Below are 49,561 nucleotides of genomic sequence, written 5' to 3' on the forward strand. Positions count from 1 at the left end.
CTATAAAATATTTACCAACAAACTTATCCACAGCTCAGGCTATGGATGTGAAAAACCGTGGTTAACAGGAATGACGACTCGTGGCATGCTTAGCAGCTAACGTGTTTAACTGGCAACCAAGATTCTGATATGGCAACTCTTCCCGACAATCCGTTAATCCTTGTGGATGGCTCTTCGTACCTTTACCGGGCATACCATGCGTCTCCTAACCTCACCAATAGCCAAGGTGAACCCACTGGAGCCGTCTTTGGGGTGGTGAACATGCTGCGTAGTTTGTTGCGACAATTTCCCCATTCACATGTGGCGGTGATTTTTGATGCCAAAGGGAAGACATTTCGTGACGATATGTACGAGCAGTACAAAGCCAACCGTCCACCCATGCCAGATGACCTACGCGGGCAAATTGAACCTCTGCATAAGATTATTAAAGCGATGGGGCTGCCTTTACTCGCGGTAGAAGGGGTGGAGGCCGATGATGTGATTGGTACACTCGCCACTCAAGCTTCAAAAGCGGGAATGCCGGTCCTGATCAGCACCGGTGATAAAGACATGGCGCAGCTGGTGGATGAGCATGTCACCTTAATCAACACCATGACTAATGTGGTGATGGATCCTGAGGCGGTGCGTGAAAAGTATGGCTTTGGTCCTGAGCATATTATTGATTACCTTGCCTTGATGGGCGACAAAGTCGATAACATTCCTGGCGTACCGGGTGTGGGTGATAAAACCGCGACCGCGTTGATTGCCAATCTAGGCGGCTTGGATGATATCTACGCGAACCTCGATAAGATTGCAGCGCTCAGCTTCCGCGGCGCGAAAAGCATGGCGAAAAAACTGACTGAGCATCAAGACGCCGCTTACCTGTCTTATCAGCTCGCCACGATTAAATTGGATGTTGAACTGGATTTCACCCCTGAACAGCTAGTCAAGCAAGAGCCTGATAATGACACCTTGGTGACCATGTATCGTGACTTACAATTCCGCCGCTGGCTCAAAGAGCTGGATGAAGGCGATGCGCCGGAAGAGGCGGTGTCTGATGAGCCTATCCCACAAGAGACCACGATTGACCGCAGTGGCTACCAGACGCTATTAACGCGGGACGCACTGGACACTTGGCTGAAAAAAATTCGTGACGCTGAGGTGGTGGCGGTCGATACGGAAACCGATAGCCTCAACTATATGGAAGCCAATCTGGTTGGCATTTCATTTGCCGTCGCGCCGGGTGAAGCGGCGTATGTACCGGTAGCGCATGATTATCTGGAAGCGCCGGCGCAATTATCGCTGGATGAGGTGCTGGAGGTGTTGCGTCCTTGGTTGGAAGATCCCTCAGCGGCGAAAGTCGGCCAGAATTTGAAATATGATGCCAGTGTGTTTGCGCGTCATGGGATCACCTTAAAAGGGATCGCTTATGACACCATGCTAGAATCGTACGTCTATAACAGTGTGGCGGGACGCCATGACATGGACAGCCTCGCTGAGCGCTACTTGCAGCACACCTGCATCAGTTTTGAAGACATTGCTGGGAAAGGCAAGAAACAACTGACCTTTAACCAAATCCCTCTTGAGCAAGCAGCACCTTATGCGGCAGAAGATGCTGATATTACGTTGCGTTTGCACCAATACCTGATTGGAAAAGTCACCAGTGACGAGAAACTGAAAACCATCTTTGAGTTCTACGAGATGCCGCTAGTCAGCGTGTTGTCTCGTATGGAACGTCATGGTGTGCTAATTGACAAAGACAAGTTGGCGACCCAATCAGAGGCGTTACATACTCGTTTGATTGAGCTTGAGCGTGAAGCGTTTGAGATTGCCGGCGAAGAGTTCAACTTAAGCTCGCCCAAGCAGCTACAAGCGATTTTGTTTGAGAAAATGGGCCTGCCGGTGGTGAAGAAAACCCCATCAGGTAGCCCTTCAACCAATGAAGAAGTGCTGCAAGAGCTCTCACTCGATTACCCGCTGCCAGCACGGATTTTGGAATATCGTGGGCTGGCAAAGCTCAAATCGACGTACACGGACAAATTGCCGCGCATGATCAATGCGCAAACCGGCCGCGTGCATACCTCGTATCATCAAGCCGTCACCGCGACGGGGCGCTTATCGTCCACCGATCCGAACTTACAAAATATCCCCATTCGTAACGAACAGGGTCGCCGTATTCGAGAAGCCTTCACCGCGGAACCGGATCACACCATTTTGGCGGTCGATTACTCGCAAATCGAATTGCGAATTATGGCGCACCTATCCGGCGATAAAGCCTTGCTAGAAGCGTTCCGTGATGGCAAAGATATTCACGCCGCCACCGCAGCGGAAGTGATGGGGGTGAGTCTTGACGAGGTCACCAGTGAACAGCGTCGCCGCGCCAAAGCGATTAACTTTGGTCTGATTTATGGTATGAGTGCTTTTGGTCTGTCCCGTCAGTTAGGGATTGGCCGTCAAGAAGCACAAAGCTACATGGATACCTACTTTGAGCGCTACCCAGGCGTAAAGGCCTACATGGACCGCACCCGTGAGCAAGCGGCGGAAAAAGGCTATGTAGAAACCATTTTTGGCCGTCGTCTCTATTTGCCGGAAATTAAATCGCGTAATGGGATGCGTCGTAAAGGGGCCGAGCGCGCGGCAATCAATGCGCCGATGCAAGGAACCGCGGCCGATATTATTAAGCGTGCGATGATACTGGTTGATCAATGGATTCAAGCCAATGCCGCGGATGACGCCCGTCTGGTGATGCAAGTTCACGATGAACTGGTACTGGAAGTTAAAACGTCATCTTTATCCAAAGTTGAAAGTGAAGTACGGAAACTGATGGAGTCGGCGGCGGACTTGGACGTGCCTCTGATTGCCGAGTCTGGACACGGTAATAACTGGGGTGAAGCCCACTAAATCACGGCTTTTCCTGTGGTTTAATAACAAAAAAGCTAAAGCCGACACCCTGTCGGCTTTTTTTTCGTCCGTTTATCTTGCTGTTTTGGCGTCTTTTTGTACATTTCGATACAAATTTATGAAAAAAAATTACGTAGGATACTTTTCAACGCTGTGCATTTGATATACAGTTATTGGCGTAGGGTACAGAGGTAAGATGTTCTATCTTTCAGACCTTTTGTTTCACGTTATTGGATTTGGCTGATTCAGCAGCCCCAGTCAGGATACTGACTGGGGCTTTTTTTATTGGCAATTTCCCAACCGATGAAGACACCCTGCCACTGCCTTTTTATGTTTCGCTGGCTCGCCTATTCCCATTCTTTTCAAAAAAATTAGAGTAATTACTTTAATTTTAACGATGAGCTTGGTTATAATGCGCGCAGCTTCTTGTTCTTTATGTGTCTACGGGGTCTTATCAGATCGCTTACGCACAAAGATTCGCCGATCCTGTCTTAGGGTCGGCTTTTTTTTGGGCAATTTTGCCCGAAGTGATGGTTTTGTGACCTTGAGGCAGGAATCAAAGTGAATGTGCGGCGAGACTAATGGTTCGACAAAGCGATACTTGCGTTATGGGCGATTGTCTATAAAAATTGTCGCGATAATAAGATAAATCCTATTTCTCTCCCGTTGCCCCACCTGTTCAGGTGGGGACTTTATTTTCTCTGCCATCTTCAGGCTAGACGAGCTTATAAATGCAGCTTACTCGGCGTATAACAGGCGATCACTCCGGCTCTGCATCAGGGGAAGTCTCGTCGAGAACGCTCTCCTCAGGCGCTTGGTGGTACCAAGTGTCGAGCTTACGGCGAAGCTTATCGACGCCAATGCCTTTTAGGGATGAGAACAATTCAATCTCTACATCGCCACAAAACGCCAGTGCGGCTTCACGGATTTTCATCAGTTGTTGCTTACGGGCGCCGGATTTTAGTTTATCGGCTTTGGTCAGTAACACCATGACAGGCAGGTTGGATTGCACTGCCCAATGAATCAACTGTTGATCAAGATCCTTCATGGGATGACGAATATCCATCAACACCACCAGTCCGCCCAACTGCTCGCGTTTTTGTAGGTATTCACCCAGTGAGCGTTGCCATTTTTCTTTCATCTCCAGTGGCACTTGGGCAAAACCATAGCCGGGCAGGTCGACAATATGGCAACCATCGTCCACCCTAAAAAGGTTAATTAATTGTGTCCGCCCCGGCGTCTTACTGGTCTTTGCAAGGCTCTTTTGGTCACAAAGACGGTTAAGGGAGCTAGACTTGCCGGCGTTGGAACGACCAGCAAACGCGATTTCTATCCCAGTATTATCAGGCAGATGGCGAATATCGGGTGCGCTGGTAACAAATTGGGTGTTACGGTAATTAAGCGATTGCTCCACTGTTAACTCCGTCTCGTCTTGGTGTAGTAGACTGATTACTTTTGTGTGAATTTGTGTAAAATAACCGTGCTCGGTTTTTGATCGGTTATTGTACCATGACGGTAACGAAGTAGTGGTACTGGAAGCTTGATAATTATAAATGGAATGTCATGAAGAAATTAGCGCTAATATTGACCCTCCTCGCCAGCGCCTCAGCCTGGGCCCAAGGAGATGCTGAAGCGGGCAAAGCAAAAGCCAATACCTGTGCCGCCTGTCACGGTGCCGATGGTAATAGCATTTTGCCTGACTACCCCAACTTGGCGGGTCAGCACGCCAACTATATTGAAAAGCAATTAAAGGAATTTAAGCTCGGCGCGCAAAGCGGCGGAGAGCAAGGTCGTTACAATGCTGTGATGGCAGGCATGGTTGCACCGCTTTCAGAGCAAGACATGGCTGATCTCGCGGCTTACTATGCAACCTTGACGCCAAAGCCTGGCACTACGCCTGAAGGCTCGGTGGCGATTGGCCGTCAGCTTTATATGGCAGGTGATCCTGAGCGTGGCATTGCAGCCTGTACTGCGTGTCATGGTCCGCGCGGTAATGGTACGCCTTCTTCTGGTTTCCCCAAAATTTCTGGCCAGCCCGCGAAATACCTAGCGAGTCAGCTGAAAATGTTCCGCGATGGTGATCGTCATAACGATATGAATCAAATGATGCGCTCTGTGGCGGCGAAGCTGACCGACAACGAGATTGATGCGTTGTCGAAATATCTTGGTGGCCTGCACTAAGACAGCATTGCCTCGCGGCGACACGAATATATATTGAAAGCGAAAGGGGCGCAGGCCGCTTTCGCTTTTTTTGTTGTCTGACGTCTTACCCGCTTAGCGTTTATCTTCGGTTTTTTACTCATACCAACCGACTCTGTCCAGCTGACCCATTGACGCAGACGGCCTTACCGCGAAAAGAGCGGTTTTTTCTGTAAGAGATCGCCCATAGATTGCCGTGGAAAATAGATAGAATTTATGCGAGATAATAAAAAATAAACAATATAATCAAAACCTTAAAGCTAAATCTTATTCTTGTACTGATTTGTTTTTGGCTGCAGTTCTAGGCAATGGGCGTGGTTGTAGTATTCTATCCCCATCGACAGGACGTTGATGCATCACCTGCACGGAGCGCGGGGGAAACGCCAGGAAGGTGACGCCACCAAGGTGGTGCGCATGGAGCGCGTTAGCACAAGGAGTGTGATGCACGAGGACAGTGCCGTGGTTGTCATGATGACAAGGACGCAGGATGCGACGGTTAGGCAGGTAGCCACCACAGCAACAGGACGTTGATACAAAGGGCGCACAGCGCCATCAAGCAGGGACGAAAGACGTACCAGGACGGACGACACCCGCTTATATCGCTCAGGCGATACCGCGACAGGCTTTATGCCTGTCGCTTTTTTATTGACCCACTTTCTGCTACATTCGCGCCAGCTTCTGGCATTGAAGAATGATATGCAGCATTGCCCATTATGTGCGCACCAAGGCGTACACCCTTACCATAGTGATAAACAGCGAGCGTACTTTCAGTGTGCAGTGTGTGAGTTAGTCTTCGTTGACCGTGATGCGTTGCTATCGGCGGATGACGAGAAGGCGATTTACGACTTGCACCAAAATCATGCTGAGGATGAAGGCTATAAACGTTTTCTGTCCCGCCTGTTCACACCGTTAATGACACGGTTACCCCAACATGCTTACGGGCTCGATTTTGGTTGTGGACCGGGGCCGGTGTTGGCGAGGATGCTGACTGACGCAGGGCACACTATGGCCTGCTATGATCCCTTCTATGCGCCAGATGCACAGGTCTTAGAGAGGCAGTACGACTTTATTACCTGTACAGAAGCTATCGAACACTTTTATCAACCCGACGTGGCTTGGCAACAATGGCAAGCCATGCTGAAGCCCGGTGGATGGCTCGGGGTGATGACCAAGTTGGTCACAGACCAAGCGGCATTCTCACGTTGGCATTACAAAAATGACCCCACACACGTGAGCTTTTTTAGCCGTCATACTTTTGAGTTTTTAGCCGCGAAATCGGGCCTTGCGCTTGAATTTGTTGGCAACGACGTAATTTTAATGAGGAAACCACTGTCATGACGCGTAAAAAGAAAACGCGCCGCGTAGGATCGGAAGGCCCGGCGCAATACGTAGATAAAAACCAGAATGAACAAGATCGCATTGCGCGCATGCTGAAAAAGCAGAAAAAGCGCAAAGGTAAGAAAGCCGGCTCGCGTCATTCGGAAGAAAGTAAAACGCAAACGCGCCGCAGCGGTGGTAGTAAAGACCCGCGCATTGGCAGTAAAAAGCCTATCCCACTCGGGACGGATGCGGTGAAACCAAAGCAGCCTAAACTCACGCCTGAGCAGGAGCTTGCCAAACTCGAGCAAGACCCACAACTGAATGTGTTGTTGGATCGTATCGAAAATGGTGAGAAGTTAGGCTCTGGTCTGCAAGCGTATGTGGATGAAAAGCTCGATCGCATTGAAGTGCTGATGGATAAGCTTGGCTTACTCAATGACGACGACACTGATGAAGACGACCTGCTGGCAAAATTTGAACAACAGGACGACTAACGAGGAGTAACAGGTGCAGGATTGGATCTGGGTATTAGCCGGACTAGGCGGATTAATTATTCTCGGCCTATCCATTTATGCGGGGGTGTTGCTGGCTAAATTAAAACGCCAAAACACCTTACAAGCGCAGCAAAAAGAGTCTGCGATTGCCAAGCGCAACGATAAAATTGTCGAGAGTGTCGACGTGATTGCGTTTGCCGCACTTAACGATCAGTGTGATTTATCGGAAGCGGCGATTCGGCTCTATATGATCATGGATCATTTGCAAGGCGATAAACGGGTCGAGTTTGATCGCCGTTACCCCGCATTGTTTGAGCTGTATGAAGCGGTGAAAGATACCCCACGCGGCGAGGCGCGCAGTGCGCTGAAAAAGAAAGAGCGTATGAAGTTTGACCTAGAACGGGCGAAACACGAAGCGCGCCTTGAGCAAGCGATTAAGGCCGAGTTGGCCGAGATTCTCGCGTTTACGGGCGGTCGCCATATCCCTGATCATATCCTGACCCATTAAAGCCAGTCGCGCGGTCTATCTTCTGACCGCGCAATACCCCTATAATTATTGGGCGAAACTCGATCTCACCGACATTTTCGCATCGCTAGCGCCGGTTAGTGCTCAACACATCACCAAAAGCTGTGGCACACTAGGCGCTGTTGTCCTGAGCGCTCTTTGCGGAATTGTAAGCTATGTCCTCACCACAAGTTATTTGGGATCAAGCCCTTATCAATAAGTACAACTATTCAGGGCCCCGCTATACCTCGTATCCTACCGCGTTAGAATTTCACGAAGCCTTTACGGCCGCTGAATTTGATATGGCCTGTAGCCAGTATCCTGACCGGCCCTTATCGCTCTACGTACATATCCCGTTTTGCCATAAGCTTTGTTATTACTGCGGATGCAATAAAGTGGTGACGCGCCATCAGCATAAAGCAGATGAATACCTGGATGCGCTTGAGCATGAAATTCGCCAGCGTGCGTTTTTGCTGGGCACGCGTCGAGTGACTCAGCTGCATTGGGGTGGGGGAACGCCGACATTTTTAACTAAACCGCAAATATCCCGCTTGATGAGTTTGCTACGCCAAGAGTTTCACTTTGAGGCTGAGGCAGAAATCAGCATTGAAGTCGACCCGCGTGAAATCCCATTGGATATGCTTGATCACTTGCGCGGTGAGGGGTTTAACCGCATTAGCATTGGCGTGCAGGACTTTGATAAAAAAGTGCAGCAGTTGGTCAATCGAGAGCAAGACGAAGACTTTATCCACGCCTTGGTTGAGCGTGCGCGTGAGCTGGGATTTCGCTCCACCAATCTTGATTTAATTTATGGTTTACCCACACAAACGCCAGTGGGTTTTGCCAAGACCTTAGAGCAAGTGCTAGCGATGCGTCCGGGTCGTTTGTCGGTGTTTAATTATGCGCATTTGCCATCGCTGTTTGCTGCGCAGCGCAAGATTAAAGACGACGATCTCCCATCGCCAGATGCCAAGCTGACTATGCTGCAAGAGACCATCACCACATTAACCAATGCTGGCTACCAATTTATCGGCATGGACCATTTTGCTCTGCCCGATGATGAACTGGCTGTCGCGCAGCGTGAAGGGCGTTTGCACCGCAATTTCCAAGGCTACACCACGCAAGGTGATTGTGACTTACTGGGGTTGGGCGTGTCGGCGATTTCGATGATTGGCGATTGTTACGCGCAAAACCAAAAGGACATGAAGCAGTATTATCAGCAAGTGGATGCTGAGCGCCATGCATTGTGCAAAGGCGTGATGCTAGAGCGCGATGACCGGATCCGCCGTGATGTGATCAAAGCACTGATGTGTAATTTTTACTTGGATAAAGCCCAGATTGCGGCCGAGTATGACATCGACTTTGATGGCTATTTTGCCGAGGATCTGAAACTCTTGCAGTGTTTTGTCGATGATGGCTTGGTCGCCTTGACCGACACCAGCATTGCTGTGACCAAAACGGGGCGCATGTTGATTCGTAACATCTGTATGAGTTTTGATGTTTATTTACGGGATAGGGCTCGCCAACAACAGTTCTCGCGAGTGATTTAAACAAAAAAACCGCCAAACGGCGGTTTTTTTCTTGGCGCTTGGTTCGCAAATTAGCGGGCCGCGGCTTTGGCGGTCAGTGCCGCTTTCTCACTGTCAGACAAGAAAGCAATGGTCAGGCCATTTTCTTGCAGTGTGTGGATTTGCGCAGTAGTTAAGCCCGCAGCAGGGGCAGCCACTTCGTATTCATACGGGAGTTCAATGCCTTCGACGGCGGGATCGTCGGTATTTAACGAAGCAAGAATACCGTGATCGAGGAACTGACGTACCGGATGCTGAGACAAATCCGCCACCGTACTGGTTTGAATGTTCGACGTTAGGCAGCTTTCAATCCCGATACGGTTTTCGGCTAAGTAGTCCATCAGTTTTGGATCCTCAATCGCTTTAACCCCGTGCCCGATTCGGGTCGCGCCGAGTTCATTGATGGCTTGCCACATGCTGGCCGCACCCGCGGCTTCACCCGCGTGCACGGTCACTTGCAGATCGCTGGCACGGACTTTGGTGAAGTGTTGGGTAAATTGATCGCCAGGTTGGCCCAGCTCATCACCGGCCAGATCGATGGCGACCAATTGATGTTTCTGGGTCAGCAATGCATCTAGCTCAGCCATACAAGCTTGAGGGCCAAAGGTGCGGCTCATGATGCCAATCAGGTTGGTTTTTACGCCAAAGTCACGGCTACCGGCTTGCACGCCATCGACCACAGCTTCCACCACGCCTTCGAGAGGCAGTTGATGTTTCATCGCCATGTAGTAGGGCGAAAAGCGTAGTTCCGCATAATCAATGCGTGCGTTTAATGCGTCTTCGACGTTCTCATACGCCACACGGCGCACTGCATCCAAGTCACCCAGCACGGCGACACCCCAGTCCAGCTTGGACAAAAACGCGACCAGATCCGGCTCGTTTTCAACCACTTGCACATGTGGGCGCAATGACTCGATATCAGTGGCGGGCAGAGGCATCGCGAATTTTTGCCCCAACTCTAAAATGGTCTCGATACGGATGTTGCCGTCCAGATGGCGGTGTAAGTCCGTCAAGGGTAGGTCTTTTCTTATCATCATCGGTTCCCAGCAGGTGAGTTGGCGCTCAGTATAGCGATTGACCATCACATCGTCAGTAGCCAGTATGCCGATGACGTGACAACTATCGCGTGGGGAGCTTATCCGTTACCCGTTCTGTTGGCAGTTCGGCCAAAGGAAGCGGCTTGGCAAACAAGAACCCTTGGGCGTAGTGGCAGCCAATTTCACGCAGTCGAATTGCTTCTTCTTGGGTTTCAATCCCTTCGGCAACCAGATGGACGTCCATGCCACGGGTCATGGCTACTACGGCTTCAATGATGCGCTGGTTGGTCACATTTTCAGTCATCGAATGCACAAAGCTGCGATCGATTTTTAAACTATCAAAGGCCATCTGGTGAAGGTATGCCAGTGAAGAATAGCCGGTCCCAAAGTCGTCAATGGCTATTTTGATGCCCAGTGCACGGATTTTAGTTAGCCCTGATGTTGCCAGTTGCTCGTGGCTCATCAATTGAGATTCGGTGATCTCTAAGGTGAGGTTATCGGCGGGCAAGCGGGTACGTGACAGGACATCTTGCAACTTATCGATAAAATCAGCGGATAAAAGCTGGCGGGCGGATAAGTTTACGTGCAGCTGAAAATCCGCAGCCCACACGCCTTTTTCAATTTGAGCGACGGTATCGTACGCAGCCTGTTCGAGCACTTGCATACCAATTTGATTGATTAAACCGCTTTGTTCGGCCACCGGAATAAATTCGGCGGGCGACACCATACCCCGACTGGGACTTTCCCAACGGACCAGTGCTTCGGCGCCACAGAAACGGCCATCAACAAGACGCACAAGAGGTTGATAGTAAACCACAAATTCATGGTGCTGCACGGCATGATGAAGCTCGAGAAGCAAGCGCGACTGCTCTTGGACACGCGCTTGCATACTGGCCTCAAAGAAAACATAGGCATCGGTTTCACTGCGTTTTGCCTCACTCAGTGCCAATCCTGCGTGTTGCAATCCTTCGTAAATGGCATCGCCAAAGGTGTGGCCAAAGACTACCCCAGCACATGCATCGACCAAGACCTCATCGTTACCGATTTTGACCGGACGCTTAAACAGGCTGAGTAATTGATTCACCAAGGCTTCTGACTGAGTGCGGTTGGTGGTGTTGGGAGCCAGTACTGCAAACTCATCACCGCGAATCCGTGACACCAACATTCCAGTGCCATCCGCGAGATCGGTTAAGCGCTGAGCAATGGTGCACAGCAGTTGGTCGCCGCCGTCTTGGCCAAGGCTGTCGTTGATGTTGCGAAACCCGTTGATGCCGAGGATCACTAAGGTGTTGGGCGTGTGATAGCGGATGGTGTTGGCTTGTTCTAATAAGCCTTCTCGGGTGTACAAACGGGTTAAGTTGTCTTGACGGACCTGTAGACGTAGTGCATTGAACGAGTCCTGCACTTTGTCGGACATGTTGTTAAAGGCATCTTTAAGAATGGCGATTTCTCGCAAACTGGCAGAGGTATTGATCCGATACGTCAGGTTCCCTGAAGCAAGCTTGGCGGCAGCTTCCGCGGTATCGCGCAAAGGGCGGGTGAGCTGGCGAATAATTAAATACACCACCATTAACCCAACTAGCGCCATGGTTATCACGAGGTAGACACTGATCTTTTGTTGGTTGAGTAAGCTCTCTAGCAGTAATTGATCGGGCAAGGCCACCACCACATACCAGTCGTGTTGGAAAGGTGCTGCCATGTCTACCTTCTTGATTATGCCGTAAAAATTGCCCTTGTCGGCAATCTTAAAATAAAAAGGTTGCCCCAATTGCGAGGGCGCAGGGGGCCAGTCATCGGAGATATTTCTGATGGTATTGTTGAGCACCGAGTTATTGGGGACGCCTGGAAAATGAAGAATATTGGTCGGACTGTCTTGGCCGCTATGTGCCAGCATGCGCCCTTCACTATCGACAATAAATAAGGCACCGCCCAGCTTTTGCTGACGCTCACTTAAAAACTGATTGAAAGCAGTTAGTTTGATGTCGCTGGCAACCACGCCCCATACTTTGTCGTTTATTTGAATGGGGGCAATGGCAGAAAGCGAGACTTCTCCCACTTCATCAGCATCGCGATAAATATCGGTCCAGCGAGGCTGCTCACGGTTAAAGGCAGGAATATACCAAGGACGCACACGGGGGTCGTAATCCCCATCTTGATAAATCACATTGGATAAAGGCGTACGCCCATCGAAGATGCGTAAGGCGCGGTTGGTCTCATCACTGCGCTCCATGAGGATGTATTGGCCACTGGTGCTTTTGCGGTAGCCGTAATAGTCGCCGCGGGCATCGACACCGATACTCAACACCTGCATATGAGGCATAGCTTGAAAAAGGGAGGTATAGCTGTTGAGCAAGTAATTGCGAATGTCTTGTGGGGTGGGGTTGCGATCTTTCGCCCACGCCGCCACGCTGTCAGCGACAAAGACATTGGCGTAAAACGGATTTTCGAGGTATTGGCGTAAGTCGTGCTCAACCCCCTGAGAGTAGTCGGTAAGCAGTAACTTACCAACGAAACGCGAACTGGACTGGTAATGATTGTTGATTGTAAAAACGATCACAATCAGTGTCAGCGTGAGTACGAGAAACACGGGTAACATGACAGCTGCTCGAATCGAAAGGGGACGCATGTTTCTCATTAGTACAACAACTTAACTCTTCTTAAGAACCCAACACAATTGGCGGATTGTACCCCAATCACTGTTATTAAATTTAGCAGAGGTTCAAAGTGTTTGAGTTTTAATAATGAGTCATGACTCAATATTAAGCTCTTTTAGCTTGCGGGTGAGTGTATTTCGTCCCCATCCGAGTATTTTCGCTGCATCCTGCTTGTGGCCATGGGTGTGTGCCAATGCTGACTCCAACAATATACGCTCAACACTCGGTAGTGCCTGTTGCAAAATGCCGTGTTGGCCACTGGCAATCGCATGTTTTGCCCATTGCGCCAATGCGTGCTGCCAGTCTTGCTCTTCGTTCTCAGCGAGGCGGATGGGCTGGTGAAGCAGCTCACGAGGTAAGTCGCTGGGTAAGACCTCATTGCTACTGGCCATGACGGTTAACCACCGGCAGGTATTTTCTAGCTGACGTACGTTTCCCGGCCAAGGTAGTTGGCTCATGATGGCCTTGGTATCTGGATGGAGCTGTTTGGCTTCGACGCCGAGCTCTTCCGCAGCGCGGGCGAGAAAATACTGACACAACTGAGGAATATCTTGGCGTCGGTCTTTAAGAGACGGTAAATGGACGCGAATGACATTCAGGCGGTGGAATAAGTCTTCTCGAAATGCGCCTTCGGCCACTAAGCGCTCTAAATCTTGGTGGGTGGCGGCGATGATCCGCACATCCACATCCACGGCGGCGTGACCACCGACGCGATAGAATTGTCCATCCGCCAGCACACGGAGCAAACGTGTTTGCACATCCAGTGGCATATCGCCAATTTCATCGAGGAACAACGTGCCGCCATTGGCTTGCTCAAACCGTCCTTGGCGCACCGAGTTTGCACCGGTAAAGGCGCCTTTTTCGTGGCCGAACAGTTCAGATTCAATCAAATCTTTGGGAATCGCGGCCATGTTGAGTGCGATAAAAGCATGGTTAGCGCGGGGGCTATGGCGGTGCAATGCTTGCGCCACTAACTCTTTCCCTGTGCCAGATTCGCCGTTAATCAAGACTGAAATCGATGAGCGAGACAGCCGGCCGATGGCGCGAAACACTTCTTGCATGGCGGGCGCCTCGCCAATGATTTCTGGCATGTCCGCTTGAGAAGGCTGGGTGGTTTGCTGCTTTTGCTGCTCTTTGCGATGTGCCAGTGCACGCTCGACTAAGGCTAGGGCTTCATCAATATCAAATGGCTTGGGCAGATACTCGAATGCGCCCTTTTTGTAAGCATTCACCGCGGCATCCAAATCTGAGTGTGCGGTCATAATGATCACGGGCAAATCCGGATGTTGCTCGTGAACACGATGGAGAAGGGCGAGCCCATCCGTGCCCGGCATGCGGATATCGGAGACCAACACATCGGGTGTTTGCTCTCGCAGCGCGCTTAACACACTGTCGGCATCACAAAATGTCTGGCACGCTAAATTGGCGGCGCTTAAGGTGCGCTCCATGACCCAACGAATGGAACTGTCATCATCAACAATCCAGATGGTTCCTTTACTCATGCGTGGTGTCCTTTTCAATAATCGGTAATTGGATGATAAAGCAGGTGTGCCCAGGCCAGCTATTGACCTCAATCTTTCCTTTATGCTGATCAATGAGGTGGTGAGTAATCGCAAGCCCGAGGCCATTTCCGTTCACTTTGCTGGTGACCATGGGGTAAAACAAGGTATCTTGCAGCTCGGGGCTGATGCCCGGCCCGTTATCGATAATCTCGATTTGTGCCACGACGCGATGACGCATGCCATGAATCACGGTTTGAAACCCTGTGCGTGTACGCAAGGTAATTTGTCCATCGGCTTGCTCGCGCACCGCGTCGGCAGCATTGGCCACCACGTTGAGAATCGCTTGCTCGAGTTGTTCGGGATCCATGTCAAAATCCGGCAAGCTAGGGTCGTAGTCGCGAATGATATCGACCGCGCCCTGCGTGTCGAGATTGACTAACTGACGGACCTTTTCCAGCACCACATGAATATTTTGCTTTTGTCGCAGCCCCGGACGCTGCGGGCCCAGTAGCCGGTCGACGAGATTACGCAGCCGGTCCGCTTGTTCAATGATGATTTGGGTGTATTCGGCCAAGCTCGCATCGGGCAACATTTTTTCCAGCAGCTGTGCCGCGCCACGTAAGCCACCGAGCGGGTTTTTTATTTCGTGCGCTAATCCTCGGACTAATTCTTTGGCCGCTTGTTGCTGTGCTTTTTGGGCGAGCTCTTTACTGATCCGTTGCTGCTGGCTGACCACATTGACTTCGAGCAGGATTTTCCCGCCGTCTGGATCATCAAATAGTGGACTCGCGCTAAGCTGAACTTTTTGTGGTTGGCCGTCGACCACCCAAGTCACATCACTGTCGGTCAAGCTCTGTCCGGCTTGTGTGGTACTGACGATATGTGACCAATCCACACTGGCATGTTGAAGCTGTTCTGTGAGCGGTTGGTTAACTAAACGGCGGACACTTTGGTGCATCAGCTGCTCAGCGGCTGCATTGGCGTACAAAATACGCCATTGTGTGTCGACCACGACAATGGCCGTTAGCAGATGATCGAACAGTTGCCCTGGCATCATGTGCGGCTGAATCCTTGTTTGCACTACAATGGTGCATTGAGTGTAATCAAACTCTGTACACCGTGCAGCCCCCGTCAGTGGCTTTGTGAACTCAACCGGTTGTCATCAGGCGATAACCGCCTCACTAGTGCGTCTGACGCGACGGTTGATTGAGATGTGCACGGTGCAAAAAGAAACGATGAACGGGAGATGATGCAATAACCTTGCCGTTTTCAATGTATTGAACTTGCACCGTGTGAGTGCCCCGATCGACCGGCTCGATATGCCAATGCAAAGTTCGCTGATCTTGCTGTGTGGTTTGCTGGGGGGAAAGCGCTACCTTTGCACCATCGAGGAGCAATACTACCGACTCTGTGGCTGCATGGGCGGGACGGACTGATGCCGAGACTGTGAGCTTGCCGGGATTGCTGCGCAAGGTCGCGCCTTCTACAGGGTGAGTGAGTGAGAGCGCCACCGCGACGTCCGGCTCGGCTGAGGAGGCAGGCGTCAGGTTTGATGAAGGCGAGACAGGCGGCGTGGATGGCGTAAAGGATGTCACCGTATGCTCAGTGACCGACATCTCGCCAACCGGCCGCGTATCACTGAGATGCAAAACCCCTTGCGCATCGGTCCATTGATAGACGCTGGTGGCTGCACAAGGCAGTGTGATAAGCAACCAAATTACGAGAAGCCATTTCATGTTTGTTGTGCCTTGTCACGGTAAAACACTGAGTGTAAAACGGCAGTAGGCGGGCTCAAGCATAAAAAAGCCCACCTGCGAGGTGGGCCGTAATTTCTGTTGGTGGGCGCTTTACACTGAGTAGTAAAGTTCGAACTCAACAGGGTGCGTGGTCATTTGGATGCGCTCCACGTCACCGGCTTTTAGGCCAATGTAAGAGTCGATAAAGTCATCCGAGAACACGCCACCAGCCGTCAAGAATTCACGATCGGCGTCAAGGGCTTGCAAGGCTTCTTTCAAAGACTCGGCAACGGTTGGAATTTCTGCCGCTTCCTCTGCGGGTAAGTCGTACAAGTCTTTATCCATCGCATCGCCTGGATGGATCTTGTTTTTAATCCCGTCAAGACCAGCCATCAGCATCGCAGCAAAGCACAGGTATGGGTTCGCAGACGGATCGCCAAAGCGGACTTCGATACGACGTGCTTTCGGGCTCGGCACCACCGGAATACGGATGGACGCAGAACGGTTACGTGCGGAGTAAGCCAGCATGACAGGCGCTTCAAAACCAGGAACCAGACGCTTGTACGAGTTGGTCGAAGCGTTGGCAAAGGCGTTGATGGCACGCGCATGCTTGATGATACCGCCAATGTAATAAAGGGCGGTTTCGGATAGGCCACCGTACTTGTCACCGGCAAACAGGTTTTGACCGTCTTTCGCGAGTGATTGGTGTACGTGCATGCCCGAGCCGTTATCACCAACCAGTGGCTTTGGCATAAAGGTCGCGGTTTTACCAAAGGCGTGGGCGACGTTATGCACGACATACTTGTAGATCTGAATTTCGTCCGCTTTGGTGGTCAGGGTATTAAAGCGGGTTGCGATCTCGTTTTGTCCTGCAGTTGCCACTTCGTGGTGGTGCGCCTCAACCACGAGGCCCATTTCTTCCATCACTAATGACATGGCAGAGCGGATATCTTGTGATGAATCCACAGGGGCAACTGGGAAGTAGCCGCCTTTTACGCCTGGACGGTGGCCTTTGTTACCGCCTTCCAACGCCGAGCCTGAGTTCCAGCTCGCTTCGACATCATCAATTTTATAGAAAGAGCCGGCCATATCGGTGGCGAATTTCACGTCATCGAACAAGAAAAACTCTGGTTCAGGACCGATCAGGACAGTATCAGCAATGCCAGTTGCGCGCATGTAGTCTTCGGCGCGCTTCGCAATCGAGCGAGGGTCACGCTCGTAGCCTTGCATGGTTGAGGGCTCGAGAATATCACAGCGAATGTTGAGCGTGCTTTCTTCGGTAAATGGGTCCAGCACGGCTGAGCTTGGGTCAGGCATCATGATCATGTCTGATTCGTTGATGCCTTTCCAACCGGCGACGGATGAGCCATCAAACATTTTGCCTTCTTCGAAAAAGTCAGCATCGATTTGGTGTGAAGGAATAGAGACATGCTGCTCTTTACCCTTGGTATCGGTAAAGCGCAGATCGATGAATTTCACCTCGTTCTCTTGGATCAATGCGAGCACGTTTTCTACTGACATGTGAAATAACCTCCGGTGTCAAAATAAAAGGGTAAGCTGGGTTTGCTCCTTGCACAGTACAAAGCGAAAACTGTGCCAACAATTTTAAACGAGCTAATTGCCCCATTGACGGGCAACGCGACGAGTAATGGGAACCGAAACACTGTCTGTATGCACCATTATTGTGCATCAATGCATTGCTATGGTGCAAATAACTTGGCAGTGGTGTTGGATTCGTACGACAGCCGTGCAGCCCTCGAAGTTATAGCAGACAAATGGCGGTGAGAGTGTGGTTTGCCTTTAAAAATTCATCTTGGTCTTTTTCTCACTGAGCCGTTGTATTTGCTTAATAATTCACCAGTGTGAACACAAGAGTCCGTCATTGTCTTTGCGCTGATTCACATATTTAGGTGGGTTTTGCGACAAAATCTGGTACATTACGGCCGTTTTTTTAATCAGGTGGCGGCACCGTCGTGGTAGGTGTGTTTAACCCAAGGTTCGGCGCGCGCCCCCGTCTATCGAGTGAAAAGAGAGTCCATGACCAACTTACAGACTGATAAATTGAGAAATATCGCCATTATTGCCCACGTTGACCACGGTAAAACCACGCTAGTGGATAAGCTGCTGCAGCAGTCCGGCACGCTAGCAACCCGCGGTGAAGTGGAAGAGCGTGTCATGGACTCGAACGACATTGAGAAAGAGCGTGGCATCACCATTTTGGCGAAAAACACCGCCATTAATTGGAATGACTACCGTATCAACATCGTCGATACTCCAGGACACGCCGACTTCGGTGGTGAAGTAGAGCGTATCATGTCGATGGTTGACTCTGTGTTGCTCGTGGTTGATGCGGTTGACGGCCCAATGCCACAAACGCGTTTCGTCACCCAAAAAGCGTTCGCACACGGTCTGAAGCCAATTTTGGTTATCAACAAAATTGACCGCCCTGGTGCGCGTCCTGACTGGGTGATGGATCAGGTATTCGATCTGTTTGATACCTTGGGTGCGACCGACGAGCAGCTAGATTTCCAAGTGGTTTACGCCTCTGCACTAAACGGTTGGGCGAGCCTAGATGAAGCCACCGAAGGCGAGAACATGGAACCGCTGTTCAATGCGATCGTTGATAACGTTGCAGCGCCGGATGTTGACATCAACAGCCCATTCCAAATGCAAGTCTCTCAGCTGGACTATAACTCTTACAAAGGCGTTATCGGTGTTGGCCGTATTACTCGCGGCTCAGTGAAGCCTAACCAACAGGTGACCATTGTTAGCGCCGACGGCAGCAAACGTAATGGTAAAGTAGGTGGCGTACTGGGCTACTTGGGCCTTGAGCGTAACGACGTTGAGCAGGCGACAGCGGGTGACATCATTGCTATCACCGGTCTTGGCGAGCTGAAAATTTCAGATACCATCTGCGATCCAAGCAATGCAGAAGCGCTGCCAGCGTTGACCGTCGATGAGCCAACGGTAACCATGACTTTCCAAGTGAACACCTCGCCATTTGCGGGTCTGGAAGGTAAATACGTTACGTCGCGTAACATTCTTGAGCGTCTGCAAAAAGAATTGGTACACAACGTTGCACTGCGCGTTGAAGAAACGGATAACCCAGATAAGTTCCGCGTATCTGGTCGTGGTGAACTGCACCTGTCTATCCTCATCGAAAACATGCGTCGTGAAGGCTACGAGCTTGCGGTATCACGTCCAGAAGTGATCATCAAAGAAGAAGATGGTCAAAAACTGGAACCGTTTGAAACCGTGACCATTGACGTACTGGAAGAGCACCAAGGCGGCGTGATGGAGAACATCGGTCTGCGTAAAGGTGAATTAACCAATATGTTGCCTGACGGCAAAGGCCGTGTCCGTATGGACTTTATGATGCCGTCTCGTGGCCTGATTGGCTTCCAGACTGAGTTTTTGACCCTGACCTCGGGCTCTGGCTTGATTTATCACACGTTTGACCACTACGGCCCATTTAAAGGCGGTGATATCGGTCAACGTGTTAACGGCGTACTGATCTCTAACGCAGCGGGTAAAGCACTGACTTATGCTCTGTTTAACTTGCAAGAGCGTGGTCGTCTGTTTGCTGAGCACGGTGATGAAGTGTACGAAGGTCAAATCATCGGTATTCACAACCGTTCTAACGATCTGACCGTTAACTGCTTGAAAGGCAAGCAGCTGACCAACGTGCGTGCGTCTGGTACCGATGATGCACAGGTACTGACACCTGCCATCAAGTTTACCCTTGAGCAAGCGCTTGAGTTTATCGATGACGATGAGCTGGTGGAAGTGACACCAGAAAGCATCCGTATTCGTAAGAAGTTACTGACTGAAACTGAGCGTAAGCGTGCAGGCCGTAAAGGCTAAATCGTGAATGCGAAGCGTCAAAAAGGCACCCTCGGGTGCCTTTTTTTGTGCCTATGGATTAATTAAGGGTTTGAATAAACCGATCGGATGCTTGAATGGCACGCTGCATATCGGCAATAGCGCGATCGATATCGCCGGCGAGATTTTTGAATTCGCCTTGGAGTGCACCGATGGCGCGTGCATTCAGATTGTGTTTCAGATATAAGCGGTTATCTTGCAGCGTATTTAGCACGGGTGTCATGGTGCGTTCGGCGCGTTGCATGGCATCATACAAGCGCTGATACTCGGCTTGTGTGGCTCGCAAACGCTGGGCACTCTCGCGTTTGAGGCGTGGATTGGTGTATAGCGCCAGCTCCTCGTCCCACTCGGAAAATAAGGCCTGCGCCACAGCGTCCAAGGCATCAATGCGGTCACGCACCTGAGTCACTGCTGCTTCGCTTTTTTGATAGTGCTTATTGACCGTATCGTAAGCCGCTTGTAACTCGCCGCCATCAAACTGCGTCAATGCGGTCAATGCTTCAAGCGCGTCGTTAAACTGGGTTTGTGCCTCTTGCTGCGCACTGGCGGCATCTTCAACACGATCGACCATGATATCGCGCTTATGAACGCCGACTTGCTCCATCGCGGCGTAATAGGCAGACTGACAGCCGGTTAGCAGGGTTAAACTGGTCAAAAATAGTAGCACGGCCCGCACAGGCAACTCCTTGGTTATAAATCATGTACACTGAATAAGCGTAAGGCTAACACAAGGTTAGGAACAAGGTATGCTCGATAATCCGCTGCGTGACATGCCCTCGTGGCAATGCTCACGTGACTGGCTACAGGCCATGGTTCGTCATTTGTGGCAACGAATGGGAGAAGATAGGCTCACTGTGAGTGCCGGCTATATGGCTTATGTCACCTTGTTGTCCTTGGTCCCGCTTGTCACTGTGGTGCTGTCTGCGTTCTCGAGTTTTCCCGGCTTTTCGCAAGTAGGCGAAACACTGCAGCAATTTGTGATCAATAATTTCGTCCCAGCGGCGGGCGAAATCGTCGCGCATTACCTCAATGAGTTTGTTGCCAATGCGGGCAAGATGACCGCGGTGGGGGTCAGCTTCTTGTTCGTGGTCGCCATTATGCTCATTTCTGCCATTGATAAAAGTTTGAACCACACCTTTAAGATTAAGACCAAGCGACCAATGATGATCGCCTTTTCAATTTACTGGATGGTGCTGACACTGGGCCCTATCTTGATTGGTACCAGTATTGCTTTGAGCTCGTATTTGACGTCGCTATCGCTCTTACAAAGCGGTGTCGCCAGTGATTTATTTACTACATTGCTGCGTGGATTACCCTTTGTATTAACCACGCTCACGTTTATGGGACTGTATACGCTGGTGCCGAATACCCGAGTGCGATTACGCCATGCGTTAGTGGGCGCGGCAGCTGCCAGCATTTTGTTTGAATTGAGCAAAAAAGTGTTCGCGTTGTACGTCACGCACTTTCCTTCCTATCAGCTGATATACGGTGCACTGGCCGTGGTGCCGATTTTATTTGTTTGGGTGTATTTTAGTTGGTGCATCGTGTTGTTTGGTGCGCAAGTGACAGCCACCTTGCATGAGTCAGCACTGTGGCGTCCCCAAGGGGATGCGGCGTCGCAAGACACACCTGTCCCTGCTGTGATTGAAAATGAAGACAATAAGGAGCGTTATGATCGCCTTAATTCAACGCGTGAGTGAAGCGAACGTCACGGTTGAGGGCAATACCCTCGGCACCATCGGCAAAGGGCTGGTGGTGCTATTAGGCGTAGAAAAAGGGGATACCGATGCGCAGGCTGCCAAACTGGCGCACAAAGTCACTGGCTATCGGGTATTTGAAGACGATGCCGGCAAAATGAACCTCAATGTTGCTCAGGCTGGAGGCGAGCTGCTGGTGGTTTCGCAGTTCACCCTTGCAGCGGATACTAAAAAAGGGATGCGGCCGAGCTTTTCAGGCGCGGCGCCGGAAGAGGCGGCGCGTTTGTACGATTTGTTTTGTGATCACTGTCGCCAAGCGGGGCTTCAGACCCAAACTGGGCAGTTCGCCGCAGACATGAAAGTGAGTTTGGTCAATGATGGACCGGTCACATTTTGGCTTCAGGTTTAACCAGCCTAACAGGGAGAGACAGGCATGTTCCGAATGGTGACGCCACAAACAGAGCAAGATCTGGCGCGTTATTACGATTTTCGTTATCGCATGCTACGCGAGCCTTGGCATGCCCCGCGTGGCTCTGAGCGCGACGCATATGACGTGAGTGCCTGCCATCGAATGATTGTCGATGGCAATGGCGAGCCTGTAGCGATTGGCCGGTTGTATCTGACCCCAGATAACGACGGTCAAATCCGTTATATGGCGGTTTCACCGGACTATCGCAGCCGAGGTCTGGGCGCGTTGGTGCTGATGGCGTTAGAGTCCTTAGCGCGCCAAGAAGGGGCCAAGCGCTTAGTCTGTAATGCGCGTGAGGACGCGGTCAGTTTTTACGCCAAGCATGAATTCATTAGCCAAGGTGAGTTGAGTGATGAGCGTGGCCCTATCCGACACCAACAAATGGTGAAGCATTTAGACCCACTGTCGGATGTGGTGCGTCGCCCTGAATGGTGCGCTGAGCTACAAAGGCGTTGGCAGCACCAGATCCCCATTAGTGACAAAATGGGGGTCAAAATCAATCAATTTACCGGTTATCGCTTCGAAGTGTGCGCTAACCTCAATGCCAACTTAAACCCGCATCACACCATGTTTGCAGGCAGCATTTTCAGTCTTGCCACGCTCGCTGGTTGGGGCATGGTGTGGTTGCTGATGAAAGAGCGCCAGTTGAGTGCTGATATTGTGCTCGCAGACAGCCATATTCGCTATCGTCGTCCGGTGGCAGAGCGTCCCCGCGCCAGCGTGTCTTTAGACAGTTTAAGCGGCGATCTAGACCGACTCGAAAACGGTCGTCGAGCGCGGGTGACGCTAGAAGTGGCGTTTTTCAGTGGTGACGAACAGGCTGGGGTGTTCACGGGCACTTATGTTTTACTGCCATCGGATGATGCGGCAACCACGCAACCGGCCCCGCAACTGGCTCTGCTGCGTTAGCGCTTTATTCGCCGACGTTAGGCTCTGTCGCTTGATAAATCGGCCAGCGAAGTGACAGGGTTTGCTCGCCGCTGAGCGTGGCGCGAATGTCACCGCGATCGGCATTGAGCGTCAGCGATGCAAAGGGTAGCGGAACTAGGTGGCTTTCCACAGGTGGGGCAGCCTCTCCTTTCAACCAGTGTGCAAGCCGAATAGACCATGGCTCGTCCACAGATGGGTCTGTTTGCGCCGCTGCGCTGTCGAGGAAAGTCACGGCTAATTGACCGTTCAACCCCACCTTAAAGCTGTGTGCGTCTCCTGCCAATCCTGACCATTGCCCCTCAATATCGTGAAAGCCCTCTAGCGGCAATGGCCATTCAAACCAAGCATGGTAAATGGACAAGGGAATTTGCAAACCGTCAACGGACAGCGACCAAGGTAGGCTTGGTGCGGCGAGATTGATCTGTCCAGATAGCGCCAGTTGGCCATCGGGAAACCCCAACAATAATTGGTGTAGCTGAAGCTTGCGATCATGAGCCTCAAGACGCAGGTAGGGCTCTGCGAGCCACTGCTGGTTAATACTTGCATGGTTGGCGCTGGCTGTGATGAGACCATTGACCAGCTCGCCGTCGCGGATCTCAAGAGACTGGCCATCCACATCAATACCACTGATTTTGGTGGCAAAGTCAGGGGATAAGTTGAGCCACTCGTTATGCTTTAACTGTAAACTGGTGATGCTCAGTTGGGTCGGTATACCGGGTAACAGGGCTTGAATGGGAGCAAGTTCTTGGCGAGAGAGGGTTAAACCGTTGGCTTGAAAACGGTCTATTTGCCAATTGTTCTGGGCGAATTGGCCAGACACAGCAAAAAAGCCCTCCTGCAATTGGCTGGTGAGCTGATTGACGATCACTGTGTTATCTCGCCACTCGATATCGCCCAGCGGTTGTTCCCAAGTTTGGCCTTGCCAGCGTAGATAATCGGCGTTGAATGACAATCGCATCGCCGGTTGATACCACCAAGGCGCGTCGGGTGCGAAACGAAGATTTTGTGCCGAGAAGGTTAACTGGTTCACCGACAGGGGATGCGTTTCTGCGCTGAGTTGCCTTACGTCGGCACGGGCGACAGTTAACACGGTATCGCGAGGCCAAGCCGCGAGTGCTTGTGCGAGCGTCTGGCGGGTTTGCTCGCTATCAATCACCGCATCGCTGATGGTGAGTTGCTCGAGCGCGAGGGTACCGGGTTGCCAATGGCCTTGCGCACTGATTGCAGCGCGTTGCCACTGCATCGAGGCGCCTAGAATGTCCCACCCTTGGTCGCTCGGTTTCGCATCCAGGAGTAACTGGGTTAAGGCGATACCTTGTCCGTTAAGCGATCCTATTTCCCATTGTGCTCGTCCTTTCACTGTGCCATAGGCTTGGGCGCCTTTTTGCCAGTTATCGAGTTGTGCTCGCACATTGGTGGCGTGCCAATGCGGCGTGCGCAGGGTGACATCACTCAGTAGCACTCGACCAATAGTTAGCCCTTGAGGTAATTCCCGCAAAGGGTTGGCGTCCAGCGCATTAAGGTCAATATCCATACCATCAATGCGTAGCCAAGCAATGTGTGGAAAGGTGGCGGGGTCTATATAAAGTTGTAGTTTATCCGCATGCCAATCGGTTTGGGAGGCTTGATAATCCGGTTGAATCAATGTCAGTTGCAGCGGTGAGCGCCAGTGATACCCCACTTGTGCCGCGGTGAGTTTACCGGGTAACAGGGTCTGGGAGAGGGTATTAAAGACAGGTGTGCTGTAACGGGTATGCAAAAGCACCACAACCACGAAAAGCGCGGTGACAATCAGGATGATCAAGCTGGCAATCAGTTTGGCCAGGATGCGCATGGGCAAATCCTATCGGAGCGAGAAACGGTGACGATGAATGGATTAAGACTGGCGCAAAAGTGGCCTAAATTCAACTGCTAGGCAAAAAGTACGCCCCATATTGCTATGGGGCGTAAGTGGGATGATTTAGTCGAGCTGAGGCCCGGCTGAAACCAAAGCAGCCCCTTCTGGGGTGTCGGTATACTTGTCGAAATTATCGATAAAGCGTTGGGCAAGGTCCTTCGCTTTGCTTTCCCACTGGAGTGGATCGACATAGGTGTCACGCGGGTCAAGGATGCCATCGTTGACCTCGTCGAGTGAGACGGGCACGGTGAGATTGAAGATAGGAATCGTCTTCGTTTCTGCTTTCTCAATCGAACCGTCTAAGATAGCGTCAATAATGGCGCGGGTATCTTTAATCGAAATACGCTTGCCTGAGCCGTTCCAACCAGTGTTCACTAGGTAGGCTTCTGCACCTGCCGCTTCCATGCGTTTGACCAGCACTTCTGCATACTTGGTTGGGTGCAAGGTCAAGAATGCGGCCCCGAAAGCAGCTGAGAAAGTCGGTGTCGGCTCGGTAATACCACGCTCAGTGCCGGCCAGTTTCGCGGTAAAGCCAGACAGGAAGTGATACTTGGTCTGCTCAGGCGTCAGTTTAGACACCGGCGGTAGCACACCAAACGCATCCGCGGAGAGGAAGATCACCTTGTTGGCATGTCCGCCTTTCGACACGGGCTTAACGATATTATCGATGTGATAAATCGGGTAAGACACTCGGGTGTTTTCGGTTTTGGAGTTATCGTCAAAGTCGATACGGCCATCACCGCGTACAGTGACGTTTTCAAGCAGCGCATCGCGGCGAATGGCATTGTAAATATCGGGCTCTGCTTCTTTGGACAGCTTAATGGTTTTTGCATAGCAGCCGCCTTCAAAGTTAAACACACCATGATCGTCCCAGCCGTGTTCGTCGTCGCCAATCAGCTGACGCTTCGGATCGGTGGAGAGGGTTGTTTTACCCGTGCCAGATAAGCCGAAGAAAATCGCGACGTCGCCGTCTTTGCCCATATTTGCCGAGCAGTGCATGGACGCGATGTCTTGCAAAGGCAAGAAATAATTCATCATCGCAAACATGCCTTTTTTCATCTCGCCGCCGTACCATGTCCCGCCGATAAGCTGCATGCGCTCGGTGAGGTTGAAGACCGTGAAGTTTTCTGAGTTCAAACCCTGCTCGCGCCATTTATTGTTGACGCATTTAGCTCCGTTCATGACCACAAAGTCGGGCTCAAAGTGTTTTAGCTCTTCATCGGTAGGACGGATAAACATGTTTTTCACAAAGTGCGCTTGCCACGCCACTTCGGTGATCACACGGATCCGTAAACGCGTGTTAGGGTTGGCACCGCAGTAGCCATCAATCACAAACAGACGTTTGCCAGAGAGTTGCTGGGTGACTAAGGCTTTTAAATCTTTCCAAACGGCGTGATCAATCGGCTTGTTATCGTTTTTCCCTTGATCGGACCACCACACGGTATCGCGGGTGGTGTCATCACGCACAATGTATTTATCTTTTGGTGAACGGCCAGTAAAAATACCGGTATCCACCGCCACAGCGCCGAGCTCAGTCACCACGCCTTTTTCGTAGCCTTCCAGCCCAGGTTTGGTTTCTTCCTCGAACAGCTGTTCATAAGAGGGATTGCGAATGACTTCTTTGACATTTTCCAGACCATGACGGGAAAGATCGATGCCGGCGACTTCGGATTCGACGTTCAGGACAGTCATAGGTGCTCCTTGGGGTAAGATGTTGTTAACTGTCTTTATGCTAGCAACCTGAATAGTGCCATTCAGGGAGTTACTGCAAAAAATTACCGCACGCACACTAGGGCTATTTTGATTGTAGGGTACTGACCACCAGGTGACGTGACTCCCTCTATGGTAACGCTTAGTTAAACGTTTGCGCTACCCACAGAGCTCTTATTGTTTGTACAAAATTAATGCGTAAAAAAATGTGAGATGTGTCCGAGGAGACCAAGAAAAAAGCCAGCTTGATGCTGGCTTTTGAACTAAGTTGGGTTTCTTTGTTTTATGCAACTAAATATGTAGCACGTTTTTCACTGCATTTGTGACGATGAATCGGCATTCTGCTCAAAGATGGCTGCGACATCGACGCTGTCAAACGCATAATCACTGCCGCAATAATCACAGTGCAAACGAATTGTGCCCATTTCTGCAATCATTTTATCGATTTCGCTGCGCTCAATCGCGGCGATCGCTTGTGCGCTGCGCTCGCGTGAGCAGCTGCATTTAAAGCATACTGACTGAGGATCGAAAACGGTGACGCTTTCTTGGTGATATAGACGATAAAGGACATCTTTTGCGTCAAGGCCAAATAATTCATCATTTTTAACGGTTTCAGTCAGCTTCGCCAAATGGTCAAAGTCGTTATCGTCCCCTTTGCCGTCAGGTAGCACTTGCAGCATCATTCCAGCCGCGTGGCGTTTGCCTTCAAACTCACCGGTGCGCAACCAAAGTCGCGTTTCCAGTTGCTCTGAACGCGCAAAGTAGTCTTCAAGGCAGCCTTGCAGATGATCCGAGTCTAAGCCCACAATGCCTTGATAGCGTTCGCCGTCGACTGGTTCGATGGTGATAATGAGCTGCCCCTTACCGAGCATTTCAGGTAGAGTTGCATCGGCTTTGATGTCGCCTTTCAGGCGTGCGGTACCGCGCAGTTGCTGCTGGTGGTCACCATTGATCACCGCCAGTGATACCGGACCGTCGCCTTGTAGTTGCACGGTAATCGAGCCTTCAAATTTTAAGGTGGCAGTGAGTAAGCTGGTGGCGACAAGCATCTCCCCCAGTAGCGCTTGGACGGGCGCAGGGTAGTCTTGGTTTTCCAAGATGCGTTGATAGGTTTCATCGAGCTTGACCAGCTCACCACGCACAGACACATCTTTAAATAGGTAACGGTGTAGTTGATCGTTTGACATGCAATCTCTCTCCGGCTTAGGGCCTGGTTAGTGGGATCGGCCTTACTCTATGCCTTGTTTAAACTTACGAATATCTCGGCGTTGTTTCTTATCCGGCCGGCTTTCTGGGCGCGGATTGTGTGCGTGTAAGCGACGCATTTCCGTGTTGTGCTCACGCTGTTTGATACTGTCTTGGGTTTCTTGATACAGCGTCTGCGCAATCGGCGCACCCTGACGCTGCTCTGATAATTCTAATACAGTAATGGTTTTTTCTTCGTGTCCTTGCCGAAGTCGGATCTCAGCACCTACTTCAACCATTTTGCTAGGTTTGGCGCGCTGGCCATTATAATGCACCTTACCGCCGTCAATCATGTTGCGTGCGATTGACCGTGTTTTGTAGAACCGTGCGGCCCATAGCCACTTGTCTAGCCTGACTGCCGTCAAGGGCGCCGATGCGTGTGTTTTCATGACTCAACTCCTGCGCAATCCGGATGGGCGACATTAGCACAAAAATTCCTTTAGAGCAGTATCACAACGTCGAGGTACAATCTGACCTAAATGTGTTGGCTTGGTTAGGATGTGGGGTTACGACAAAAATGAAAATTATCTCAATATCACATCGTGTTTTTGCTAGTATGCCCAGCTTTTCGTAATCTAATGATGGAACTTGATGGTAAAAAAAGCCATCAATGGACACTCGGTGACTCAATTTGGTTTGGAAGGGATGATGCGTAAGGCAGGACGCCAGCATGGCACGTTCACTGTGTCACCGCAGCAGGTGGCACGACTGGCGACGTGGCTAAACATTTTACTGTTCCTCGTTCTGGCATGGTTGGCTGGGCGAATGGTGTGGGCGTTTTATGCGCCTGCACCCGCACCTGTATTGTCCGTAGCAAGCCAGTCGGCGTCGTCCTCTCGCGCTGCGACGGATCCTTTTTCGTTGGCTCCTATCGTCAATGCCCAGCTGTTTGGTCGCTATCAAGCAGCCGCTCAACCCACGCAACACGCAGTAACCAATGTCCCTGAAACCCGGCTACGCCTAACTTTGGTTGGGGTGGTGGCCAGTACCGATCCTAAGCGTGCATTGGCCGTGATCGCGAACGGCGGTCGTCAAGTGACTTACGGTGTGGGTGAGCAGGTGAAAGGGACCCAAGTCAGTGTCGATCAAGTCTTATCCGATCGGGTGATATTACGCCAAGGGTCAAGACGCGAAGCGCTCCTTATGCCAGGGGTCGATGCAGATAGTACACCGCAGACCGTTTTTTCCTCCCCTACTGATGCGTCGACGCCCCCAAAGTCGATGGCGACCAAGCGGCAGACCAGCCCTGACTGGCCTGCCGACTTAGCGCAGCAGCTTAGCCAGAACCCGCAACGCTTATTTGACTTTGTGCAGCTGTCACAAGTGCGCGAAGGCGATCAAATAAAGGGCTTTCGCCTCACTCCGGGACGCAATCCAATCTTTTTTGAGCAATCCGGCTTACAGGCAGGGGATATTGCTGTCGCTATCAATGGCCTGACGTTAAGTCAGTCCGCAGCACTGCCTGATATTCTAGGACGCATTCAACAACAGGGATCGCTTGACTTGGTTATCGAGCGACAAGGACAACAACATGACATCTCGATTCAACTTTAATCCACAGCATTCGCCGTCAGCGGCAATAGGAGTGTGACGTGAAGGTCAAACAACGACTGATCCCCTATCTGATGGCCGCGAGCCTTCTCTTTTCTGGTATCCCAGCCGGTGCCGCTGAGTTTAGTGCCTCTTTTAAGGGCACAGATATTCAGGAGTTTATTGAGATCGTTGGCCGCAATCTCGAAAAAACCATCATTGTTGATCCCTCGGTTCGTGGCACCATCAATGTCCGCAGTTACGATACCCTGACTGATGAACAGTACTACCAGTTTTTCTTAAACGTACTCGAAGTGTATGGCTTTGCCGTGGTCGAGATGGAAAATGGTGTCGTTAAAGTGGTCCGCGACAAAGATGCCAAAACCTCACCGGTACCTGTGGTCGGTGAAAACGATAGTGTGGTGGGAGATGAAGTTGTCACTCGCGTAGTCGCGGTAAAAAATGTGTCGGTACGTGAGCTATCCCCTTTGTTGCGTCAGCTTATTAACAATGCGGGAGCGGGTAACGTAGTCCACTACGATCCGGCTAATGTGATCATGATTACTGGGCGTGCAGCGGTCGTGAATCGCTTGACCGATATTATCCGTCGTGTGGACCAAGCCGGTGATAAAGAGGTAGAAGTGGTGCGTTTAGATCACGCCTCTGCCGCAGAAATGGTACGGATTGTTGAAGCGTTAAACGAGCGAGATAACGCCAATAATGCCCCCGATCTCCTTAAACCACGCTTTGTCGCTGATGAGCGCTTAAACGCCGTTTTGGTCTCAGGTGAACCTAAGGTACGCGAACGAGTGAAAAAGCTGATCAGACAGCTTGATCAGGAAATGGCGACCACAGGTAATAGCCGAGTCATTTACCTGCGCTACGCCAAAGCGGAAGATGTGGTAGATGTTCTTCAAGGTGTGTCAGATAACTTACTGAAAGAAAAAGAAGAGAAGAGTAAACCGGGTGCCCAAAAGCAAGCGGTACAAATTTCTTCGCACCAAGGCACCAACTCGTTGGTGATCACTGCGCCGCCCGATATCCTCAAAACCTTGGAAAGTGTGATCTCTCAGCTGGATATTCGTCGTGCGCAAGTACTGATTGAAGCACTAATCGTAGAGATGTCAGAGTCTGATGGCGCCAATTTAGGCATCCAGTGGGGCTCGCTTGAAAATGGTGGCATTCAGTTCACCAATACAGGAGTTGGTGTATCGAGTTATCTCGGTGGATTAGAGGCGACCAAAGACAGGACACGTACCGAAACGCGGATCATTGACGGTGAAGAAAAAACTGTTGAAATCAAAGAGTCAGGTGATTACTCCGCGCTCAATGAAGTTTTAGGTGGATTAAATGGTATTGCCGCCGGGGTCATTATGGGAGATTGGACCGCGTTGGTGACTGCGGTGGCCTCGAATAACGAATCCAATATCCTTTCGTCACCCAACCTGATGGTGCTGGATAATCAAGAAGCGTCGTTTATTGTCGGTGAGGAAGTCCCTGTGATTACCGGTTCACGGACCGGTTCGAATAACGATAACCCGTTCCAAACCGTTGAGCGTAAAGATGTGGGTATCAAGCTAAAAGTTACCCCACAAATCAATGAAGGTTCTGCGGTTCTCTTGGATATTGAGCAAGAGGTGTCAAATGTCTTGGGGGCCAGTGGCGCCGTGGATGTGCGCTTTGGTAAACGCCAATTAAACACGTCAGTGATGGTGGGCGATCAGCAAATGATTGTGCTCAGCGGTTTGATTGATGAGCGTACTGTAGAAAGTGAGTCCAAAGTACCGTTATTGGGAGATATTCCGGTGTTGGGTCATCTGTTCAAATCCACTTCTACGGGGACAGAAAAGAAAAACCTGATGCTGTTTATCAAGCCCACCATTATTCGTACCGGCTTAACCGCAGATGGTGTGACACAGCGTAAGTATAACTACATCCGTGCCGAACAACTGCTGCGCGCACAAGATGGGGTCAAATTGATGCCAGATGCGCAAAAGCCTGTATTACCTGATTATAAGAGTGATGCGGTGATGCCGGCCGAAGTACGTGCATTACAAGCGGAGCTAGCAGGATGACGGATCGAACGGTCGCACTCGCGAACGAGCCAGAAAACAAATGGCAGTTACCGTTTGGTTTTGCGCGTCGTCACGGGGTGCTAATTCAGACTGATGCCTCGCAGGCACGGCTATTGTGTTTGCCGTCGGTAACCCCTGAGACCTTGGTGGAAGTGCAACGGTTATGGGGTGCGTGCTTAGTGCCAGAAACCGTGGATGAGGCCTATTTTGAGCAGCAATTGACGGTGCTCTATCAGCGAGACAGTGCGGATGCGCAGCAGCTGATGGCTGACATTGGCGCCGATGCAGACAGTGATGATTTCTTCTCATTGGCTGAAGAGTTGCCGCAGAGCGAGGATTTGCTTGAGTCCGAGGACGATGCCCCTATCATCAAGCTGATTAATGCCATGCTGGGTGAAGCGATCAAGGAAAGTGCCTCGGATATCCATATCGAAACCTTTGAGCATGCATTGTCGATCCGTTTTCGTGTCGATGGGGTGTTGCGCGAAGTCTTATCGCCGAGCCGCAAGTTAGCCCCCTTGCTGGTATCACGTGTCAAAGTGATGGCCAAACTCGATATTGCCGAAAAGCGCGTGCCACAAGATGGACGCATCTCGGTCCGCATCGGCGGTCGCGCCGTCGATGTACGGGTATCGACTATGCCGTCCTCTCACGGTGAGCGTGTGGTGATGCGTTTGCTCGATAAAAACGCGGTACAACTCGACTTGGCTCAGTTGGGGATGGTGCCTGAATTGCACGAGAACTTCCGTCATCTTATTCATAAACCGCATGGGATCTTACTGGTCACGGGTCCAACGGGGTCGGGGAAATCGACCACGCTATATGCGGGCTTACAAACCATTAACAGTGAAGATCGCAATATTCTCACGGTGGAAGATCCGATCGAATTTGATCTTCCCGGTATCGGGCAGACCCAAGTTAATCCTAAGGTCGATATGACCTTTGCGCGAGGGTTGCGTGCCATGCTGCGTCAAGATCCTGACGTGGTTATGGTGGGGGAAATCCGCGACTTAGAAACTGCTCAAATCGCCGTGCAAGCATCTCTCACTGGTCACTTGGTGATGTCGACTTTACACACCAATACCGCCATTGGGGCGGTAACACGTTTGCGCGATATGGGCATCGAGCCCTTTTTGCTTTCCTCCTCCTTGCTTGGCGTGCTAGCACAGCGCTTGGTTCGCACCCTTTGCAGCGATTGCCGTATCCCTTATCAAGCCGATGCTAGCCAGCAGCAATTGTTTGTGGATGTGGGGCTGGCTCAGCCTGGCGATAACGTCACCTTGTATAAAGCGGGGGGCTGTTCGCGTTGTCACCACAAAGGTTACAAGGGCCGAACGGGGATTCATGAACTACTGACGGTCGACGAGAAGGTGCAAGCACTGATTCATCACGATGCGGGTGAGCACGCCATTGAACAAACGGTGCGCGCACAGAGTCCGAGTATCCGCTACGACGGACTGGCCAAAGTGCTACAAGGAAAAACCACGCTTGAAGAAGTGATGCGAGTCACCAAGGAGACCTGATGGCGGCGTTTGATTACCAAGCTTTAGATACGCGAGGGCGTAAACGCAAAGGTGTGATTGAAGCGGATACGCCTCGACAGGCCCGGCAGCAGCTCCGTGACAAAGGGCTGACGCCATTGGTGGTCAATGCGACCACACGTAAGCGTAGCCAGCAAAAGGCCGAGACGTCGCGGCCTTTATTTTCATCTCGCAACCGCGGTATTAGCACCCAAGAGCTGTCATTGATCACGCGTCAATTGGCGACCTTGATTGAGGCTGCGATGCCACTGGAAGAGTGTTTACGGGCGGTGGCGGAGCAAGCCGAGAAGCCGCGTATTGGCAGTATGATGACCAGTGTGCGCGCGCGGGTGATGGAAGGCTATACCCTTGCTGATGCGCTCGCCGATTATCCGCAAGTGTTTGATGAACTGTACCGTGCCATGATTGCGGCGGGCGAAAAAGCCGGTCATTTGGGCACGGTGCTGGAGCGATTGGCGGACTATGTGGAAAATCGTCAGCGCATTCAATCAACCCTACTACAAGCGATGCTTTATCCCGCCATTTTGACGTTTTTCTCTGTGGTGATTGTCGCCTTTTTGTTGGCGACAGTGGTGCCTGACATCGTCGGCCAGTTTGTTCAAACCGGCCAATCCTTACCCGCATCGACACAGTTTCTCCTCAACGCCAGTGATTTTATTACTCAATGGGGAATTTGGGTCGTGGGTGGCCTTGTCTTACTCAGTGCGGGAATACGTACATTGCTGAAGGACAAGCAACGGCGACTGGCATGGGACAAACAAAAGTTGTCGTTACCGGTCTTGGGGCGTGTTGCACGTGGCCTCAACACATCGCGCTTTGCACGTACTCTCGCGATTTGTACCGCCAGTGCGATCCCGCTTTTGGATGGCATGAAGGTCGCCGCACAGGTGATTACCAACCAGTATGTGCGTACCCGAGTGCTCGAGGCTGCGGATAAAGTGCGAGAAGGTGCCAGCTTGCGAGTGGCGCTGGATCAATCTGGGCTTTTTCCGCCCATGATGTTGCATATGATTGCCAGCGGTGAACGCAGCGGGGAACTTGAACCCATGCTCACACGGGCGGCCGATAACCAAGATAAAGATTTTGAGGCGCAGGTGAACGTGGCATTAGGTGTGTTTGGGCCGCTGATGATCGTGCTCATGGCAGGTCTGGTGCTCTTTATTGTCGTCGCCACTTTGATGCCAATTATTGCCATGAACAACATGGTGGGGTTGTGATTTTATGATAATAAACAAGGAGAACAAGATGCGTCGTCAACAAGGTTTTACGCTTCTCGAGGTGATGGTCGTGGTGGTCATCATTGGTTTGCTAGCCAGCTTTGTCGCCCCGAACTTATTGGGCAACAAAGATAAAGCGGCAGTGAAAAAGGCGATCGCAGATGTCAGCGCACTCGAAAATGCGCTGGATATGTACAAACTGGACAACAACCAGTACCCCACCACTGACCAAGGACTTGATGCACTTGTGACCAAGCCACAAAGTGAGCCCGTGCCACGGAACTATCCGGCACAAGGTTATATCAAGCGTTTGCCTAAAGACCCTTGGAACAATGACTATCGCTATGTGAGCCCAGGTGAGCATGGTGTGATTGATGTGTTCTCGCTAGGCGCGGACGGGCAAGAAGGCGGTGAAGGGATCAATCAAGATATTGGTAACTGGAACCTGAACGAGCTGCAATAACATGCGTCAGGCGGCGGGCTTCACGTTACTCGAAATCCTGTTGGTGGTGGTGATTATTGCCGTCAGCGCTTCAGGCGTGGTGATGGTGTGGCCCGAGCCTGTTGATACCCGGACCGAGCAAGCCGGCCAAGCTTTGTATCAACGCATTAAGTTGTGGGCAGAGCAAAGTTGGCTGGAAGGGCAGACTTACGGGGTGCGGATCAACAACCATGATTATCAATTGCTGAAGTTAGGCGAAGAAAACTGGCAAACGGTGAGCAGTGATCGTTGGGCAACCCAAGGGACCTTGCCTGAACAAAGCCGCTTTGCGTTGAGTATGGATGGCTTTGGTTGGCAGCAGCAGGACCGGTTATTTGAAGACAAACCGCTGTTCGAAAACATGTTTGAAGAAGACGGTGAAACCGCCGTGGCGCCCCCTCAGATTTGGCTATTACCGAATGGCGAAATCACTCCCTTTACGCTCACCATCGAAACCGACGGTCGTGCCATGTGGCAATTAAAGGCCAATGAACTGGCGCAATTTCGCTGGCAACGGGCCGAGGAGGATGGATGATGCCTAAGACCCAACATGGGATGACGTTACTGGAAGTGCTAGTTGCAGTGGCCATTTTTGCGGTAGCCGCGCTCAGTGTGATGAAAGCTACTGGGCAGCATACCCGCTCACTAAGTCGCCTTGAGCAAAAAACCTTGGCGGCGATGGTGGCTGACAATCAGTTGGCTGAGGTAGTGCTGAGCGGCAAGGTGCCCGACAAAGCCACCCAAGGCACCACGGAGATGGCGGGGCAGCGCTGGCAGTGGCAGTTGACGCCGATTGCGACTAACACGGGACCACTGCGAGCGGTGGATCTCGCCGTTGCAGCGGCAGAATCGACAGACAATCCACTGGTAACCGTGAGGACCTATGTCGCCACGCGCTGAAAAGGGGTTTACCTTACTCGAAGTGTTGCTGGCGCTGGTGGTCTTCGCCAGCATTAGCCTGACTGCGTATCAAGTACTACAGACGGTGCAGCGCAGTGACGAGCAATCGCGCCAAGTGGGAGAAACGCTGCAACAATTACAGCGTGCACTCGTGATCATGGACAGTGATTTTCGCCAAATGGCCGCGCGACGCCAGCGTATGGATGGCCAAGCCCCTAGTGAGCAATTACTGACTGCAGGTAAAGAGGTACTGGGCGGAGATGCTATGGGCGTGCGCTTTACCCGTACCGGTTGGATTAACCCCCAGTATCGTTTTCCGCGTAGCGAAGTGGTGGCAGTGGGTTATCGCCAACGAGATGGTAAGTTGGAGCGGTTACGTTGGCGCTATCCGGATCAAGCGGCAGGTGAACAACCGGCGGTGATGACATTGCTGGACGATATTGATGATCTCACCTTCCGCTTTAACGTGAAGGGAAGTTGGCAGAGCAGCTTTGATATCCCTCACGCACTGCCCGATGCCATTCAATTGCGTTTTACCCATCCTCGCTATGGCCAGCTAGTACGGACTTATTTATTGGCTGGGCAAACGCTGCCTGCGGCGCTACAGCGGGAGGCAGAATGAGTCGTCAACGTGGTACAGCGTTATTGATAGTGATGTTGATTATGGCGTTAATGACAGCGATAGCCGGTAGCATGGCATCGCGGTTATTCACCAATTACAACCGCGCTGAAAATCAGCTTCATTTTCAGCAAGCATATTGGTACGGCATGGCCGTCGAAGGGCTTGCCGCAGCGGTGCTGCGAGACAGTTTATCTGGTAGTGAAACGGTGAATTTAAGTCAAAGTTGGGCCGAGAAAGAGCGCAGCTTTCCGCTAGAAGGTGGCACAGTAAGTGGTCACTTACGGGATGCGCAAGCCTGTTTTAATTTGAATAGTTTGCAGCTGCGAGGCGCGACCCTAGGCAGTGCGGTGCCCTATGAAGTGATGGTACTCAGAGCCTTGGTCGGCAGCGGGGTTGATGATGACTACCAAGCGGATGTGATTGCCCAATCTACGCGAGACTTTGTGGATGAAAACAATCAACTGGACCAGTCGCTCGGGGCCGAAGATGCCCACTATGAGAGTTTACGTCCTCCCTATGTGACGGCCGATGCCGTGTTGGCCGATCGTAGCGAGTGGCGTGCGGTCAAAGGAGTCAATGCGCAGGTCTTTATGCGTTTATCCGCTCAGGTTTGTGCGATCCCCAGTGCGGAGCTGAAAGTTAATGTCAATACACTGACGGATAAGCAGGCGCCTTTGCTGGCGGCGCTGTTTACCCCTGCACTGTCGATAGAACAAGCTAAACAGGTGATCGCCCAGCGCCCTGATGCTGGGTGGAAAAATGTCGACGCCTTTATGGCGGTGTTAAACCTGAGTGAATTCGATGACAAAGCCCGTGAGCAGGTGATCCCACATCTCACGGTGACCAGCGAGTTTTTTTTATTACAGGCCGATGTGACCGTGGCGTCTGCCCAACGTCACATTCAGGCGTTATTGCACTATCAAGACGATGGCACCACAACCGTGGTGCGTCGTCGCTTTGGAGGAATGCGTGAGCGAGCGACTGATAATAAGGATCAGTGATGCCAGCCAGCCGATCTTTTGGGCCCAGGTGCGTGTGAGTGACAATCAGGTCACCGCGACCGGTGAATGCGATCATCTGTCAGCCTTGACGGAGCAAGCGCAAACGCGGCGTGTGGTGATCTTAGTGGATAGCACTTGGGTGACCCTCAGGTCGGTGACCTTGCCGCCCGGCTCTCGGCGTCAGCGCGATAAAGTGGTGCCTTACTTACTTGAAGAGGCATTGGCCGATGATGTGGACAGGGTACACGTCAGTATTTTGAGTGTCGCGGGCAGTCTTGCCCACGTAGCGGTGGTGGCCCACGACAAAATGCAAGCCTGGCAGCAAGCGCTGACGGATGCAGATATCCATGCGCGGCAATGGTTACCCGATGTGCTGTGTTTGCCGTGGCAGACAAACCATTTGACGGTAGCGCCACTGGGTGAGCAATGGCTGTGTCGGCATCATGACAGTCAAGGTGTGGTGGGATCGCGTGACTGGCTTCGTTTCTGGGCGCACGCGTGGCGAGCTCAACAACATAAGGCGCTGGAACAGGATCCGGTGGACGCAGATAACGAGGACAAGGCCCCGTCACTCACCTTACATGGATATTGTCCGTCCCATCTTGACCTTGATTGGCCAGTCAGTGGACTGGATGAGGCGGAGGCTAAGTGGCATCCCTGTGACACCGTGATAGGGCTGTTGGCGACACAAAGTCATACTCTGTCTGCGAACTTGCTAACCGGACCTTATCGGCCACAAAGCCAGACTAAGCAAACGCTCAAACCTTTATTGCCTGCCGCCTGTTTAGTGTTAGCCATTAGCGCCTTATTGGGCGTTGAACAATGGCTGACGATTCGTGATACCCAGCAGCAGGCTCAAGCGCTACGCGCACAGAGCGAGTCTGTTTTTCGCCAAACGTTGCCACAGTACCAGCGCATCCCGACGCAATCGTACATGGTTCGACAGATGGATGCGGAAATTGCGCGTCTTGAAGGACAGCAACACAATGCTGCGCTTTTGCCTTGGTTAGCGAAATTAGCGCCGATGCTAGAAAAAACGCCCGGTATTCACCTGCAAGCGTTACGTTATCAAGCAGCACGTGAAGTCTTAGTGATCCGAGCCTCCGGCAGCGATTTTGCCCAGTTTGAGCGACTGCGCGGCTTGCTAAGCGAACACTATACGACTGAGCTTGGGCAGCTCAACCGTAATGGTGACAGCGTAAGTGGTGAGTTTACCTTGAGGAGCGAATCATGATGAGTCAGTTAAAAGCACGCTGGCAATCGCTCAGTGAACGTGAGCAGCGTTTATTGATGGTGGCTGCACTGGTGATGCTGCTCAGTGTTTTGTACTGGGGGATCATTGCGCCGATTCAAGCCGAGGCGAACAATGCCCGAGCAGCGCTCACGAGTGAGAGACGTTTGCTGAGTGATGTACAGCAAAAGCATCAGCAAATTGTTCAGTTGCGCGCACAGTCAGGTGCAAGCAGTCGCGCACCAACCAGCAGTAATCAGCCATTAAACCAAGTGGTGGCGGCCAGCGCAGGGGAGTTTAGTGTCACCATTACCCGCTTGCAGCCCGGTGAGGCGAGTGTCCAATTGGGTGTCGAGCCTTTGCCATTTAACCAACTTTTGCGTTGGCTCGACCAACTCGCTCGTTTACATGGCATTCAGGTCGTGCGTCTTGATACGGAAATGACAGATAACGCTGGGGTTGTGAAGGTTAATCGCCTGCAATTAGAACGATAGTCATGAAGAAAAAAATAGTCTTGGGCTTAGCTTGTACGCTGGTTTTTGTACTCAGCGCCGTGATCCACGCACCCGCATCACTATTGCGTCTGGCCCCCTTACCGCCTGAACTTAAAGTGGGCGCGATTGAGGGGACAGTGTGGAAAGGACGCATTGCGCAAATACGCTGGCAAGATTACACCGTCGGGCCACTTCGCTGGGATATTAAGGTGCACCGTTTATTCACCGCGGCAACGTTAGAAGCGGATATTCGTTTTCGCAGCTCAGATGGGGTGAAAGGGAAAGCAACCGTGGGCTTTGATGGTCATGCAGTTTCTTTATCCCGTGCGCTGGTGTCAGCACCGGCCCAGTTGCTTGCCAGTTCTGTGGCACTCCCTGCTAATATGGCGATTGAAGGCCATGTGGATCTGGTATTACGCGATCTGGCCTTTACCGAGGCGGGCTGTCAGCGACTCGATGGTCAGCTGCAGTGGCAACAAGCCGCATTACGCTTGCCAATGGGGCGTTTAGCGGACATCCCAGCCAGTGCCACACTCCGTTGTGAGCAGCAAGGTATTCTCGCCGAAGGCCAAGGCGCGTCTTCCTCGCTGAGCAATAAGTTTTCATTGTCAATCACACCGTCGGGGCGATACTCTGTTTCGGGATGGCTCAAGCCGGAAGCCGCGTTCCCACCGCTAATGAAAGAGCCACTTGCTTGGCTGGGTGCGCCGGATCAACAAGGGCGCTATCGCTTTTCTTTTCGAGGCTAATCAAGCCTGTTAGGCTTATCAGTAAAGGGTGCAAATAGGATATGACGCAGCGAAAACCTCCCCAGATCCTGTCTAAGCAAGTGGTTGCCGCTTCTCGTTTATTTAAGGTGGAATCGCTCGACCTCCAGTTTAGTAACGGCGTAAATCGAACCTATGAACGCATGAAGCCTTCGGGCCGCAATGCGGTCATGATGGTGCCGCTGACCGAACAGGGGGATTTGTTGCTGGTGCGGGAATATGCAGCCGGCACGGAGCGATATGAGCTAGGCTTTCCAAAAGGGTTAATCGATAAAGGGGAAGTGCCAGAGCAGGCAGCGGTGCGTGAATTGAAAGAAGAAATAGGTTTGGGCGCCCGCGAGCTTATTCCACTCAAAGAGGTCGTATTGGCTCCGTCGTATTTCTCAAGCCGTATGACACTGATGTTGGCACGTGATTTGTATCCTGAAACCTTGGAAGGGGATGAACCCGAACCACTTGAGGTGATCCGTTGGCCATTAGCTCAAGCGGAGGAGTTGCTGACCCACGGCGATTTCTGTGAAGCGCGCAGTATCACCGCACTAATGATGGCGCTGAAGTACTTACAATCTGAGAGGTGAGGCATGCCATTGCCTGAGTTGTTGCCCGATGTGATTGAAATTACCCGTGCAGCGGGACAAGTGATTCTCGATATTTACCAAGACGGTGATTTCGAGGAAATGACCAAAAGCGATGAAACACCCGTCACCAGCGCGGATCTTGCCGCACATAAAATGATCAGCGAGAAACTGACGGCATTAACCCCGGATATTCCGGTGTTATCGGAAGAAGATTGTGGTGTGCCGCTTAGTGATCGCCAGCAATGGCAACGTTACTGGTTGATTGACCCACTGGATGGTACCCAAGAGTTTATTGCGGGGAGTGGCGATTTTGCCACCATTATTGCGCTGGTGGAAAATAACCATCCGGTGATGGGAGTGGTCTATGCCCCGGTCTCGGGTGTGACTTATTATGCGTGCCAAGAAAAAGGGGCGTGGAAAATTACCCCCGATGGCGAAATGCATCGCATCTCGACAATGAAGCGAGAAGAGGCCATTACCTCGCTCTCTATTGCCATTAGCCGTCGTCAAGATATTCATGCCGTGACAGAAAAACTCGCCCCTGAGATCAACTATGATTTGGTCCCACTAGGGTCCGCAGCATTGAAAGCGTGTTTGGTCGCTGAAGGCGCGGTAGATTGCTATTTGCGTCTAGGTCCGACAGGAGAGTGGGATACGGCAGCCACCCAATGCATTGTCGAACAAGCAGGGGGGCGAATTTTAAGTACCGAGTTGGACCCCTTGTCATATAACGAGCGTGACTCGTTGCAAAACCCCAATTTTATTGTTCTGGGTGATGAATCGCTCGCTTGGTCTTCGATATTGCGCGCATCGTAATAGAAGCGCGAAACGGCACCGTCAGGTGCCGTTTTTGTCGGGTCAGCAACAGCGAATAGTACCGCTTAGAACAAGCGATTTAAGCCGTTAAGTGCAGCGACGCGGTACGCTTCGGCCATGGTTGGGTAGTTAAAGGTGGTATTGACGAAATAGTCGATGGTATTACCGGCGCCTTTTTGCTCAAAAATCGCTTGGCCGATGTGAATGATTTCCGAGGCACGCTCACCAAAGCAGTGGATCCCCAAAATCTCACGGGTATCGCGATGAAAGAGGATCTTTAAACTGCCAACATCCATCCCGGCAATTTGGGCGCGAGCGAGATGTTTAAATTGCGAGCGGCCGACTTCATATGGGACTTTCTCTGCCGTGAGCTCTTGCTCCGTTTTCCCCACAGAACTGATTTCTGGGATGGTATAAATCCCGGTGGGAATATGTTCAATGAGGCGTGCATTGGCATTGCCTTGGCTAATTGCTTCTGCGACGACCCGTCCCTGATCATAGGCCGCACTGGCCAAACTTGGGTAGCCAATCACATCGCCAACCGCATAAATATGGTCAACCTCGGTCGAGTAATTGTCGTCGACGCTCAGCTGACCGCGAGAGTCGGGCGTCAGTCCCACCGCACCAAGATTCAACGTATCTGTGTTACCGGTGCGACCGTTGGCATAGAGCAGGCAATCGGCTTTCATTTTTTTACCTGAGGCAAGATGGACAATGACACCATCATCTGTGCCCTCAATGCGCTCATAGGTTTCATCATTGCGGATCAGGACACCGCTATTCCAGAAATGGTATGACAGGGCATCGGAAATTTCGTTATCCAAGAATGAAAGCAAGCGATCACGGGTATTGATTAAGTCAACTTTGACGCCAAGCCCGCGAAAAATAGACGCATATTCGCTGCCAATCACACCTGCACCATAAATAATCACGTGGCGCGGGTCATGCTTGAGTGACAGAATTGAATCACTGTCGTAAATACGTGCGTGGCTAAAATCGACATCGGCTGGTTGATAAGGGCGTGAGCCAGTCGCAATCACAAAATGATCGGCAGTGTAATGCTCTTTGCTGCCGTCAGGGTGGCGAACGGCTAAAGTATGTGCGTCAACAAATTCCGCCATACCATGGAGCAGCGTGCACTGATTGCGATCGTAAAAACCCTGACGAAGGCGCGTTTGTTTGCCAATCACGGAGTCGGCATGGCTCAGGATTTGAGAGAAGGTACTGTGAATACTTTTGGTGTTCTGGGTGTAGATCGGACTTTGATTAAACTCAATAATCCGGCTAACGGTGTGACGCAGTGCTTTGGAAGGAATGGTGCCCCAATGGGTACAGCCACCACCGACAGTGCTTTCGCGCTCTATCACGGCCACGCGCTTGCCCGCCTTGGTTAGCCCCATTGCCGCGCCTTCGCCGCCTGGGCCACTCCCTATTACGATCGCATCAAAATGATCAACAGGGTGAGGATTCGACTTGCTCATAGGATTCAAACCTTATTTTCATTATTGCAACATCCATTTATGACCAGTTTAACGCTTATTGGCAGTAAGGTTAACTTTCCTGCATGATCTGGACGTGAGCAGGGGAAAGGCAAGGCGCTGTTCAAGAGGGTGTTTGGCTGATTTAGGACGTAAAAATGCGTATAGTGGCGCCATGATGACGGCAGGTTGAGTGTGATGGGTATTCGAGCCGAACAAAAAGAAAAGACGCGTCGCTCATTGATTGATGCGGCCTTTAGCCAATTAAGTGCAGAGCGAAGCTTCTCGAGTTTGAGTTTGCGAGAAGTCGCGCGAGAAGCAGGCATTGCGCCAACCTCATTTTATCGCCACTTTAAAGACATGGATGAGTTGGGATTAACCATGGTCGATGAAGGGGGGCTCCTGCTTCGTCAGCTGATGCGTCAAGCCCGTCAGCGTATTGCCACTGAAGGCAGCGTGGTGCGTACCTCGGTCGAAACCTTTATGGAATTTGTTGAAAGCAGCCCCAACGTTTTTCGCTTGCTGCTTCGCGAACGTTCAGGTACCTCAGCGGCGTTCCGTGCGGCTGTAGCACGAGAAATTCAGCACTTTGTCGCAGAATTGACCGAGTATTTGCAGTCTCGCACGCAGCTCACCTATGAAGAAGCGTACAATCAGGCTGAAGCCTGCGTGATCTTGGTATTCAACTCCGGCGCGGAAGCGTTAGATCTTGATACACATTCACGGGCAGAATTGGCCGAGCGAATGGTGATACAATTGCGCATGATAGCCAAGGGAGCTTACTGGTATCGTAAAGACCGTGAGCGGCGGGCATTACAGAAAAAGCTGTCATAACAGGTGAAAACATGGAACATGAGCAAGTTAAATCTGAGCGTAAATTCTTAGTACTGTCATTGATCACAGGTATTTGTGGCAGTGCCACTCTCGCTACGCTTTTTATCGGTGGTGTGGCGTTTTCTATCTTTCCCATTCTAGCGTTTGTGTTGGCGGTACATGCTTGCTACCAATTGCATGAGCGCCAACCCCTCACTGAAGGTACGCCGCTGATCGCGTTTGCGTGTTTCTTAGTGGGTGCGTTTGGGTACTCTGCGTTTATGCGTATGCAAATGCCAGAATTGGGCGGTAACTTCTTCTCGATTTTGGTTGCCATGGTACTGGCGTTTTGGGTGGGTCATAAGCTTGGCTTTTTCAGCCGCAAAGCCAAAAACGATACAGCCTCTGACGTATAAGCCCCGCGCGGCGAATCGCACACTAAAACGAGTGAATAAAAAAGGCGTCGAGAGACGCCTTTTTACGTTGTAACGAACTCGCTTCCTGTAATTATTTACGCTCCAACCACACGCCCGCTTCGGTATGGTGAGTGAACGGGAATTGGTCGAACAGCGCACAGCGACTAATGCGGTGTGTTTGGCTGAGGCGTTCTAGGTTCTCGACCAAAGTCTCAGGGTTACAGGAGATATATAAAATCCGATCGTAACCTTGCACCATTTTACAGGTTTCATCATCCATGCCCGCACGAGGGGGATCGACAAAAATGGTATTGCACTGATAGTCACTCAGCGTCACCCCTTGGTCTTTTAAGCGGCGGAATTCGCGCTCGCCATTGATCGCTTGAGTGAACTCTTCGGCAGACATGCGAATAATTTGCACATTGTCGATGTGATTCGCGGCAATATTGTATTGTGCCGATTGTACCGAGGGTTTCGCCAGCTCGGTGGCGAGGACGCGGCGAAAGTTTTTCGCTAGTGCCAGTGAGAAGTTGCCATTCCCACAATACAGCTCCAGCAAATCACCTTGGCTATCGCGGGTGCAATCAATGGCCCATTCCAGCATTTTCTCCGCCACGGGCCCGTTTGGTTGGGTAAAGCTGTTTTCAATTTGCTGGTAGATCAATGTCTGACCATCAGCATTGAGTTTTTCCAACACGTAGTCGCGGTCTAGCACTTTCTTTTGCTTGCGCGCACGGCCAATCAGGTTGAGGTTAAAGCCCTCATCGTTCAATCGTTGTTTAAGCGCTTGCGCGGCCTCGTCCCACTCTTCGTCTAGCTGGCGGTGATAAAGCAAAGACACCAAGATCTCACCGCTTAAAGTGGAGAGGAAGTCAACTTGGAAGAGCTTACGTCGCAACGCGTCGTTAGGCTTGATGGCATCCATCAATAGCGGCATGAGGTCATTGATCAAACGGCTTGCGGCAGGAAAGGTATCGACCCGATATTTCTGCTTGGTCGCAGGATCAAACATGATGTAATACAGGTCGTCGCCTTCATGCCATACTCGAAACTCTGCGCGCATCCGATAGTGGGTTTCCGGTGAGCGAAAGATCTCTAGCTCAGGCGCATGAAACGGCGCGAGTTGGGTAGTGAGTCGTTGTACTTTCTCAGCAAGCTGTGTGTCGTAGTCAACGGCGGTGTGAGCCTTGGTCATGATGGCTGCCTCAGCGATTGGAAAATGAGCGCAGATTTTAGACAAATCCCCAGCCATGTCCACCCTTGCTCACGATTCTCCTTTATTCGATAGGGGTATCAATGGACAATATCCATCTAGACGGCTACTATCCGTGGGCGGGTACGTGATCAGCAAGTATAAGCCTGTTGGTCACTGGAATGCGGTGAGAATCCGCAACTGACGCGCAGCGGTGTAAGAGAACGACCCTAACTCGGCGCTAGGCCAGACACTGTCGCCAATACTGTTTAACAGTATGCGATGGGAAGTCGTTAGCAGTAGGCGGCGAAAGCCATGCTCTTAAGTCCGAACACAGCCCGCCCCGCAGCATAACGCTGCATATTCTCGCGATAGAAAGGAATAACCAATGAACAAACAGATTGTGGCGAGCCTAACGGCGGCGTCATTACTCCCTGTGAGCGCGTGGGCCGAGCAAAACACCGAAACGGTGGTGGTGACGGCAAGTCGGTTTGAACAGTCCGATGCCTCAGTGTTGCAATCAGCAACCATTTTGACACGTCAAGACATTGCACGCTTGCAGGCGCGAAGCCTTGTCGATGTATTGCGTACGGTGCCGAGCATTGAGATTGCGCAAAGTGGGGGCCGTGGACAAATTGCCTCTATTTTTATGCGCGGCACGGAATCAGACCACTCTTTAGTCTTGATTGATGGCATGCGTATGGCGTCATCCATCAAAGGCTCGGTGGATTTTAATCAGATCCCAGTAAACAGTATCGAGCGTATTGAGATTATTCGCGGCGCACGCGCCACACTTTATGGGTCGAGCGCGATCGGCGGGGTGATCAATATCATCACCAAAAGCAATAGAGAGCGAGCCAATGTCTCAGCGACCGTGGGCAGTTTGGATCATCATGCTGTTAGTGGCGCATGGGCAACAAAATTAGGCGATAACGGTCACTTCTCTGGTATTGCTGGGTATGAGTCGAATGATGGATACAATGTTCATCCAACGGCGAGCAACCGGGGAGATCAGCATGGTTTTACCGGCCGCAATGCGCAGCTTGGTTACAGTCATCGCTGGAATCCATCTTGGTCGGCAGATGTGACGGGGCGCTGGTACCAGAATGAGTACGATTACGATAATTTTGGTAGCTTAAAACATGGTTGGTTAGAAAGCCAAGCACTGGCCAGCACGCTGAACTATCGCTCTGATACTTGGAGTGCAACACTCAGCACAGAAGTTTCCCAACAAGAAAACTTCGACTACAGCCCTGGCAGTGACCGTAAAAACAATAAAACTTCAGATGTTGAGCAAGTCTCTACCTCGTTGGGACTCCAGTACCAAGCCACGGAGGGTTGGCTGCTTGGTGGTGGTGTGGATTATCGTCAAGATACCTTTAATGAAGGAAGCTTGATTACCAACCCCGATGATATTGCAATCAATCCGCGCGATAACCTAGGCACTTACCTTTTAACGCAATTTAGCCCAGTAGAAGCACTATCTATTGAGGCAAGCGCACGGTCGGATGATAACGAACAATACGGACAACATACGACGTGGCAGACAAGCGCGGGTCTTGCGATAGCGGAAGGGTATCAATTGGTCGCCAGCTACGGCACCGCTTTTAAGGCCCCAAGTCTGACTGAACTTTACGGATGGGGCGGTAATGCAACGCTCAAGCCGGAGGAGTCATCCAACACCGAGCTTGCTCTTCGTGGCGTGACGGCAGACGTTGATTGGTCACTCACCGGCTATATCAATCGCATTGATAATCTCATTCAGTATGCAGGTAGTTACCCCAACGGTCAGAACCAAAACGTGGGCAAAGCTAAGATCGAAGGCGTTGAGTTTATTGCCAACTTTGATGTGCACGCTTTAAATAACCGTATATCGTTAGAATATAAAGATCCTAAAAATGAACAAACAGGTGAGCAGCTTGCTCGTCGCGCTAAACGGATAGCGAAATGGGATGCATCCTACCAATGGGAGCGACTGCAGCTCGGTACTCAGTGGCAGTATCAAAGTGAACGTCTGGATTATTCCGGTGGAGAGATGTTGGGAAGCTATAGCCTGTGGGCGATCACTGCATCCTATCAGGCGACCGATAATCTGACCGTAAAAGGTAAAGTCGATAATGTATTTGATAAAGACTACGAAACCGCGGGTGGCTATCCGTCAGCTGAACGCGGCTATTTTATGACGTTAGACTATCAGTACTAGTGCCTGTTTCACGGCGAAACTAGCTTTAATCACGCCTTTATCGTTATGATAAGGGCGTTTTTTTATTGAGTGGCTGGACCATGGCGCAACCCCATATTCTGATCTTTGACTCCGGTGTCGGAGGCTTATCTGTCTACCAAGCGATCAAGGCAAGCTTGCCGAGCGCTCAATATACCTATTTATTCGACAATGCCGCTTTCCCCTATGGCGAATTAGAAGACCAACGCCTAGTGCATCGCGTGCTCACTCTGATCAAAGCGACCTGTGAGCGCCATGCAGTCGATATCATCGTCATTGCGTGTAATACAGCCTCGACACTTGTGCTGCCGACACTGCGCGACGCACTCTCTATACCGGTTGTTGGCGTGGTGCCAGCGATCAAGCCAGCGGCGGCTTTGAGTCAACACAAAGCTATCGGTCTGCTCGCGACCCCAGCCACCGTCAGCCGGCCTTATACGGCACAACTGATCGCAGATTTCGCCAAAGATTGCCGAATTGTCTCGGTAGGGACAACAGCATTAGTACATATGGCAGAGCGTAAACTGCGAGGGGAGGCGGTGAATCAGCAAGACCTTAGCGCCATACTTGCACCGTTTGATTCGCACATCGATGTCTTGGTGCTAGGCTGTACCCACTTTCCACTCTTACATGATGAAATACAGGCGGCGATGGGTAAACAGGTCCAGTTGGTTGACTCCGGCAGTGCCATTGCACGTCGTGTTGCCTCATTGGTTACGCCGCAAGCATCTATCACTAGCGATAACAGTGATGGCAATCGCGCATACGCGACGGCGACGCCTATAAAAGCCGCCGCCTTGTCTGATTATATCCGCTCGATTGGACTAGAGCGCGTTAGCTATGCTCCCGCTTTTTTGGATCGTTCGCTTCACGCACTTTAAGTGTTCGCTCGCCGTAAACATTGTTGTTTAGGGCATCGATAGCATCATCTGCATGCGCAGCCGCCATCACAACAAAACCAAAGCCACGACGTTTACCGGTACGCTTATCCTTCATTAACCGTACCGCAAATACTTCTCCATGCTCGCCAAACAGGGACTTCACATCATTTTCATTGGCGCGATAGGGCAGGTTGCCGACATAAATCGTCTTACTCTGAGGGGGCTCTTCCTCTTTTGTTGCAACGGTCACTGTAGCTTGGGGAGCATATAAGCAGGCAATACCACTGATAACTGCACCTGCAGCGAAAGCCAAAGCGGGAGAAACCGTACTCATTAGGTTGACCACAATGGCACCGAGGATGGCGATGGTGATAATCAATACAAAAGCAATTGGTGATTTCATAAGCGTCATAAGCGTTAATACAAGTAATAAAGTGATGGTACGCAAGACAATTTGGCAGCGGCGTACCCTTAAATGGTTCTTAGAAAATCAACCAGCGTTACTTCTTGGTAATAGGCGCGTAGCTATAATGTTTCAAATCGCTGGTTATTCATCATTTTAGGTGGATTATTGTCCACTCGAAATAAAAAACGCGAAAAACCCTTGTCAGTGTGATCCGGGTCGCTATAATGCGCCTCCATCGACACGGCACACAGGGCAAGCGCTCAGCGGCCATGTCGGGGCAAAAAATCAAATAAAAATAAACGCTTGACGTCAGTTTTTAAATGATTAAGATAGCCCACCTACTTAACGCAGACAACGCGTTAGGGGAGTCAAAAAGAGGTTTTGTTTTCGCCGGTTGGCATCAACAAAAAGATAAAATTTCTTCTTGACTTCGTCGGCAAGGCGAGTAATATACGCAGCCCTGACCGAGCGAAGCAACGCTTCGCAAGTCAACGCTCTTTAACAATTTGACCTATGCAATCTGTGTGGGCACTCGTTGAGAATAGACAAAAAGATTTATTCGATGAACTGAGTGACCAAACGACAACTTTAACAGTTGTTCGGCACAGTCAATTCGTTTTTCTCTTCGGAGATAAACAGTAATCAGTATTCATTGAGCTGAAACTTCGGTTTCGAAAAAACTTTAATTGAAGAGTTTNTTTTTGTTCGGTCGGTATTTTTTCTTTAAAAACCCCTTGCGTCACAAAAATACCTCTCTATAATGCGCTCCTCGTTGGCACGGCAAACCGCGCTAACAAACGGCAGCAAAGCCAAGTAAACAAAAAGCTTGACTCACTGCCTCGGTGGCGTAAAATGCCACTCCCGCTCAAGATTGAGCGATGCTCTTTAAAAATTTGACCTATGCAATCTGTGTGGGCACTCGTTGAGAATAGACAAAAAGATTTATTCGATGAACTGAGTGACCAAACGACAACTTTAACAGTTGTTCGGCACAGTCAATTCGTTTTTCTCTTCGGAGATAAACAGTAATCAGTATTCATTGAGCTGAAACTTCGGTTTCGAAAAAACTTTAATTGAAGAGTTTGATCATGGCTCAGATTGAACGCTGGCGGCAGGCCTAACACATGCAAGTCGAGCGGAAACGGCAGTATTGAAGCTTCGGTGGATTTACTGGAC

General features: G+C 51.1%; 44 protein-coding genes and 1 riboswitch. Of the genes, 29 read left to right on the plus strand and 15 right to left on the minus strand.

The window, feature by feature from the left end:
* Window positions 1-129 precede the first annotated feature (129 nt).
* Both polA and BZG82_RS16745 read left to right on the plus strand, forming a co-directional pair.
* Window positions 130-2,880: a DNA polymerase I gene (polA, locus tag BZG82_RS09500; protein ID WP_077663223.1), complete on the plus strand. Its 2,751-nt coding sequence runs from the start codon at window positions 130-132 to the stop codon at window positions 2,878-2,880.
* 196 nt (window positions 2,881-3,076) lie between these two features.
* Window positions 3,077-3,124, plus strand: coding sequence for a hypothetical protein (locus tag BZG82_RS16745; protein ID WP_438616993.1), 48 nt, complete (start codon window positions 3,077-3,079; stop codon window positions 3,122-3,124).
* 516 nt (window positions 3,125-3,640) lie between these two features.
* On the opposite strand, the gene yihA is transcribed toward BZG82_RS16745, so the two are convergent.
* Window positions 3,641-4,294, minus strand: a complete 654-nt coding sequence (gene yihA / locus BZG82_RS09505; RefSeq protein ID WP_077765711.1) for a ribosome biogenesis GTP-binding protein YihA/YsxC — start codon at window positions 4,292-4,294, stop codon at window positions 3,641-3,643.
* Between the two features lie 149 nt (window positions 4,295-4,443).
* On the opposite strand from yihA, the gene BZG82_RS09510 reads away from it, so the two are divergent.
* From BZG82_RS09510 to hemN, 5 genes are all read left to right on the plus strand, one after another.
* Window positions 4,444-5,061: a c-type cytochrome gene (locus BZG82_RS09510; protein ID WP_069590267.1), complete on the plus strand. Its 618-nt coding sequence runs from the start codon at window positions 4,444-4,446 to the stop codon at window positions 5,059-5,061.
* A 714-nt stretch (window positions 5,062-5,775) separates the two neighbouring features.
* Complete coding sequence (locus tag BZG82_RS09520; protein WP_077765728.1) at window positions 5,776-6,417, plus strand: class I SAM-dependent methyltransferase; 642 nt, start codon at window positions 5,776-5,778, stop codon at window positions 6,415-6,417.
* Window positions 6,414-6,893: a Der GTPase-activating protein YihI gene (gene yihI, locus BZG82_RS09525; RefSeq protein ID WP_077481524.1), complete on the plus strand. Its 480-nt coding sequence runs from the start codon at window positions 6,414-6,416 to the stop codon at window positions 6,891-6,893. The genes BZG82_RS09520 and yihI overlap by 4 nt, the downstream gene beginning before the upstream one ends.
* Window positions 6,894-6,906: 13 nt before the next feature.
* Window positions 6,907-7,401, plus strand: a complete 495-nt coding sequence (locus BZG82_RS09530) for a DUF2489 domain-containing protein (RefSeq protein WP_077765713.1) — start codon at window positions 6,907-6,909, stop codon at window positions 7,399-7,401.
* 173 nt (window positions 7,402-7,574) lie between these two features.
* Window positions 7,575-8,948, plus strand: a complete 1,374-nt coding sequence (gene hemN / locus BZG82_RS09535; protein WP_077765714.1) for an oxygen-independent coproporphyrinogen III oxidase — start codon at window positions 7,575-7,577, stop codon at window positions 8,946-8,948.
* Window positions 8,949-8,998: 50 nt separating this feature from the next.
* Here hemN and add read toward each other — a convergent pair whose 3' ends face one another.
* From add to glnA, 6 genes are all read right to left on the minus strand, one after another.
* Window positions 8,999-10,000, minus strand: coding sequence for an adenosine deaminase (add, locus tag BZG82_RS09540; protein WP_077765729.1), 1,002 nt, complete (start codon window positions 9,998-10,000; stop codon window positions 8,999-9,001).
* A gap of 85 nt (window positions 10,001-10,085) precedes the next feature.
* Window positions 10,086-12,629 carry a bifunctional diguanylate cyclase/phosphodiesterase gene (locus BZG82_RS09545; protein ID WP_158075996.1) on the minus strand — a complete coding sequence of 848 codons (2,544 nt, stop codon included), beginning with the start codon at window positions 12,627-12,629 and terminating at the stop codon, window positions 10,086-10,088.
* Between the two features lie 120 nt (window positions 12,630-12,749).
* On the minus strand, window positions 12,750-14,159 hold the full coding sequence (gene glnG, locus BZG82_RS09550) for a nitrogen regulation protein NR(I) (RefSeq protein ID WP_077765716.1): 1,410 nt from the start codon (window positions 14,157-14,159) through the stop codon (window positions 12,750-12,752).
* Window positions 14,152-15,216, minus strand: coding sequence for a nitrogen regulation protein NR(II) (gene glnL / locus BZG82_RS09555; RefSeq protein WP_069591252.1), 1,065 nt, complete (start codon window positions 15,214-15,216; stop codon window positions 14,152-14,154). The genes glnG and glnL overlap by 8 nt, the downstream gene beginning before the upstream one ends.
* Before the next feature lie 124 nt (window positions 15,217-15,340).
* Entirely contained in the window at window positions 15,341-15,895 is a 555-nt protein-coding gene (locus tag BZG82_RS09560) for a DUF4124 domain-containing protein (RefSeq protein WP_077765717.1), read from the minus strand.
* A gap of 111 nt (window positions 15,896-16,006) precedes the next feature.
* The gene (glnA, locus tag BZG82_RS09565) at window positions 16,007-17,416 is read right to left on the minus strand and encodes a glutamate--ammonia ligase (RefSeq protein WP_069591248.1); all 1,410 of its coding nucleotides are present in this window, start codon (window positions 17,414-17,416) and stop codon (window positions 16,007-16,009) included.
* A gap of 516 nt (window positions 17,417-17,932) precedes the next feature.
* Between glnA and typA the strand changes: the two genes are divergently transcribed.
* Window positions 17,933-19,759 carry a translational GTPase TypA gene (gene typA, locus BZG82_RS09570; RefSeq protein ID WP_077455753.1) on the plus strand — a complete coding sequence of 609 codons (1,827 nt, stop codon included), beginning with the start codon at window positions 17,933-17,935 and terminating at the stop codon, window positions 19,757-19,759.
* Window positions 19,760-19,817: 58 nt separating this feature from the next.
* Here typA and BZG82_RS09575 read toward each other — a convergent pair whose 3' ends face one another.
* Window positions 19,818-20,453 carry a DUF2959 domain-containing protein gene (locus tag BZG82_RS09575; RefSeq protein WP_077480055.1) on the minus strand — a complete coding sequence of 212 codons (636 nt, stop codon included), beginning with the start codon at window positions 20,451-20,453 and terminating at the stop codon, window positions 19,818-19,820.
* A gap of 70 nt (window positions 20,454-20,523) precedes the next feature.
* Here BZG82_RS09575 and BZG82_RS09580 point away from each other — a divergent pair, with 70 nt between their 5' ends.
* The 3 genes from BZG82_RS09580 to BZG82_RS09590 are packed head-to-tail and all read left to right on the plus strand — an operon-like array spanning window position 20,524 to window position 22,852.
* Window positions 20,524-21,477, plus strand: coding sequence for a virulence factor BrkB family protein (locus BZG82_RS09580; RefSeq protein ID WP_077765718.1), 954 nt, complete (start codon window positions 20,524-20,526; stop codon window positions 21,475-21,477).
* The gene (gene dtd / locus BZG82_RS09585) at window positions 21,449-21,883 is read left to right on the plus strand and encodes a D-aminoacyl-tRNA deacylase (protein ID WP_069591243.1); all 435 of its coding nucleotides are present in this window, start codon (window positions 21,449-21,451) and stop codon (window positions 21,881-21,883) included. Before BZG82_RS09580 ends, dtd begins: the two co-directional genes overlap by 29 nt.
* Before the next feature lie 24 nt (window positions 21,884-21,907).
* Window positions 21,908-22,852, plus strand: a complete 945-nt coding sequence (locus BZG82_RS09590) for a bifunctional GNAT family N-acetyltransferase/hotdog fold thioesterase (RefSeq protein ID WP_077480053.1) — start codon at window positions 21,908-21,910, stop codon at window positions 22,850-22,852.
* 4 nt (window positions 22,853-22,856) lie between these two features.
* Here the strand turns inward: BZG82_RS09590 and BZG82_RS09595 are convergent, their stop codons facing one another.
* From BZG82_RS09595 to hslR, 4 genes are all read right to left on the minus strand, one after another.
* Window positions 22,857-24,707, minus strand: coding sequence for an AsmA family protein (locus BZG82_RS09595; protein WP_077765719.1), 1,851 nt, complete (start codon window positions 24,705-24,707; stop codon window positions 22,857-22,859).
* Window positions 24,708-24,833: 126 nt separating this feature from the next.
* Entirely contained in the window at window positions 24,834-26,462 is a 1,629-nt protein-coding gene (gene pckA, locus BZG82_RS09600; protein WP_077765720.1) for a phosphoenolpyruvate carboxykinase (ATP), read from the minus strand.
* A 329-nt stretch (window positions 26,463-26,791) separates the two neighbouring features.
* Window positions 26,792-27,667, minus strand: coding sequence for an Hsp33 family molecular chaperone HslO (hslO, locus tag BZG82_RS09605; protein ID WP_077480050.1), 876 nt, complete (start codon window positions 27,665-27,667; stop codon window positions 26,792-26,794).
* A 42-nt stretch (window positions 27,668-27,709) separates the two neighbouring features.
* A complete protein-coding gene (gene hslR, locus BZG82_RS09610) occupies window positions 27,710-28,114 on the minus strand; it encodes a ribosome-associated heat shock protein Hsp15 (protein ID WP_077455747.1) in 405 nt (134 codons plus the stop codon).
* 202 nt (window positions 28,115-28,316) lie between these two features.
* Between hslR and gspC the strand changes: the two genes are divergently transcribed.
* The 14 genes from gspC (at window position 28,317) to cysQ (ending at window position 40,978) form a co-directional block, all read left to right on the plus strand.
* Complete coding sequence (gspC, locus tag BZG82_RS09615) at window positions 28,317-29,279, plus strand: type II secretion system protein GspC (protein ID WP_077678138.1); 963 nt, start codon at window positions 28,317-28,319, stop codon at window positions 29,277-29,279.
* 71 nt (window positions 29,280-29,350) lie between these two features.
* Window positions 29,351-31,330 carry a type II secretion system secretin GspD gene (gene gspD, locus BZG82_RS09620; protein ID WP_077765730.1) on the plus strand — a complete coding sequence of 660 codons (1,980 nt, stop codon included), beginning with the start codon at window positions 29,351-29,353 and terminating at the stop codon, window positions 31,328-31,330.
* Complete coding sequence (gspE, locus tag BZG82_RS09625; protein ID WP_077765721.1) at window positions 31,327-32,853, plus strand: type II secretion system ATPase GspE; 1,527 nt, start codon at window positions 31,327-31,329, stop codon at window positions 32,851-32,853. The genes gspD and gspE overlap by 4 nt, the downstream gene beginning before the upstream one ends.
* Entirely contained in the window at window positions 32,853-34,088 is a 1,236-nt protein-coding gene (gene gspF / locus BZG82_RS09630; protein ID WP_077663212.1) for a type II secretion system inner membrane protein GspF, read from the plus strand. The genes gspE and gspF overlap by 1 nt, the downstream gene beginning before the upstream one ends.
* Window positions 34,089-34,092: 4 nt before the next feature.
* Window positions 34,093-34,551, plus strand: coding sequence for a type II secretion system major pseudopilin GspG (gspG, locus tag BZG82_RS09635; protein WP_077480046.1), 459 nt, complete (start codon window positions 34,093-34,095; stop codon window positions 34,549-34,551).
* 1 nt (window position 34,552) lies between these two features.
* Window positions 34,553-35,104, plus strand: a complete 552-nt coding sequence (gene gspH, locus BZG82_RS09640) for a type II secretion system minor pseudopilin GspH (RefSeq protein WP_069591229.1) — start codon at window positions 34,553-34,555, stop codon at window positions 35,102-35,104.
* Entirely contained in the window at window positions 35,104-35,469 is a 366-nt protein-coding gene (gene gspI / locus BZG82_RS09645) for a type II secretion system minor pseudopilin GspI (RefSeq protein ID WP_069591266.1), read from the plus strand. The genes gspH and gspI overlap by 1 nt, the downstream gene beginning before the upstream one ends.
* Window positions 35,453-36,091, plus strand: coding sequence for a type II secretion system minor pseudopilin GspJ (gene gspJ / locus BZG82_RS09650; protein ID WP_077765722.1), 639 nt, complete (start codon window positions 35,453-35,455; stop codon window positions 36,089-36,091). The genes gspI and gspJ overlap by 17 nt, the downstream gene beginning before the upstream one ends.
* Entirely contained in the window at window positions 36,088-37,092 is a 1,005-nt protein-coding gene (gspK, locus tag BZG82_RS09655) for a type II secretion system minor pseudopilin GspK (protein WP_077765723.1), read from the plus strand. Before gspJ ends, gspK begins: the two co-directional genes overlap by 4 nt.
* On the plus strand, window positions 37,061-38,326 hold the full coding sequence (gspL, locus tag BZG82_RS09660) for a type II secretion system protein GspL (RefSeq protein ID WP_158075997.1): 1,266 nt from the start codon (window positions 37,061-37,063) through the stop codon (window positions 38,324-38,326). Before gspK ends, gspL begins: the two co-directional genes overlap by 32 nt.
* Window positions 38,323-38,817 carry a type II secretion system protein M gene (locus BZG82_RS09665; protein WP_077663208.1) on the plus strand — a complete coding sequence of 165 codons (495 nt, stop codon included), beginning with the start codon at window positions 38,323-38,325 and terminating at the stop codon, window positions 38,815-38,817. The genes gspL and BZG82_RS09665 overlap by 4 nt, the downstream gene beginning before the upstream one ends.
* A 2-nt stretch (window positions 38,818-38,819) precedes the next feature.
* Window positions 38,820-39,566 (plus strand): type II secretion system protein N, encoded by a 747-nt coding sequence (locus tag BZG82_RS09670; RefSeq protein WP_077765725.1) that lies wholly within the window; start codon window positions 38,820-38,822, stop codon window positions 39,564-39,566.
* Between the two features lie 41 nt (window positions 39,567-39,607).
* Window positions 39,608-40,162: an ADP compounds hydrolase NudE gene (nudE, locus tag BZG82_RS09675; RefSeq protein WP_069591222.1), complete on the plus strand. Its 555-nt coding sequence runs from the start codon at window positions 39,608-39,610 to the stop codon at window positions 40,160-40,162.
* Window positions 40,163-40,165: 3 nt separating this feature from the next.
* Window positions 40,166-40,978 carry a 3'(2'),5'-bisphosphate nucleotidase CysQ gene (gene cysQ / locus BZG82_RS09680; protein WP_077480040.1) on the plus strand — a complete coding sequence of 271 codons (813 nt, stop codon included), beginning with the start codon at window positions 40,166-40,168 and terminating at the stop codon, window positions 40,976-40,978.
* A 65-nt stretch (window positions 40,979-41,043) separates the two neighbouring features.
* On the opposite strand, the gene sthA is transcribed toward cysQ, so the two are convergent.
* Complete coding sequence (sthA, locus tag BZG82_RS09685) at window positions 41,044-42,459, minus strand: Si-specific NAD(P)(+) transhydrogenase (protein WP_077663206.1); 1,416 nt, start codon at window positions 42,457-42,459, stop codon at window positions 41,044-41,046.
* Window positions 42,460-42,654: 195 nt separating this feature from the next.
* Here sthA and fabR point away from each other — a divergent pair, with 195 nt between their 5' ends.
* Window positions 42,655-43,290, plus strand: coding sequence for an HTH-type transcriptional repressor FabR (gene fabR / locus BZG82_RS09690; protein WP_077765726.1), 636 nt, complete (start codon window positions 42,655-42,657; stop codon window positions 43,288-43,290).
* A gap of 11 nt (window positions 43,291-43,301) precedes the next feature.
* Window positions 43,302-43,685 (plus strand): YijD family membrane protein, encoded by a 384-nt coding sequence (locus BZG82_RS09695; RefSeq protein ID WP_077480038.1) that lies wholly within the window; start codon window positions 43,302-43,304, stop codon window positions 43,683-43,685.
* 91 nt (window positions 43,686-43,776) lie between these two features.
* Here BZG82_RS09695 and trmA read toward each other — a convergent pair whose 3' ends face one another.
* Complete coding sequence (trmA, locus tag BZG82_RS09700) at window positions 43,777-44,880, minus strand: tRNA (uridine(54)-C5)-methyltransferase TrmA (protein ID WP_077480059.1); 1,104 nt, start codon at window positions 44,878-44,880, stop codon at window positions 43,777-43,779.
* Window positions 44,881-45,001: 121 nt separating this feature from the next.
* Window positions 45,002-45,234: riboswitch (cobalamin riboswitch) on the plus strand.
* Between the two features lie 31 nt (window positions 45,235-45,265).
* Here trmA and BZG82_RS09705 point away from each other — a divergent pair.
* Together BZG82_RS09705 and murI are read left to right on the plus strand one after the other, a co-directional pair.
* A complete protein-coding gene (locus BZG82_RS09705; RefSeq protein ID WP_077765727.1) occupies window positions 45,266-47,080 on the plus strand; it encodes a TonB-dependent receptor domain-containing protein in 1,815 nt (604 codons plus the stop codon).
* Between the two features lie 80 nt (window positions 47,081-47,160).
* Window positions 47,161-47,979 (plus strand): glutamate racemase, encoded by an 819-nt coding sequence (murI, locus tag BZG82_RS09710; protein WP_077640183.1) that lies wholly within the window; start codon window positions 47,161-47,163, stop codon window positions 47,977-47,979.
* Here the strand turns inward: murI and BZG82_RS09715 are convergent.
* Entirely contained in the window at window positions 47,933-48,382 is a 450-nt protein-coding gene (locus BZG82_RS09715; RefSeq protein WP_077458406.1) for an RNA recognition motif domain-containing protein, read from the minus strand. The two genes, murI and BZG82_RS09715, sit on opposite strands and share 47 nt — an antisense overlap.
* Between the last annotated feature and the right edge of the window lie 1,179 nt (window positions 48,383-49,561).

Source organism: Salinivibrio sp. PR5, from assembly GCF_001996085.1.
GTDB lineage: Bacteria > Pseudomonadota > Gammaproteobacteria > Enterobacterales > Vibrionaceae > Salinivibrio > Salinivibrio proteolyticus.

What these genes read in the sequence shown, in the direction of transcription:
- polA (WP_077663223.1), top strand. Translation starts at nt 130, where the DNA reads ATGGCAACTCTTCCCGACAATCCGTTAATCCTTGTGGATGGCTCTTCG.
- BZG82_RS09510 (WP_069590267.1), top strand. Translation starts at nt 4,444, where the DNA reads ATGAAGAAATTAGCGCTAATATTGACCCTCCTCGCCAGCGCCTCAGCC.
- BZG82_RS09520 (WP_077765728.1), top strand. Translation starts at nt 5,776, where the DNA reads ATGCAGCATTGCCCATTATGTGCGCACCAAGGCGTACACCCTTACCAT.
- yihI (WP_077481524.1), top strand. Translation starts at nt 6,414, where the DNA reads ATGACGCGTAAAAAGAAAACGCGCCGCGTAGGATCGGAAGGCCCGGCG.
- hemN (WP_077765714.1), top strand. Translation starts at nt 7,575, where the DNA reads ATGTCCTCACCACAAGTTATTTGGGATCAAGCCCTTATCAATAAGTAC.
- add (WP_077765729.1), bottom strand. Translation starts at nt 10,000, where the DNA reads ATGATAAGAAAAGACCTACCCTTGACGGACTTACACCGCCATCTGGAC.
- BZG82_RS09545 (WP_158075996.1), bottom strand. Translation starts at nt 12,629, where the DNA reads ATGCGTCCCCTTTCGATTCGAGCAGCTGTCATGTTACCCGTGTTTCTC.
- glnG (WP_077765716.1), bottom strand. Translation starts at nt 14,159, where the DNA reads ATGAGTAAAGGAACCATCTGGATTGTTGATGATGACAGTTCCATTCGT.
- glnL (WP_069591252.1), bottom strand. Translation starts at nt 15,216, where the DNA reads ATGATGCCAGGGCAACTGTTCGATCATCTGCTAACGGCCATTGTCGTG.
- BZG82_RS09560 (WP_077765717.1), bottom strand. Translation starts at nt 15,895, where the DNA reads ATGAAATGGCTTCTCGTAATTTGGTTGCTTATCACACTGCCTTGTGCA.
- glnA (WP_069591248.1), bottom strand. Translation starts at nt 17,416, where the DNA reads ATGTCAGTAGAAAACGTGCTCGCATTGATCCAAGAGAACGAGGTGAAA.
- typA (WP_077455753.1), top strand. Translation starts at nt 17,933, where the DNA reads ATGACCAACTTACAGACTGATAAATTGAGAAATATCGCCATTATTGCC.
- BZG82_RS09580 (WP_077765718.1), top strand. Translation starts at nt 20,524, where the DNA reads ATGCTCGATAATCCGCTGCGTGACATGCCCTCGTGGCAATGCTCACGT.
- dtd (WP_069591243.1), top strand. Translation starts at nt 21,449, where the DNA reads ATGATCGCCTTAATTCAACGCGTGAGTGAAGCGAACGTCACGGTTGAG.
- BZG82_RS09590 (WP_077480053.1), top strand. Translation starts at nt 21,908, where the DNA reads ATGTTCCGAATGGTGACGCCACAAACAGAGCAAGATCTGGCGCGTTAT.
- BZG82_RS09595 (WP_077765719.1), bottom strand. Translation starts at nt 24,707, where the DNA reads ATGCGCATCCTGGCCAAACTGATTGCCAGCTTGATCATCCTGATTGTC.
- pckA (WP_077765720.1), bottom strand. Translation starts at nt 26,462, where the DNA reads ATGACTGTCCTGAACGTCGAATCCGAAGTCGCCGGCATCGATCTTTCC.
- hslO (WP_077480050.1), bottom strand. Translation starts at nt 27,667, where the DNA reads ATGTCAAACGATCAACTACACCGTTACCTATTTAAAGATGTGTCTGTG.
- hslR (WP_077455747.1), bottom strand. Translation starts at nt 28,114, where the DNA reads ATGAAAACACACGCATCGGCGCCCTTGACGGCAGTCAGGCTAGACAAG.
- gspC (WP_077678138.1), top strand. Translation starts at nt 28,317, where the DNA reads ATGGTAAAAAAAGCCATCAATGGACACTCGGTGACTCAATTTGGTTTG.
- gspD (WP_077765730.1), top strand. Translation starts at nt 29,351, where the DNA reads ATGGCCGCGAGCCTTCTCTTTTCTGGTATCCCAGCCGGTGCCGCTGAG.
- gspE (WP_077765721.1), top strand. Translation starts at nt 31,327, where the DNA reads ATGACGGATCGAACGGTCGCACTCGCGAACGAGCCAGAAAACAAATGG.
- gspF (WP_077663212.1), top strand. Translation starts at nt 32,853, where the DNA reads ATGGCGGCGTTTGATTACCAAGCTTTAGATACGCGAGGGCGTAAACGC.
- gspG (WP_077480046.1), top strand. Translation starts at nt 34,093, where the DNA reads ATGATAATAAACAAGGAGAACAAGATGCGTCGTCAACAAGGTTTTACG.
- gspH (WP_069591229.1), top strand. Translation starts at nt 34,553, where the DNA reads ATGCGTCAGGCGGCGGGCTTCACGTTACTCGAAATCCTGTTGGTGGTG.
- gspI (WP_069591266.1), top strand. Translation starts at nt 35,104, where the DNA reads ATGCCTAAGACCCAACATGGGATGACGTTACTGGAAGTGCTAGTTGCA.
- gspJ (WP_077765722.1), top strand. Translation starts at nt 35,453, where the DNA reads ATGTCGCCACGCGCTGAAAAGGGGTTTACCTTACTCGAAGTGTTGCTG.
- gspK (WP_077765723.1), top strand. Translation starts at nt 36,088, where the DNA reads ATGAGTCGTCAACGTGGTACAGCGTTATTGATAGTGATGTTGATTATG.
- BZG82_RS09665 (WP_077663208.1), top strand. Translation starts at nt 38,323, where the DNA reads ATGATGAGTCAGTTAAAAGCACGCTGGCAATCGCTCAGTGAACGTGAG.
- BZG82_RS09670 (WP_077765725.1), top strand. Translation starts at nt 38,820, where the DNA reads ATGAAGAAAAAAATAGTCTTGGGCTTAGCTTGTACGCTGGTTTTTGTA.
- nudE (WP_069591222.1), top strand. Translation starts at nt 39,608, where the DNA reads ATGACGCAGCGAAAACCTCCCCAGATCCTGTCTAAGCAAGTGGTTGCC.
- cysQ (WP_077480040.1), top strand. Translation starts at nt 40,166, where the DNA reads ATGCCATTGCCTGAGTTGTTGCCCGATGTGATTGAAATTACCCGTGCA.
- sthA (WP_077663206.1), bottom strand. Translation starts at nt 42,459, where the DNA reads ATGAGCAAGTCGAATCCTCACCCTGTTGATCATTTTGATGCGATCGTA.
- fabR (WP_077765726.1), top strand. Translation starts at nt 42,655, where the DNA reads ATGGGTATTCGAGCCGAACAAAAAGAAAAGACGCGTCGCTCATTGATT.
- BZG82_RS09695 (WP_077480038.1), top strand. Translation starts at nt 43,302, where the DNA reads ATGGAACATGAGCAAGTTAAATCTGAGCGTAAATTCTTAGTACTGTCA.
- trmA (WP_077480059.1), bottom strand. Translation starts at nt 44,880, where the DNA reads ATGACCAAGGCTCACACCGCCGTTGACTACGACACACAGCTTGCTGAG.
- BZG82_RS09705 (WP_077765727.1), top strand. Translation starts at nt 45,266, where the DNA reads ATGAACAAACAGATTGTGGCGAGCCTAACGGCGGCGTCATTACTCCCT.
- murI (WP_077640183.1), top strand. Translation starts at nt 47,161, where the DNA reads ATGGCGCAACCCCATATTCTGATCTTTGACTCCGGTGTCGGAGGCTTA.
- BZG82_RS09715 (WP_077458406.1), bottom strand. Translation starts at nt 48,382, where the DNA reads ATGAAATCACCAATTGCTTTTGTATTGATTATCACCATCGCCATCCTC.